The organism is Oleisolibacter albus, assembly GCF_003336875.1.
In the GTDB taxonomy this organism is placed as follows: domain Bacteria; phylum Pseudomonadota; class Alphaproteobacteria; order Azospirillales; family Azospirillaceae; genus Niveispirillum; species Niveispirillum album.
The window spans coordinates 57,672-113,544 of record NZ_QGNJ01000003.1 but is presented as its reverse complement, the minus strand read 5'-3'; the positions used below and the strand labels follow the sequence as shown (position 1 = coordinate 113,544).

Here is a 55,873-nt window from a genome sequence, read left to right as displayed (position 1 = left end):
GGCACGGAATGCCGGGTCAGCGAGATACCGCCGGTCAGCATCCGTCGCCAGCGGCCAGCGCAGGCTGTCGGCCTCAATAGGCACGTGCCCGCCCTTCACGCTGGCGATGTCGACCTCCATCCCCGCATCAAGAAATTCATAGTAGGGAACCGTCATCTCTGACGCGAACACCCCTGTCGGCTTGCCGGTATCCCCCAGCCGGTCATGGCTGGTGGTGATGATCAAGGCCCGTTTGCCCGGCAGCGCATAGGCTTCGCCCCGATAAGGCCGATGAAGGCCAAAGCGCCGGAGCAGCGCCGGTAGTCCCAACCGAACCACCGCCACCAACAGGACAAGACCAACGCCCAGGAAAAGCACGACCTCCATGCATCTCTCCCGCCCGGCGACAGGGCAAGCCGTGGCGGGGCGGATAGACGCCCCGACCGGTCGCACCCGTCGGGTGATCAGCCAAGAATTGGACCAAGCTGCAAAGCGATGCCCATGTCACCGGAGACGCTCAGCTTTCCGGTCATGAACGCCATCTGGGAATTCAGCCGCCCCTCTGCGATCGCGATGAAATCGGCCAGGGACACGGCAACCGTGCAGTCGGCCGGGCCGTCTTCGGTGGTGACGACCGGCGGCGTGGCCACACCATCGATCCGAACCAGCCCATCGCTGCCGAAATCAAACTTCACGATCTTGCCACGGATGGCGCCCTTGGCAGCGACCCGTTCCGTCATGGTCGCGGTGACCTCAGCGAGGCTCATCGTCCCCGTCCCCCTCTGCTCATACCGTTTGATTCTGTTTGCATCTTTCGGCCCACGGGCGACCCGCTGGACTATTGGCACAGTAAGTGTCATTTTATCGCCCGGGTCAAGACCCTATCGCAATGATGGGCCGGGCAGGAGGAACGGGTGTCGGGAACAGAGGCGGTGCCCCTTGTTGTCCACGGCTTGGACCTTTCTTACTTCACGGGCAAGCTACAGGCCTATTTGCGGGCGACAGGCATCCCCTGGGTCCATCGTGAGATGGATCTGGCCGATTTGCGGCGATGCGGAACCGTGACCGGCATCCTGCAGATGCCCGCGGTGGAGATGCCGGACGGTTCCTGGCTGACCGACACGACACCGACGATCCGCTATTTGGAAAGCCACTATGCCACTCCCACGGTCCTGCCGGTGGAGGAAACCGCCCGGTTCCTGGCTCTGCTTCTGGAGGATTATGCCGACGAATGGCTGTGGCGACCGGCACTGTACTATCGCTGGGCCTTTGCGACCGATGCCCGGCTCCTGTCGCGACGGATTGCCGAAAGTCTGGTGGGCGGCCCACCCTGGCTGTTGCCGTTCAGCGCCTTCGCTTTCAGGGTCCGGCAGCGGCATGTCTATCTGAACGGTGAAGGCGTGACACGGGAAACGAGACCCGCAGTGGAAGCCCTGTATCTGCATACGCTGGCCGCGCTGGAAACCGTGTTCCGCCAGCGCCCATATCTGCTGGGCGCACGCCCGACCGTTGCCGATTTCGGCGTCTTCGGCCCATTCTTCCGCCATTTTTTCTGCGACCCGACCCCAGCCCGGTTGATGCGCGATCAGGCACCCGCCGTGCTGGAATGGGTGGCTCGGCTGTGGAATCTGCGACCACAGGACTGGCGGAACGCGCCGCTGCCGGAAGGAATCCCCGACGGGTTGGACCCCCTGTTCGCTACGATCAGGCAGGACTATCTGCCGTATCTGCTGGCGAATGACGCAGCCGTCGCGGCCGGTGCCAACCGATTCACCTATCGTGACGCCGCTGGAATTGACTGGTCGTTGCAGAGCAATCCCTATCGTGCCCATTGCCTGGACCAGCTCAAAGCCGCGTTCAGCGGGCTGGGGCCGGGTGGGCGGGCAAAGATCGACGCCATCCTGGGCCGGGAACTCGTCGAACGCAGCCTGAGCGCCCCTCGGCGGCAGGGCGTACCCGATCTGCTGCCGCCCCTGCCGATCCGGTCGTCGCCCGCCCGACGACCGACGGGCCGCTGGTGGCGCTGAGTCAGTCCGGCATCAGGCCCTGGCGGCGAAGACCAGCAGGGGGGCCATCCATGGCTGATCCAGTGGGATCTGGCCCGCCTCAGGCAGGGCGCAAAAGGCGATGCCCGACAACAAAGCTGACGACAATGGTCAGTTCCACCGCCATGGCGGTGAGTCCGGACGTCGTCGAACCATCAAACACCAGACCGATGGTGCGTCCCAGTAGCACAAGGCACAGGCCGGCCACGGCCAGGGGAAGAAAGCGCCCATCCGCCTTCACCGCGGCGTGCAGCCCGACCGCAGCCATGCCGAGGAACAGGGCACCGAAATCACCGCGTACTGTATTCAGGCCCGCCGCACCGACCGGCTGCAGGTGGAAAGCCGGGGCCAGCAGATCCGGAGCAAGAAGAAACCCCAGGCCAAGCCCCAGAAAGACCGCGCCATTCAGGCCGACCACGACCCGTACCAGAACCTTCATCATGACGCTGGTCCTCCCGCCCTTTCATGTCCCTGGCCGACACACCGCCGGATCGGGGATCATAAATCGACACTCACAATGCTAGAATATTGCCCCCGAAGAGAAGAACCGGTCGATACGGGGGCGACCGCGTGCAGTTGATCGCGGGCGGCGTGATCCGTCGGTGTTGACCCTTGCCTTGATGAGCGGAAGGCCATACCGACGGAAGAGACCCACCGACCTATCGGCTGAAACTGGGGCGGGCATGCAACCCCTTACGCCAACGGATCAGATTGGCATGCTGCTCCGGGTCCGGCTTGATCTGAATGACACGGGCGAAGTCGACAGCGACCACCCCGGCGATATCGGCCACACTCAACCGGTCCCCGACGATGAAATCGCGGCCGGGCAGGTGGGCTTCCAACATGTCGAGGAACTCTCGGAACCGGGCAAGGCCGCGCGCAGAAAGCTCGGGGATCTGCGGATAGTTGGTCGGCCCCGTGATGGCACGGTCCTTCATGGCCGGATTGCCATTGCGCAGTGCCTCGGCTACCGCCATCAGCCCGCAGAACTCGACGCGGGCGGTCCACATGGCGACCTCCCCCTTCTCCCGCGGCGTTGTCCCCAGCAGAGGCGGTTCCGGGTAGGCCGCTTCGAGATAGGCCGCAATCCCGTTGTTCTCCGTCAACACGGCACCGTCGGGCAGACGCAGGGCGGGCACCGTACACGTTGGCGAGATCTGGCGGAAACTCTCGCTGAGATGCTCGTTTGCCATCAGGTCGACAATCACCGTCTGGAACGACACCCCTTTTTCCAACAGCGCAATACGGGCACGTCGAGGACTCGGGGCCATCGGGAAATCATAAAAGACGAGGCTCATGACCATCGGACTCCCGCTTCCTGGTTGAATGCCAAATTTATGGCGCGTACTGTGCCAAAACAATCAGAAATCGACGGGAGTGAACGACCATGGCGCCATACCTGCTCTATACCGCGCCGACGCCGAACGGATGGAAGGCCTCCGTCACGCTGGAGGAGCTGGAGCTGGGCTATGACGTCGTGGCACTTGATCTGATGAAGGGAGAGCAGAAAGCAGCGGACTTCCTGAAGATCAACCCGAACGGCCGTATCCCCGCCCTGGTGGACCGGGAGGCGGGGGATTTCCCCATCTTCGAATCCGGCGCCATCATGATCCATCTGGCGGAGAAGACCGGCCAGCTGCTGCCGACGGACGCCAAAGGGCGGTCGCAGGTGCTGCAGTGGCTGATGTTCCAGATGGGCGGCGTCGGTCCGATGATGGGCCAGTGCAACGTCTTCTTCCGCTACTGGCCGGAAAAGATCCCCGCCGTCATCACCCGTTTCCAGACCGAGGCGACCCGGCTGTTCGGCGTGCTGGACGGGCACCTGGCAGAGCATGAGTATCTGGCCGGGGATTACTCCATCGCGGACATCGCCAATTTCTGCTGGGTCCGCACCTATAAATGGTCGGGCGTGGAGATCGAGCCCTTCCCCAACCTGCACCGCTGGCTGCGGGCGATCCGGGGACGACCGGCCGTCGAGCGTGGGCTAAAGGTTCCCTTCGAACTGACCATGGGCGGCACCAGGCAGGAAGACGATTTCGCCAAAGGGGCCCGAACCCTGTTGGCCACTGTCGACCGACGGGCCGCAGAGGGGGAAACAAGCAAGCCGGGCTGAGTCCCCGCCCAGCGACGGGCTCACCGGATCATCAGGACGGCGAGGTGGGCCAGCGCCGCCGCAAAGGCCAGAACCAAGCCCACATAATGGCGCGGACTCATGCCCAGCATGACGATCGGCTGGGTCGGGAAAGAGAAGGTCTGGGTCACCCCGAGATGCTTCAGTGCGTGCGCTTTGGTGAAATCCGGATGCGTGACGACCGACAACAGGTCGCGGCGGCTGCGATAGCGGATCAGCCCGACCATCGACCAGCCGGGATCAGGAGGCGCAGCCCAGGAATCGACATAGGGGCCGATCTTGCGCCCGGCATAATAGGGGTGACAGGCGCGGCCCAGCAGGATGCGGCGGAACCGATTGAAGTATGCCCGGGACATTTCGGCTCCAGACATCAGTTCCCTGGTTTCCGGATGCTCCGACAGGTCGGGATTGACCTTGACCAGATTCAGCATCAGGAACTCTCGTCCGTCGTCCGCCTCCAGGAAGGTCCTGAGTGTGGCAAGGTCACCGGAGCCTGCTGTCCGGGACGCGGCGAGTTTGGCAAGGGCCGCGTCGATCTCCGCCTCTGTCAGACGGCGGCCGGCAGCATCATACCAAAACCAGAAGGCGGCGTAGAGCAGCGCCGCGACACCCCAGATCGCAATCCCCACCATACGCCCCCCGGAAATGGCAGTTTCAATGCTGATTGTTTCATTGAACCTAGACCAACGGCGGTTGACGTGCAATGTTTTGGCATTCGATCTGTCAATAGAATGCGGGCACCCGCCGATCATGCGCCTGGCCGCTCTCCGCCGATCAATCCTTGTCGCCCTGGTGTTGGCCGGAACCCTGGCAGCGGCCGTGCTGGTCTGGCTGGCCCGAATCTCCGTCGGGAGATCGGCGGAAACGGGGTTACGCTCATCCTGCCTTGCCCCTCACCCTGGCGGCCCGGAAATGCTGGTCCTGCCCGGCGGACGAGTAAGGCTGGGAGCCGGAGCGCTCTACCCGGAAGAGACGCCGGAAGTCGAGGTCGCGGTGGCGCCGTTTGCCATCGACCGGACAGAGGTGACGAACCGGCAGTTCGCCGCCTTCGTCGCTGCAACCGGCCATGTCACTGTGGCTGAACGCAGCCGGGACGGCGGGGCTGTGTTCACGATCCCCCATCTGGATGCCGAGCGGCTGGCGGCGACAGGCTGGTGGCAGCTGGTGGCAGGAGCGGACTGGCGCCACCCCGAGGGACCGGGCAGTTCCATCGCAGGACGCGAAGATGATCCCGTGGTGCAGATCGCCTATGCGGACGCATTGGCCTATGCCCGCTGGCGCGGCAACGATCTGCCGACCGAAGCAGAATGGGAATATGCGGCCCGCGGCGGTCTCGTCGGCCAGCGCTACGCCTGGGGGGACCAGACACGCGAACAGGTCCGGGCCAACACCTGGCAGGGCTTCTTTCCCTTCCAGAATACCGCTGCGGACGGGTTCAGCGGACGTGCTCCGGTGGGCTGCTTCGAGCCGAACGGGTATGGACTTTACGATATGATCGGCAATGTCTGGGAATGGACAGCCGATACCTACGTCGATCAGAGACGCGCCGATGTTCCGATGCATCAGCCTGGGCCTGCCATCACCATAAAGGGGGGATCTTTCCTGTGCTCGCCAGATTTCTGCGCCCGTTTCCGGCCAGCCGCACGGCAAGGTCAGGAGGCTGAATTCACCACCAACCATATCGGCTTCCGCACGGTACGCCGCCCATCGGCGCCGTGAGAGGGAGCGGCAACCGACCAGAGGCATACCGCGAAACGATTGCCCCGCATCGGCGCGGACCGGCATAGTCGAACGAACGGGAGAGCCCCCGCCACTGCGGGCAGGCCACCCGACCGGGAGGGTCTCCGTGTTCCGCAAGTTCATCTATCTGCTGGCGCTGGCCAGGGAGCAGCATTTCGGCCGGGCCGCCGCCGCCTGCCACGTATCACAGCCGACCCTGTCCAACGCCATCCGCCAGCTTGAGGAGGAGTTGCAGGTCCCCATCGTCGAACGCGGGCAGAAATTCTCCGGATTCACGCCGGAAGGGCTGAAGGTGCTCGACTATGCGCGGCGGGTGGTGGCCGAATGTGATGGGCTGCGCCAGGAACTGACGGCCATGGCCCAGGGCCTGTCCGGCCATCTGCGCCTGGGCGCCATTCCCACCGCCCTGCCGGCGGTGGCCCGGCTGCTGGCCCCGTTCAACCGTCGCTATCCCAAAATCCGCAGCTGCATCACGTCGCTGAGTTCGCGCGAAATCCAGCGACAGCTAGAGAGCTTCGACCTGGATGCGGCCGTGACCTATCTGGACAATGAGCCCCTGTCCCATGTGCGCACCGTTCCACTTTACACCGAGCGCTATTTCCTGCTGACCCGACGGACGGACGGAGGCGGCCCGGCCCGCAGCATCCGCTGGGCCGATGCGGCGGACCTGCCGCTGTGCCTGCTGACCGGGGACATGCAGAACCGGCGCATCGCCGACAGCGCCTTCCGTATGGCCGACCGCAGCGTCACCCCGGTGACCGAAACCAATTCCATCCTGACCCTGTACACGCTGGTGCGCAGCGGCCTGGGCGCCGCCGTGGTGCCGGGACAGCTGCTGACCGTGGTGTCGCCACAACCCGATCTGGTGGCGCTGCCGCTGGTGGAACCGGAACTGTCCTACACCGTGGGTCTGGTCACCACCGACCGCGATCCGGCATCGCCCCTGGCCAAAGCCCTGGCCGGGCTGGTGGTGGAGGAGGGGCTGGCCGCCAGTATCCGCAGCGCCACGGATGCGGCTCTGGCACCGTGGCTGCGATAGGCGAAGCCTACTACCTTATTCGATCTTTGAATTTGCCGCAGCGACGGCCCTCGCCCACCCTGGTCATAATGACCGGTGTCATTCTTCGGAATCCGTCCCGGAATGAGGCCGGCACTGGGTCGTTACGCGGCAGGAACAATGCCGTGGGGGGAGAGGTCGAGACCATGAACGCCCGCACTCCTTGGAGCGCCGAGCGCGCCAAGGCCATTATTGCCGGACACCGGCATCTGCGCGGGGCCCTGCTGCCCATCCTGCATGCCCTGCAAGAAGAGTTCGGCTGCATCGACGAACCGGCGATCCCCTTGCTGGCCCAGGAGATGAACCTGTCGCGGGCCGATGTGCATGGTGTCGTCTCCTTCTACCATGAATTCCGCCGGACCCGGCCCGGCCGCCACACCATCCGGGTTTGCCGTGCCGAAGCCTGCCAGTCGCTGCGGGCGGAGGATCTGATCGACCATATCCGCCGGCATCTGGGTGTCGATCTGGGCGGAACCACCGCCGACGACGCCTTCACCCTGGAGCCGGTGTTCTGCCTGGGCAACTGCGCCCTGGGACCCGCCATCATGGTGGATGACACCCTGCACGGGCGGGTGGACGCCGCCCGCTTCGACGCCATCGCCGCTGCCACCCTGGCGCAGGAGCGCGCACGATGAACGGACAGCTGGTGACCGTCTATGTGCCGCGCGATGCGGCCGCCCTGTCGGTGGGAGCTGACGCGGTGGCCGCCGCCATCCGCGCGGAAGCCAAGGCACGGAACCTGCCGCTGCGGATCGTGCGCAACGGATCACGCGGCATGCTGTGGCTGGAACCGCTGGTGGAGGTGCAGACCCAGACCGGGCGCGTCGCCTACGGTCCGGTGACGCCGGAAGCCGTGCCGGGACTGTTCGCCGCCGGCTTCCTGGAGGGCGGCGCCCATCCGCTGGGCCACGGGCTGACCGAGGCCATCCCCTATCTGGCCAAGCAGGAGCGGCTGACCTTCGCCCGCTGCGGCATCGTCGATCCGCTGTCGGTCGAGGATTACCGCCGCCATGGCGGCTTCCGGGGACTGGAACGGGCGCTGGCCATGCGCCCGGCCGAGATTGTGGCCGCGGTGACCGAATCCGGCCTGCGTGGCCGCGGCGGGGCGGGCTTTCCCACCGGCATCAAATGGAAGACCGTGCTGGATGCGGCCGGCCCGGAGAAATTCGTCTGCTGCAACGCCGACGAGGGTGACAGCGGCACCTTCGCCGATCGCATGATCATGGAAGGCGACCCGTTCTGCCTGATCGAAGGCATGACCATCGCCGCCGTCGCCGTGGGTGCCGCGCAGGGCTATATCTACATCCGCTCGGAATATCCCCACGCCATCGCCACCATGCGCGCCGCCATCAAGCTGGCCTATGCCGAGGCCTGGCTGGGCGACGGCATTCACGGCACGGCCCACCGCTTCCATCTGGAGGTCCGGGTGGGGGCCGGTGCCTATATCTGCGGCGAGGAGACCTCCATGCTGGAAAGCCTGGAGGGCAAGCGCGGCGTGGTCCGGGCCAAGCCGCCGGTGCCGGCCCTGGAGGGGCTGTTCGGCAAGCCCACCGTGGTCAACAATGTGCTGTCGCTGACCAGCGTGCCGATCATCCTGGACAAGGGGGCCGGTTATTACCGGGATTTCGGTGTCGGCCGCTCGCGCGGGACACTGGCCTTCCAGCTGGCCGGCAATATCCGCCGCGGTGGCATCGTCGAGAAGGCGTTCGGCGTCACCCTGCGCGAGCTTCTCTATGATTTCGGCGGTGGAACTCTGTCCGGCCGGCCGATCCGGGCGGTGCAGGCCGGCGGGCCGCTGGGCGCCTATCTGCCGCCATCGCTGTTCAACCTGCCGAAGGATTACGAGGCATTCGCCGCCCAGGAAGCCATGGTCGGCCATGGCGGCATCGTCGTTTTCGATGACAGCGTGGACATGGCACGGCAGGCCCGCTTCGCCATGGAGTTCTGCGCCATCGAATCCTGCGGCAAGTGTACGCCCTGCCGTATCGGCGCCGTGCGCGGGGTGGAGGTCATCGACCGCATCATCGCCGGCCGCGAGGTGGAGGCCAACCTGACCCTGTTGCAGGATCTGTGCGAGGTCATGACCGACGGGTCGCTCTGCGCCATGGGCGGCATGACCCCCATCCCCGTGCGCAGCGCGCTGAAACACTTTCCCGAGGATTTCACCCGCACCCCCGCCCCCCTGGCGGCGGAGTGACGGCGTGCGATGAGGAGCCAGACCATGGCGACGATCCAGGACATCGATTACGGTACCCCGGCCCGCCGGTCCGACACGATGGTGACGCTGGAGATCGACGGGTTCAGCGTGACGGTGCCGGATGGCACCTCGGTCATGCGGGCGGCGGCGGAGCTGGGCATCCGTGTCCCCAAGCTGTGCGCCACCGACCATCTGGAGGCCTTCGGCTCCTGCCGGTTGTGCGCCGTGGAGATCGAGGGGCGGCGTGGCACGCCGGCCTCCTGCACCACGCCGGTGGCACCGGGCATGAAGGTGTCCACCCAGACCGACCGGCTGGCGCGGCTGCGCCGCGGTGTCATGGAGCTGTACATCTCTGATCATCCGCTGGATTGCCTGACCTGTGCGGCCAACGGCGATTGCGAGCTGCAGGATATGGCCGGCGCCGTGGGGCTGCGGCAGGTGCGCTACGGCTTCGACGGCGGGAACCACCGCGATGCCGCCAAGGACGAAAGCAACCCCTATTTCAGCTTCGACCCGTCGAAATGCATCGTCTGCTCCCGCTGCGTGCGGGCCTGCGGCGAGGTGCAGGGCACCTTCGCCCTGACCATCGACGGGCGCGGCTTCGACTCCAAGGTCTCCCCCGGGGCGCTGGAAAGCTTCATGGGGTCGGAATGCGTCTCCTGCGGCGCCTGCGTCCAGGCCTGCCCCACGGCCACGCTGACGGAGAAGTCGGTCATCGCCCTGGGTCAGCCCGAGCACGCCATCATCACCACCTGCGCCTATTGCGGCGTGGGCTGCTCGTTCAAGGCGGAGATGAAGGGCAACACGCTGGTGCGCATGGTCCCGCACAAGGATGGCGGCGCCAATGAGGGCCATTCCTGCGTCAAGGGCCGCTTCGCCTGGGGCTATGCCACCCATGCCGACCGCCAGTTGCAGCCGATGATCCGCGACAGCATCGACGAACCCTGGCGCGTGGTCGGCTGGGACGAGGCCATCGCCTATGCCGCCACCCGGCTGCAGGCGGTGCAGCGGGCCCATGGCCGCGGGTCCATCGGCGGCATCACCTCGTCGCGCTGCACCAACGAGGAAGTCTATCTGGTCCAGAAGATGATCCGGGCCGCCTTCGGCAACAACAATGTGGACACCTGTGCCCGCGTCTGCCACTCGCCCACCGGCTACGGGCTGAAACAGACCTTCGGCACCTCGGCCGGAACCCAGGATTTCCGCAGCGTCGATGCGGCCGACGTCATCCTGGTCATCGGCGCCAACCCCACCGACGGACATCCCGTCTTCGGCTCGCGCATGAAGAAGCGGCTGCGCAAGGGCGCCCGGTTGGTCGTCATCGATCCGCGCCGCATCGATATGGTGCGCAGCCCGCATGTGCAGGCCGCCCATCATCTGCAGCTGCGGCCGGGCAGCAATGTGGCCATGCTGAACGCCCTGGCCCATGTGGTGGTGACCGAGGGGCTGGTGGACCGCGCTTTTGTGGCCGAACGTTGCGAGGCCGCGGACTTCGCCCGCTGGGAAAGCTTCATCGCCGATCCGCGGCACGCCCCGGAAGCGGTGGAGGATTATACCGGCGTGCCGGCGGACGAGGTGCGCGCCGCCGCCCGGCTCTATGCCCGTGGCGGCAATGCCGCCATTTATTACGGGCTGGGCGTGACCGAGCACAGCCAGGGCTCCACTGCCGTCATGGCCATGGCCAACCTGGCCATGGCGACCGGCAATATCGGCCGCGACGGTGTCGGCGTGAATCCCCTCCGTGGTCAGAACAATGTCCAGGGCTCCTGCGACATGGGGTCATTCCCCCATGAGCTGACAGGCTATCGCCACATCTCCGACACCGCCGTGCGCCAGCAGTTCGAGGCGGCATGGGGCGCCGCGCTCGACCCGGAACCGGGCCTGCGCATTCCCAACATGTTCGACGCCGCCGTGGGCGGCAGCTTCAAGGGCCTGTTCGTGCAGGGCGAGGATATCGCCCAGTCCGACCCCAATACGCAGCATGTGACGGCGGCCCTGCGCGCCATGGACTGCGTCATCGTCCAGGACCTGTTCCTGAACGAGACCGCGGCCTTCGCCCATGTGTTCCTGCCCGGCACCTCCTTCCTGGAGAAGGATGGCACCTTCACCAATGCCGAGCGCCGCATCAACCGGGTGCGGCCGGTGATGCCGTCGAAGACCGGCAAGCAGGAATGGGAGGTGGTGTGCGCGTTGGCCACGGCCATGGGCTATCCCATGCGCTATGCCGATTCCGCCGCCATCATGGACGAGATCGCCGCCCTGACCCCGACCTTCCGCGGCGTCAGCTTCCAGCGCCTGGACAGGTTGGGCAGCGTGCAGTGGCCCTGCACCGAGGCGGCGCCGGAGGGCACCCCGATCATGCATGCCGACGGCTTCGTGCGCGGCAAGGGCCGCTTCATGCTGACGGAGTATGTGCCGACACCGGAACGCGCCTCGCGCTTCTATCCGCTGATCCTGACCACCGGCCGTATCCTGACCCATTACAATGTGGGCGCGCAGACGCGGCGCACGGCGAATGTGGCCTGGCATCCCGAGGATGTGCTGGAGATCCATGCCCATGACGCCGAGCAGCGCGGCATCCGCGATGGCGACCGGGTATCGCTGGCCAGCCGCATCGGCGCCACCACGCTGCGGGCCCGCATCACCGACCGCGTGCCCCAGGGCGTGGTCTACACCACCTTCCACCATCCCGTGACCGGGGCCAATGTGGTGACCACCGACAATTCCGACTGGGCCACCAATTGTCCGGAATACAAGGTCACCGCCGTGCAGGTCGCCCGCAGCAACCAGCCGTCGGCGCTGGAGGACACGCCCGTCCGGCTGGCCGAGGTGGCGGCGGAATAGGAGCAGCCCATGCCCCCGGACGCGGCCGTGCCGCCGGTCGAGCACACCCATTCCCGCCCCGCCCGTGGCCGTGTGGCCGCCGCCGTGACGGAGGAGGCCGTATGGCTGCTGGCCGAGGAGGTGACCGTCGCCTTCGAGTACAACAGCCGCTCCCACGCCGTGATGATGGCGACCCCGGCCGATCTGGAGGATTTCGCCGTCGGCTTCACCCTGGCGGAGGAGATCCTGGGCGATGCCGGCCAGATCGAGCGGCTGGAGGTGCGGCCGGCCGGCCGCGGTCTGGTCCTGGCCATGGAGGCCGACCCGCTGAACCTGCTGTCGGGATCACTGCGCCGCCGCTCCATGGAGGGCCGCAGCGGTTGTGGCCTGTGCGGGGTGGAGAGTCTGGCCAATGCCGTGCGCACACCGCGGCCGGTCACTGCCGGCTTCACCCCGTCGGCCCGGGCCATCAAGGCGGCCTTTGCCGCCCTGCCCCTGCATCAGCCGATGAACCGGGACAGCCGCTCGCTGCATGCCGCCGCCTGGTGCGACCCGCAGGGCCGCATCCTGCTGGCACGCGAGGATGTGGGCCGGCACAATGCCCTGGACAAGCTGGCCGGCGCCCTGATGCGGGCCGGTCTGCCCGTGTCGGAGGGCTTTGCCGTGCTGACCAGCCGCTGCAGCTTCGAGCTGGTGCAGAAGGCGGCCGTGCTGGGCATGCCGCTGCTGGCCACCCTGTCGGCCCCCACCGCCCTGGCCCATGAGCTGGCGCAGGTGGCCGGCATCACCCTGGCCGCCCGCGCCGGCGGCGATGATATCATCCTGTTTTCCTGAGATGGCCCCGAGGAGGCGGCGTTCCCGATGCAGTCCGGTGAACTTGTGCGCATGGCGAACCAGATCGCCAGCTATTTCGGCGCCTATCCCGAGGCCGAAGCGGTACCCGAGATCGCCAGCCATATCCGCAGCTTCTGGGACCCGCGCATGCGCAGCGCCCTGCTGGCGCATGTGGAAACCGGCGGCGAAGGGCTGGACCCGCTGGTGCTGAAGGCGGTGCGGCGGCTGCTGCAGCCCTCAGACGGTGTCTAGCGCCACTTTGGCGGGGGCATGCCGGTCATTTTCGGTATTTTCTACGGCAGTGAGAGCATGTTGGCGGATCCCACGGCCCATGTCGGTCCGCGCTTGGTCTGGTCCTGCCGGAATGGGCCAGACAGACCGGACCCGGCGTCGGCAGGACACTGGCAAAGGGCGAGCGTATCGCATCCCGCTTGAACTCGTCGCTATGTACCGCTGCCATATCCGATCTCCATGATGGCGCGTATCGCTCTCTAAAGACCGGAACAAAACCGGGGCAGGTCTATTCCTGCCGTATGCCGGCAAACTTTGCAACAGAGCCTATAGCCCTCCTGGATAACGGCGGTCAGCGCCTTTTCCGCCATGCGCCGGGGCTCCAGGAAGCCCGGGAAGTCGCTGCCCTTGCGCAGTTTGGGATGCGCAGTTCCACCGTGCCGGCCCTGGTTTCCCAGTCGCGGTCACGGTAGCCGTTGCGCTGGACCAAGCGGTCGGGCGACCGTTCCCCAGGCGCCGCCCCGGTCAGGGCATGGACCTCCAATTCCATCAGCCGCTCAGCGGCAAAGCTGATCATCTGTCTCAGCACATCGGCGGCAGCGCCCTTTTCCAGCATGCTGCGCAGTGCCATCATCTCGTCGGTCATCGTGGTCACCCTCGGCTGGGGTTTTGTTGTGGTGACCAGACGTTACCGAAGACCCACGATGACCGGCCGCCGGGGAAGCCCTTCCGGCCGCCAGTGCCTGCTACACCACGCAGGGGGACGTGATCTCGATCCCGATCTACACGTTCGGAATGGAAAAACCGGCTTAGACAACGGACCAGGATCGATGGAACGCCCACCAAATCAGGCGAGCCACACCATGATCTGGGACGCAACTGTATGAAGACCGTTTCATTCAATATTAGGGCCGGTGGCGGGCAACGTATCGGTGCAATCCGGGACTTCATTGAAGGCCATGATCCCGACGTAATAATCCTGACTGAATGGAGAAACACCGATGGAGGGCGGTCCTTGCAGGCGCGGGCGACCAGCCACGGCATGCACTGCGCCACCTTGAACGATGGTTCAACGGCAAATGGAATCTTCGTCGCCGCGAGAGAGCCTTTTGCAGCGGAGAGCCGCACGCCGCCTGGGAAGACCTGCGCGGGCGCACTCCTACAGATCAGATTCACCGGTCGAACGATGCTGGCCTGCTACTTCCCGCAACGGGACGCGAAAGTCCCGTTCTTCGATGCCGTGCTGCGAGTGGCCTCCGAGAATCGGTCGATACCGTTCCTCCTTGTCGGCGATCTCAATACCGGAAATCAGATCGCGGACAGAAGCCCCGCTGGCGGTCAATACTCCTGCGCACCCATGTTCGATGCGCTCAGCACCCCGGGCGGACTGATCGATGTATGGCGCCAGACGCAGGGCGCAGACGCGCGGGAATGGACATGGCTCTCCAGGACCGGCAACGGAATCCGGATAGACCATGCTTTCGCCAACACGGCCTACCTGCACGGTCGAACACTGTCATGCACCTATGATCACACACCCCGCTCCCTGGGCTTCTCCGATCACAGCGCGCTTGTCCTCGTAGAGGAATGACCACTGTCATCCAAATGACAAGACCTGAATCAACCGTGATACCACCAGCCCGCCGCCAGCTTCGGTCAGGAACGCGCCCCCGTTGCCCGATGACTCCGCCAAGTGAATGCTGGGCCGGTGGTCAGAAACGACGGCCGCGGCCTTGATCGGTTCTGCCGCCATCAATACCGCCGCAATGTTGCCGCGGCCAGTAGGGTCGAGGAGTCGATGCTGGTGCGGCCGCTGCCGCCGGACAGGAGTTGCAGGACGGGCGAGGATGCGGCGGCACCGCTGCTGTTGTTTCCGTTGACGTCCCACATCAGCATGAAGCGGTCGATGAGCTTGCTGACCTCGGCCGGGTCCTTCAGCTTCTTGATGTCGAGCTTGCTGGACAGCATGTCCGCCTGCCGGTCCAGATCCATCTGGGCCGAGGCCTCGGGAATGTTCAACGCCAGACGCACCACCTGCGACAGCGCCTTGTCGGCCAGCACCTGATACCAGCTGGTCAGGCTGCCGGCCTTGCGCTGGAAATACAGACCCAGACGCAGCGCCTCGTTGGCATTGCCGGCCGACACCTCGAAGCTCTGGGTCATGTAGCGGTTGACCACATCCTCGACGAAGGCCGGGCTGCCGCGGCGCTTGGCCCCGCTGTTGGTCAGGCTGAATGCCTGGGCCAGCACCTTCTCCTTGGGGCCGGCCTTGGCGGCGAAGGAGGTGGCGACGTTGGGATCGCTTTCCAGCACCTTGCGCAGATAGGTGGTGTCCTTGACCTTCTCCTCCAGGTCGAAGGCCTTCAACACCACCGGCAGCACGGTCTTGTCCTTCAGCAGATCATCGACGGAATCGATGGTCGGCAGGGTCTTGGCCAGCGCATCCAGGTTCCGCTTCACATCAAAGCGCGTGGCCACGGCGGCCTTGTCGCGATCGTAGGTGCGGGCCAGCATATCCCATTGGACCTTGCTTTCAACGACACTGCCGCGCGGAAGGCCCTTGCCGTCCCAGACGTCGAAAAAGGTATCCTGGAAATTCGACAGCACGTTCGGCAGTTTCATCTGCTTGAACGGAATGGTTCCTTCCAGGTCCTTCGCCTGCTGAGCGGCCTCCGCCTTTCCGCCGGGGACGGGCAGGTCGTAGATGAGGCGCACGACCTTGGCCATCTCGGGATCGGCCATGACATCGGACCAGCTGGTCTTGCTGGACAGGCTGCGCGTGAAGTTCAGCATCAGCGACAGCGATTCATTCTTCTTGCCCAGCTCCTCCTCATAGACCTCGCGCACATAGAGGTCGCCCACCTGGTTGATGAAGGAGGGGCTGGTCTTGCTGCTGCTGCTGGCGCCGAAATTGAAGGCGGCGGCCAGCTCGCGGAACCGCTGGTCGGAGATGCGGTTGGCGTAGGAAGAGGAATCCGACAGGTCGCTTTCCAGGACCTTGCGCACCAGCGCCTGGGAGTTGATCTGCTCCTCCAGGCCGAAGGCGCGCATGACGTAGGTGTAGAGCCGCCGGTCGGACATCAGCTCATCGACCGTGCCCACGTTCGGCAGCTTGGAACGGGCATAGGCGGTGTCGGCCTTGTTGGTCGCATCATTCATCATGATCGACTTCTGGCGCTCTGCCGTCCGTCCCAGCAGCTGCCACTGGGCCAGGCTGGAGCCGGTGCCGCCGCTGACCGTTCCCGCACCGAATCCCGTCAGCGCCACCGTCATAGCTTGATCTCCGTCTGGGCCGGAGCCGGCCTGTCGTCCCGGGTCGCTTCGTCCGAAGGCACATAGGTCGGCGGAATGCGCAGCAGCACATTGCCCGTCCGCGGATCGATGACCTCCGTGAACAGCCGGCTGGTTTCCGGGTCAAGCTCGACCCGGTAAGGACGATAGGCTGGCGATGGCTCGATGGGCGGCGGCGGCGGCTCGGGCGGATCCTCCTCCCGCGCCTCGCGGGTGCGCGATTCCGTCATCACACGCTCGGCGATCCGCATTTTCGTGGCGGCGTCCGTTGCCGAGATGCCGTCAACCGGCTTCTGTTCTGCCATCATCCCCTCCTCTCGCTGTGCGGCCCATCTTGCTCCAGCGCTTGCCCATCGGGACCGGTCGACGACATGGGCCACGCCGCAGGCATTGTTCACAGGCGATCGGCGATCCATTGGGCGGCGGACGATCAGGCCCCGGCCAGCGCTCGCCCCCGGTCCACAGGCTCAAGCGGCACGGCCTGCACCGACAGCAGCATCGCTTCATAGGCGATCACCGGGCGCAGCGCAGCGAGCGCCTTGTACATGTCGCCAGTCTCCACATGCCGATCGGCTTCGGACAGGTGCAAGGTCATGTCCGGGTCCCGGATGGCGTTGTGCAGCTGGTTCATCAGCTGGGCATAGGCCGGGCGGTGCGACGGCGCATTGGCCGGGTCAACCAGCATGGCCTGAATGGCATAGTAGGTGCGTTTGACCGGCGTCGTCGCCTCGTCGGGCTGCAGGATGCTGCGCCCGGTCATCACCTGCGCATGGTTCGCCACCGTCACGGTGTTGCGATGGCGGCCGTTCTCGATCACCACGCCGTTGACGATGAACTTCTCGAAGGGTTTCAGCTTCAGCTTCAGCCCCATGGGTGTACCTTTCCGGTCAGGTCGGACGTTCGGTGCCGAGGCCCTGGATCACGGCCCGGTTGACATCGATCAGCGGCGCCACCGACCGGTTCTCGGTCAGCACCTGCCCGCTATAACGGTCGACCCAGATCCCCAGCGAGATCAGGCCGGCTTTCAGCGTTTCCGGCATCAGGTTCTCGGTGTCGGCCAGATCCGACACCAGGACCCCCCAAAGCCGCCGGTTCCGGTCGACCGCACGAATTCGGGCGATGGCATCGACCTGCTTCGACGAGGCTTCAAGCTCCGCCGTCACCTGCTGGAACACCTTGCGCTCCAGCTGGCGCGGACTGGCTGTGTCCCGCATGGACTGCTTATAGGCTGCGACGCTCATTGGACGTCCCGTCCTCCTGTCGATCACGAACCTGGTCAGTCTAGCAAGGCGGGATTAAATGCCGGTGAAATGGAAGGGCGGCTTGTTTCCATGTGGAGAAACACGCATCGAAAAAGGGGCCGCCCTTGCGGACGGCCCCGATCTCGGCGCGGAAACCGCTGGGATCAGCGGAACAGCGACAGGATGTTCTGCGGCGCGCCGTTGGCGATCGACAGAGCCTGAATGCCGAGCTGCTGCTGCACCTGCAGGGCCTGCAGGCGAGCGGACTCTTCGTTCAGGTTGGCGTCCACCAGCGTACCGATGCCCTGGTTCAGGCTGTCCACCAGCTTGCTGGTGAAGTCGGCCTGCAGCTCCAGGCGCTTGCCGATGTTACCGAAGCTGGACGCCGCATTGACCACGGTGGTGATCAGGGACTCGACGCCGGCGGCACCGGTCAGCGCGGTGTTGGCGGCGGCGGCCTTGGCGGCAGCGTCGGCGCCGCCGGTGATGGCGGTGACGAAACCACCGACGGCGGTGGCAACGGCCGTCAGATCAACACCGGTGACGCTGTCGGTCACGCCGGCGATGCCGGTGCCGCTGCGGTTGATCGACACCACCAGCGTGCGGGTGTCGGTGTTGTTCAGCAGGTTCTCGCCGTTGTAGCTGGAGGCGTTGATCGTGTTGGTGATCTGGCTCTGCAGGCTGGTCAGCTCGGCGGTGATCTTGGAGTGATCGACCGAGGCGGTGGTGGCGAGGGCCAGCTGCGACTTGACCTGGGACAGCAGGTCCATGACGTTTTCCGTACCGACGCGCGCGGTCTGCACGGTGGCCGAGTTGATGGCGATGTTCTCGTTCAGCGCCTTCAGGGCGGACACGTCGGCCTTCATGGTCGTCGCGATACCCCAGTAGGACGAGTTGTCCTTGGCGGTGGCGACCTTCATGCCGGTGGAGATGCGATCCTGAACCGTCTGCAGATCCTTGCTGGTGCGGTTCAGGGTCTGCAGCGCCACCATGGCGCCGGTGTTCGTCAGAATGGAAGAAGCAGCCATTTCAAAAGTCCTTCATGGATGGGTTGCATCTGAGCGCCTTCTGACGCTGCCGCACGCGGTCTGATGGGGCCTCGCCCGCCACCGCGGCTGTCTTGACCATCGCACAGGGCGATTAAGTCGGGGTTAAATCTGTCTCCAATAGGAAACCCTGGCAACAGAAATCGTGCCGGGCGCTTTGACCGCCGGATCCTGTGCCGTCAGAGCTGATGTTCGACGCGGCCATAGCCGGGCAGAGTGCCGCGGCTGGCGGCGCCGGAGCGGCCATAGACCCCATCGGCCTGGGCACGCTCGGCCACGCGCGCCATATGCTGCATGACCGCCCCCAGCGCATCCTGGACCGACCGCACGGCACTGGCATTCTCGTCAACCGACCGGCGCAGACGGGCCGCCGCCGCGCGGAGCAGGTCGGGCGAGGCCGGCTCATCTTCGGCCATCGGCGGCGCCACATCATCGGCCACAGCCGCATCCGTGCCGGCCTCGATCGTGATGGCGGCCGTCGCGGGGCGGCGGTGGGCTTCCCGCAGCAGGACGCCCAGCTGCTCGAACAAGCGGCGCTTGGTGGACAGATAGAGGTCCAGACTATCGGTCTGGGCCCGGGACAGGCAGTCCGTTTCCTCGTCCAGCAGGTCGGACAGGGTTTCCAGCGAATCGATCAGCGCCTGACGCAGATCGGGCGCCAGTTCCTCGGGAATCAGCATGGTCTCAACCCTCCTTGGCCCGGAGATAGGAGTCGATCTGCGCCCGCACATTGGTGGCGATGCCAAAGCGGCCGCTGTCGGCGATGGAGGTGGCGACGGCCTCCAGCATCATGCCGCGGTAGACCTCTTCGGCGAAGCCGCCCCCGAAGGCCCCGTCGGTGGGAACCCCCTCGAACATGGCCTCCAGCGCCTGGCCCAGCATCATGGCCTCGAACGACTTGGCAGCCTTGGCGGCATCCTTGCCCGCCACCGGACGGTGGCTGGCCGCCGCCTCGTCGGCGGCCTTCAACGCGGACAGGCTGGGAGCGACAGGGTCGGTCATCACATCACCTCCAGTTCGGCATGCAGCGCCCCGGCCGCCTTGATGGCCTGCAGGATCACGATGATGTCGCGGGGCGACGCCCCCAGCTTGTTGAGGGCATTGACCAGCTCCCGCAGCGACACCCCCCCCTCCAGGATGGCCATGCGGTTGCCTGCGCCTTCATCGACGTTGATCTGGGTCCGCGGCACCACCACGGTCTGGCCCTGGGTCGACAGCGGGTTGGGCTGGGACACCTGCGGCGTTTCCTCCACGCGGACCGTCAGATTGCCCTGGGCGATGGCGACGGTGCTGATCCGGACATTCTCGCCCATGACGATGGTGCCGGTCTGTTCGCTGATGACGACGCGGGCCACCTGGTCGGGCCGGACCGGGATGTTCTCGATCCTGGTCATCATGGCGCTGACATTGCCGCGGTACGTGGTCGGCACGGCCAGATCAACCGTGCGGGAGTCGCTGGCCCGCGCCACGGCCGGACCCAGCGTCTGGTTGACGGCCGCGGCGATGCGGTTGGCCGTGGAGAAATCGGGATTGCGCAGGGTCAGACGCACGCGATCGAGCGAGTCGAGGCTGAAATCAACCTCCCGCTCGACAATGGCGCCATTGGCGATGCGGCCGGAGGTGGGCACCCCCTTGGTCACGCTGGCGGCCGCGCCTTCGACGGAATAGCCCGACGTGGCTACCGGCCCCTGGGCCACGGCATAGATCTGGCCATCCGCGCCCAGCAGCGGCGTGGCGATGAGATTGCCGCCGGACAGGCTCTTGGCGTCACCCATGGTCGAGATCGACACATCCAGCCGCATGCCTTGCCGCGGGAAGGGCGGCAGCTCGGCCGTCACCATGACTGCGGCAATGTTGCGCGTCTTCAGGTTAAGGCCGGTGATATTGACGCCCAAGCGCTCCAGCACACCTTCCAGGCTCTGCTGGGTGAAAGGCGAATTCTGGATGCGGTCGCCGGTGCCGTTCAGGCCCACGACCAGGCCGTACCCCAGCAACTGGTTTCCACGGACCCCCTCGACCTCGACGAGATCCTTGATGCGCATCTGGGCCTGCGCAGCCAGCGGAAAGGCCACCAAAAGGCCGGCCACAGCCAGGGCCAGAATGCGGCGGGCGCGGCAGCAATCAGCCATTTCCTACCCCGGTGTGTGACAGATCGTGCTGGCACCATAGACGCGGAGGGTTAAAGGCGGTTTTCAACGGCGGCCGCCCTATCCTTAACAGACAATTAAGATTGGCCGAAGAGTCCGCTTGACGACTCCCTTCCGTGTAGTCATTCCTCTTTCGGGGCAGTTCAAAAAGGTTAAGAAGGGCAAAATACAAATAAAAAAGTAGTTTCCTCAAATTTTAGCCAATCTTCCTCGGGCCGTCCCGTAGCCTTGCGTCTTGAAACAGGAGTTGGGGCATGCGTGTCCTGTTGATCGAGAACGATCGTACCATCGCCGGGGCAATTTCTCGGGCCGTTGCGCGCGTCGGTGTCCGCTGTGAACTTCAGTCACAGCCGGAAATTGAGTCTCTGATCGCCGACAAGGATGGAAACCTGGAGAATTATGACGCCATTCTCGTCGGGGGAGTTTCCACCGCCGATGTGTTCGTCGCACGTCTCCGTGCCACTGTCGGGCAGACCATCATCGTCAGCCTCCTGGACCACCGGTGCGTGGCGTCCACGGTCCAGCATCTGCGGGCCGGTGCCGATGATGTGCTGGTGAAGCCCATCAATCCGCAGGAAATCGAGGCAAGGCTGCATGCGGTCCGCCGGCGGACCCATGGCCACAGCTCGCCGGAACTGAGCGTGGGTCGTCTGACCGTCTATCTGGACGGGCGCGATCCCAGCGTCGACGGGCGGCGCCTGCGCCTCAGCCATCGCGAACACGCGATCTTCAGCGTCCTGGCGCTGAATGTGGGCCGGGTCGTTTCCAAGGAAAAGATCTACGAATCCGTCTACACCCTGTCCGGGTCCGATCCGCTGGACAAGGTCATCGATGTCTATATCTGCAAGCTGCGCAAGAAGATCGCCGAGGCGACCGGCGGCGACAAGTACATCGAGACGGTCTACGGCCGCGGTTACAAGTTCGAGGCACCGACGGAGGACGAGCGGGATGTGACGCCGGCGGCGTTCCTGCAGCCCAGCTTTCACATGCCGGCCCTGGCGGGGGCTGTCGCCTGAACGGCGCCCCCCTCTCTCGACTCTGCCTGCACGAAAAGGGGCTGGACTGTCGTCCGGCCCCTTTTGCAATGGCATCATCCCCGGGACCATCATCCCCGGGACCGGCACGGCAGACGGTCAATCCGACGCGCCGATCGAGGGGGACAGGTCCCGTTACAGATAGTTGATCAGCGACAGCCCCTGCAGGCTCGCGGTGACCTTGAAGGTGGCTTCGAGCTGGGTCTTCAGCGTGTCCAGACGCAGCGAGGTGGTGTAGATGTCCGCCTCCTCCATCTTCACGATCTGCTTGGAAACCAGCGTATCCTGCACCGCCAGCCGGTCCTGGGCCGCCTTCACCGTCTGTTCGCTCTGACCGAGGATGCCCTGGGTGTTGACGACGCCGCCCAACCCGCGCTCCAGCAGTTCCCAGCTGCGCTTCGCCAGCTGCTGATAGGCGGCCGGGGTAACACTGTCGCTGGGGACAGCGGCCAGCATGTACAGCCCCTGCATGATGTCGCGGACCGGTTGATCACCGGCCGTCGCCTCATAGGCGATGGTGATGTCGCCCTCGACCCGGCCGACCACCGGGGTGGTGGCGCCGTTGAAGAAATTGTCGCCGTAGTTGGCGGCGCTGAACAGCGTGGCCAGACCGCCGGGGCCGTCGATCAAGGCGTCCACATCCGCGGCCGTGGTCAGGCTGGCAAGGCCGCCGGCGCTGGTGATGACATCGCTGACCGCCTGGGTCGGCGTCACACCGGACGGGCCCACCGCATCGGGCTGCACCAGGGGCTGCTGATCGAACTTGGTGCCCGCGAACAGGAAGCGGCCGGACTGGCTGCTGTTCAGCATATTGACGACGGTCTTCATCGCATTCTGCGCCGCCTCGGCGATGGTGGCGTTGGCGATGTCGGAGGAGGTTCCCGATGCCGTCAGCGCCAGGTTGCGCACCTCTTCGGTGGATTTGCGCACCTCGTCCAGGGCATCCTGCATCAGCGACAGCCGGGTGGACTGGCCCACCAGATTGTCCTTGAACTGGGCGACTTCGTTGCGCACGTTGCGCAGCTCCAGCAGCGATGCCGTGCGGCTGCCGTTGCTGCCGGCGATATCGACCTTGAGGCCGTTCGACATTTCCAGCTGCAGTGTCTGCATCTCGGACTGCATCAGCCGGACGTTATTGCGGGTGTACCGCGCCATGGACAGGGCGGAAACAGTGGCGATGGACATGGATCAGATCTCCAGAAGCTTGTCGAGCATCTTGCCGGCGGCCTGCATGATCTGGGCGTTGGCGGCGTAGCTGCGCTCCAGCAGCATCAGATCCTGCAGTTCCTCGTCGATGTTCACGCCTTCCGCCGCCTCGCGGCTGGCCTTCACCGTTTCCAGCTGGATGTTCAGGGATTTGGCATTGCTGCCGGCCGTCGAGCGCGTCATCTGCTGCTGGCTGATGGCGGCATTGGTGAAATTCTTGATGGTGCCGCTGGTCATCAGACCGGCGGCCGGGCTGAAGCTGAACGCCTTGGAGAAGACACCGATGAAGGCACGGATCTGGGTGGTGTCACCCACGGCGCTGCCGCCGGTATAGTTCAGCCCCTTGCCGACCAGGGCCGGATTACCGCCTGCCGACAGCAGGACGGCACTGTTGACCTGGATGCCGGCCGCGACGCCGGGGCCGGCGGTGGTACCGGTAAACAGGCTGCCGCCGGTGGTGTCCGCCGCCTGGAAACCGGTGATCAGCGCCTTGGCAACCTCGTCGATCTGGGTCTGGACCTCGGGCATGACCTGGTCACGGACGGCGAACAGCCCTTCCAGCCGCCCGCCGCGCAGCGGGTTGGGATAGCCGCCCCCCGGCGCGATGTCGATGCCGTCCACGGTGATGCCGCTGAGGCTGCCGGGATAGGCCGCCGTCGGCCCGATCACCATGGTCTGGTTGAACTCCAGGCTGCGGGCCGTGCTGTCCAGCAAGGTCACACCGCCCGTGGTCATGATGACGATCTCATTGTCGCCACGGGTGAAGTACTGGATGCCCATCTCGTCGGCGATCTGGTCCAGCAGGCGGTCGCGCTCATCCTCCAGTTCGGTGGTGTCCTGGCCGGTACCGGTGCGGATGGCGACCTGACGGTTCAACTCCTCCATCCGCTTCAGCGCCGTGTTCACCGTGCCGACCGATTGGGCGATGCTGCCGTCGGCCTGCTGGCGGATGTCGGCGACCTTCTTGCTGGTATCGTTGAGCCGGCCGGCCAGGGTCACGGCCGCATCCACCACCGTGCGCTGCTGGGTGGCGCTGTCGGGCAGTTCCTCCAGCCCGACGAAGGCCTGCTCCAGGCCGGCGACCGCGGTGCTGAGGCTGCGCTCCTCGTTCGACTGGCCGACGAAGTCGGTGAACTGCACCAGCAGGTCGGCCTTGGCCGCCTCCGCCTGATAGGCGGCGGACTGCGACCGCGTCTCCCGGGCCAGGGAGGCATCGATCCGCCGCGACACATTGGCGGTCGTCACCCCCCGCCCCTCGCCCCCCACGGTCAGCGACGTCATCACCGCATCCTTGCGGGTGTAGCCGGCCGTGGTGGCGTTGGCGATATTGCGGGCCAGGATCGCGGACCGCGTTTGATTCGCCTGCAGACCGGTCAAGGCCGTCTGCAGTGCAAGACCGATGGTCATGGTCTGAACCTCCCAAGCCCGGGACGATGGCGCCGTCAGCGCATCAGCCGCGTGATCTCGTCCATCATCTCATCCGCGGTCTGGATGATCTTGGCGTTGGACGAATAGGCGCGCTGGGTTTCGATGATGCTGGTCAGCTCCTCGGCGATATCCACATTGGAGGCTTCCAGGGCACTGCCATTGACGGTTCCGGCCGACCCCGTGCCCGCATCCCAGAGATAGACATCACCGGAATTGCGGCTGATCTGATAGGCGTTGCCATCGGCACGGCTCAGCCCGTCGGGATTGATGACGGTGGCCAGCGGCAGCTGATAGACGGCCTGACGCAGACCGTTGCTGTAGATGGCGGTGACGATGCCGTTGTCGCCGACCTCGACCCGGTCCAGCTGGCCATAGGCCGCGCCGTCCTTGCTGATCTTGCTGGGCGAATATTCATCGCCGAACTGGGTCAGTCCACCGGCCGCACCGATCGACCCCATATTGATGTCGATGGGCTGACCGCCGACATCGATGGAGATGGTGCCGCCACTGACCGTGGCGCCGCCGCTGCCGGTCATCGCGGTCAGCGCACCGCCGGGAACCGTACCGGTCACGCCGTCGGAGAAGGTCAGGTTGACCGTGCCGACGCTGGCATTGTTGGCATCGAGGATGTTCAGCGTCCAGGCATTGGCCGTGCTGGACGGCTGCCACTGCAGGGTCAACTTGCTGGTGAAACCCAGCGGCGTGAAATAGTCCAGCGAGGTGGAGAACGGTGCCGCCGCCGGGGTCTTGCCGGTCTGGCTGGCCGGCAGGTTGCCGGCAAAGCTGATGGTGCTGGTCGCCTGCGCCAGGCCGGTGATCTCCGACAGGTTCACAGTCTGCATGGAGTCGAAGCTGGTGCGCGACGGCTCGCCGCCCAGCACCTTGCCGCTGGCGTCCAGGCGCCACCCCTGCAGGTAATAGCCGGCGGTGTTGACCAGATTGCCATTCTCATCCTTGTGGAAGGAACCGGCGCGGGTCAGCAGGGTCTTGGAACCGGTGGTCCCCGCCGTGGCATTGTCGCTGACGACGAAGAAGCCGTTGCCGGAGATGGCCAGATCGGTGGCCTGCGTGGTGGACTGCACCAGACCGCCCTTCGACACCTCGGTGCGCAGATCGGCCTGGACACCGCCGGCGGAATAGGAGTTGGGCGCCGAGGCGGTGGTGACCAGGGTGGCAAACTGCACACCCGTCCGCTTGTAGCCGACCGTGGACGAGTTCGAGATGTTGTCCGAGATCGCCGCAAACTTCGCGCTCTGCGCGGCCAGGCCGCTGACACCAGAATTCATTGCACTGTAGATGCTCATGGCTCGCTCCGGTCGCAGGACAGGGGTGTGCGTTTCTAAAAGGAAACAATTGTGGGGCAGGATAGCCGGACGGTTTTAAAACCGCATGAAATCCGGCAATCCCGGTGACAGGGACCGGTCAGGGTCCCTTGTTGCCCGTGGGCAGCGGCACGCGGCGCAGCACCGTGATGCTGATGCGGCGGTTACGCGGATCTTCCGGGGCCTCTGCGAACAGATGCACCGTGTCGGCCAACCCCTCGACCCGGGCGATCCGGGTCGGAGGAATGCCGCCGGCCGTGAGGATGCGGCGGGCGGCGTTGGCACGGTCGGCGGACAGTTCCCAGTTGCTGTACCGGGCCAAAGGATGGAAGCCACGCCCGTCCGTATGGCCGGCGACGGCGATGCGGTTGGGCACCGGCACCAGCGCCGCGGCCACGACCCGCAGCAAAGACGCGGCCCGGGCATTGAGATCAATGGACCCCACCTCGAACATGGAGAAATGGGGACGGTCGGTGATCTGGATGCGCAGCCCGTCGGCCGTGACATCGAACACCAGGTTTTCGTTGAGATCCTTCAATTCGCTGGCCGCCGCCAGCGTGGCGCGGACCTCGGCTTCGATGCGCTCGAAGGAGGACTGCTCCGCGGCGACCTGGGCCAACTGCTCCCGCAGCGCCGGATCCATGGACGGACCGGCCGGGACCGTGCCCGCCGGCACTTCGCCCAGCGTCAGATCGCTGCCGCTGCCCGCCCGGGCCGGCTTCTCCGCGAAAGTATCCCCCTCGCCGGCATCGTTCATCACCGGGGCGGGGCCGGGTTGCGTCAGCGCCGGCACGCGCGCCGTGGGGATCGACTCCCAGGCACTGCTGGCGGATGAGGTCAGAGTGCCGCCTTCCGCCACCGACTTGCCGGCCAACTGCCCGTCCGCACCGGAATTGCTGCTGGACACGGTGATGGGGCTGAAATAGTCGGCAATGCCCTCCCGCTGTTCCGGCGTGGTGATGTTCACCAGCCAGAGCAGCATGAAGAAGGCCATGACCATGGTGGTGAAGTCGGCATAGGCGATCTTCCAGGCGCCATTGTGCGCCTCGAACTCCTCCTCGTGCCCCCGCCGCTTGACGACGATGGGCTCGGCCTTCTTGCTGCGCCCGGGAGCCGCCATGATCAGGCCGCCTTCTGACGTTCATTGAGGCGCTGGGACGCGTTGGTGGTCACCTCCTCCACCTCATAGAAGCTGGGCTGCACCTCGGCGTAGAGCATCTTGCGGGCATGCTCCACGGCGATGGCCGGGGCCGATCCGTGCAGATGCGCGATGAGGGCGGCCTTGATGCAGTGGAAATAGCGCATTTCCTCGTCCCGCATGCGGATCATGGCACTGGCCAGCGGCCCCACCACACCGTAGGAGAGCAGCACGCCCAGGAAGGTGCCGACCATGGCGCCGCCGATCAGCTTGCCCAGCGTTTCCGGCGGGGCCGAGATGGCGCCCATGGCCTTGATCATGCCCAGCACCGCGGCCACGATACCGAGCGCCGGCAGCGCTTCCGCCACCGTATGCAGGCTCTTGGGCACGCGCTGGAACTCCTTGTTCAGCGTCACCAGCTCCTCGTCCATCAACGCCTCCATCTCGGTGGCGCGGTCGGCCCCCAGCGACATCAGACGCAGATAGTCGGTCAGGAACCGCAGCGCCCGCGTATGCTGGGCCACGGTGGGGAACTGCTGGAACAGGGCGCTGTCCTCGGGGGTCTCGATATCCTTCTCCAAGCCGAGAAGCCCCTTGGTCCGCGCCGTGCGCAGCACGGTGTAGAGCAGGGCCAGCAGGTCCAGATAGTCGGAGCGCCGATGCTGCCCGCCCCGCAGCAGGGAGGCCACGCTGGCACCGGTCTGGCGGATGACCTCACGGGGGTTGGCGATGACGAAGGCGCCGAATGCCGCGCCGCCCACGATCACCAGCTCGAAAGGCTGCCACAAAACGCCGAGATGACCGCCGAGGGCGAAGAAGCCGCCGAGGACGGAACCGAATACAATGATCGCGCCGATGACAAGGTTCATCCGAATATCTCCGGGCTTCGGCCACGGGGCCAGGCATGGCATCCTGCCCCGGCGCGGTTAAACTGTGTTTTCAATTGGAGACGCCTCCGCGGACAAGCCGGCCAAGGGCGCGGCTGTCATCCAGCAGCTGCCGCAGATCGCGCTCGCCTGCGGCGGAGACCGGAACGGGACGGGCCAGGGCCTGCAGCCCTTGCGCCAGGGTCTCGCCGCCCAGCGCGCCCTCATGCTGCGTCAACACGCGCGCAGCCGTGGCACCGTCGCCGGTCAGCAGGCTGGCCAGGGCAAGCCGTGCCGCATCCTCCGCGCTCAACGGCTGTTTGGCCTCGAGTCTGGTCAGCACGCCCGCGGCATCAGCCCAGCGTTCCTGCCGCCACAGAATGGCTGCCCGGGCCTGCAACCCGTCGGCGTCCTCGGCCGACGATACCAGCGCCAGCGCCCCCTTCAGATCGCCGGCCCGCGTCAAGGCCTGAGCCTTCAGGGCCGCCGCCGTGCCGGTGGGCTTGTCGATCCCGTCAAGCGCCGCCAGGGCCGCCGCCGGATCGCCGGCCGCCAGTTGCAGACGGGCGAGATCGACAATCAGCGACGGCTTGTCGGCGGCCGGCACCAGGGTCATCAGACCTTGCAGCTCCGCCTCCGCGGCCTTGAAGGCGCCGGCCTCACGCAGCAGGGCGGCATAGCGCCGGCGCACATCCCACCCGGCCTTCCCGTCGGGCAGCAGATCGCGGCAGCGCTCGAAGGTCAGGATGCGATCAGCCAAGGCCAGGGATTCGCCGGCGGGACCAGCCATCTCCCCCAGCAGACGCCCGGCCAGATCGGTCGCGGCGGCCGTCTCTGCCGGCGGCAGATCCGGGAAGCGCTGGTGCAGCAGACGCAGGCGGTCCAGGGCGGCCAGCTGACGCCCCTGCCCGGCGTCGATCCGGGCCAGGCTGAACAGGGCACCGGCCTCCACCGGAGACTGCGGCCAGTCGCGGACCAGCAGTTCCAGTATCTCCGCGCCCGTCCTGGAGTCCAGGTCAGCGGTGGCCAGCCGGGCATCCACCGCGGCCAGACGCGCCTTGGCCCCCGCCTGGAACGGGCGGGCCGCCGCCTTGTCCCACTGGGCCAGGGCCAGAGTCATGCGCCCGGCCACCGCATGCAGGCGGCCGATCTCATAGAACAGGCGGGCAAGATCCTCGTCCGTGGGGCCGGCCCCCTCGATCTGGCGCGCGAACTCGCGGGCCATGCCATCAAGCCCGGCATCCGCCGCCACGGCCAGCAGATCGAATCCGGCCAGACGCCGGGCCTCGGGGGGCAGCTGCGGCAGCGCCCGTCCAGCGGCGGGAAGATATTTCAGGGCCTCGCTGCCGCGCCCCCGCCGCTGCAACAGCACGGCCGCCCACAGCGGACCGTCGCCGGCATGCAAACTCTCGTCGGTCAACAGCCAGTCCGCAGCCGGATGGGTCGGGTCGGCCAGGGTCGCCGCCACCGCGGCCACCGCCCGGTCAAGACCGACGGCACCGGCGGCCTCCAGCGCGGCAAGGGCTTCGGGGGCCAGGCCCCAGGCCAGCTGGAAGCGAATGAGGTCTCGCCGCGCATCGGCTGCCTGGGCGGCATCGGCCGCCGCCGCCTGTCGCAGCCGATCCCGTTCGACAAGGAATGGTCCCCGGCGCCATCCGGCCAGATCGAGCACCGGCGCCCCCGTACCCCAGCCGGGATCGGGAATGCGCAGATCCCGACGCGGGGCGCGGGCGGCTGCCTGTCCCGCCGTATCAGCGGCCGACGCCTGCGGCGGCGCGGGCGGTTCCTCCGCATCGTGCAGTCCTTTGGCGATGGCCGAGCGGGCAAAGGCGGCGTCGGCCGCCGTCTGGGCGGGGGACGCCGGCCCCCCGGCGGGAACCGCGGCCGATGCGGACATGCCGGTCACGGGCAGGGGGGCGTGAACCGCAGTGGGCGGAACAGCAGCAGCCGACGCCGCAGTGGCCCCGGCCGCCCCGGAGACCGTCGCTCCGGACAGCTGCGCTCCGGCCGACAGCGGTTTGCGCCCGGGCAGCGGCGGCGCCGACACCGTCAGCACCGTCCGGTCGCGCACGCGCCGCAGCGCCAGCTGCGAGCCGCAATCGGTGGCGATGGTCAGGGTCTTTGCATCCACCAGACCAACCCCGCGGATGCGGCCGCCACCGGTCCGGGCCGCGGAGACGTCCAGCCCCTCCGGCATGGACAGCACCAGAAGCGCACCGCACTGGTCGCGCTGGAACAGTTCGGGTGCGGTGGCCCCCGTTTCGATGGCCAGTTCCGTGGTGCTGCCATTGACCCGCACCTCGACCGGTGCCGGCGCGGCCAGGGCCGGCACCGCCAAAGACAGGCCGACGGCCAGGAGCAGGCAGGAGTGGTTTCTCATCGGCAACCCGCGGCGGATCTTGAACGTGGATTTAACCTAGCCCCGGCACATTAAAGCCGGTTCAAAACTGGGGACCCTGGACTGGAACCGGGTCCGCTGGCCCTGCAAGCAGGAGGCTGGTTCCTTGGAAAACGCGCTGTATGTCGCGCTGTCCCAGCAGATGGCGCTGCGCCGCATGCTGGATGTGACGGCCAACAACGTCGCCAACATGAACACCACCGCCTACCGGGCGGAACGGCCGGTGTTCGACGATTTTGTCAGCCGCGTCGGCAAAGGCGACCAGACGGCGTTCGTCGTCGACCGCGCCACCTATACCGACCTGCGCGAAGGCACCATCACCACCACGGGCAACCCCTTGGATATCGCCATCCGCGGTGATGCCTGGCTGCAGGTGCAGACGCCCGATGGCCCGCGCTACACCCGCGACGGCCGCCTGAACCGCTCGCCCGATGGCGCGCTGGTCAGCGTGGACGGGCATCCGGTGCTGGACGGGGACGGCAACATGATCGACGTGCCCGAGGATGTGGGGCCGATCACCGTGGCCGCCGACGGCACCCTGTCCTACACGGTGGAAGCCGCCGGCGAGGAGGTGCAGACCGTGGAACTGGGCCGCATCGGCCTGTTCACGCTGCCCAATCCCGAAGGATTGCAGCGTGAAGGCTCCGGCCTCGTCGCTGCCACCGGCCAGCCGCAGCCCGCCACCGACGTGACCGTCGTCCAGGGGGCGGTGGAAGGCTCCAACGTCCAGCCGATCGTGGAAATGGTCCGGCTGGTCGACCTCACCCGCGCCTACGGTCTGGCCTCGCGCCTGACCGAGACGGAGAACGACCGCCAGCGCAACGCCATCAACAAGCTCGGCGGCCCGGCCTCGTAACCGACGCCGTCCGCGACTGTTCAAGGAAAACGCATCACCATGCGCACGCTCAATATCGCCGCCAGCGGCATGATGGCCCAGCAGCTCAATGTCGAGGTCATCTCCAACAACATCGCCAACATGAACACGGTTGGCTACAAGCGCTCCCGCGCCGAGTTCCAGGATCTGATGTACCAGTCGCAGCTGCGGCCGGGCGCCACCTCCTCGGATCAGGGCGACATCGTGCCGGCCGGCATCCAGCTCGGCCTCGGCGTGAAGCCGGCCGCCGTGGCCCGCGTCAGCGGCCAGGGCCCGCTGACCCAGACCGAGAATGATTACGACACCGCCATCCAGGGCCGCGGTTATTTCCTGGTCACCATGCCCACGGGCGACACCGCCTATACCCGCGCCGGCAACTTCCAGCTCTCGCCGGAAGGCACCATCGTCACCGTGGATGGCTACGAGGTCAGCCCCGGCATCACCGTGCCGGAGAACACCCGCAAGGTCACCATCAACGCCAATGGCGAGGTGCTGGCCTATGTGGACGGCCAGCAGGAGCCGGAGAATGTCGGCCAGTTCGACATGGCCATGTTCGTCAACGAGGCCGGCCTGGAGGCCATGGGCGACAACCTGTTCCGCGAGACGCCGGCATCGGGCGTGCCGCTGCTGGGCATCCCCGGCCAGCAGGGCTTCGGCACCATCCGCCAGGGTTACGTGGAAGCCTCCAACGTCAACATCGTGTCGGAGATCACCAGCCTGATCTCGGCGCAGCGCGCCTACGAGATGAACAGCCGGACCGTCGAAGCCGGCGACCAGATGCTGAATACCCTCGTGCAGATGCGGTGAGGCCCTGACGATGCGTGTGTTGCTCCCTTTCCTCGCCGGTGCCCTGCTCGTCGCCGCCCAGCTGTCCGCTCACGCGGACATGGGTACGCTGTCCGCCCGCGCGGATGCGGACACGCTGCTGCGCACGGCATTCGAGAACCGTTACGGCGCCGCGCTGGGCGAGGGGGAGCTGCATCTGCGTCTGCAGAACCAGGTCACGGCGGACGTGGACGCGGTCGAGGCCCTGAACTTCGATCCCAAGTCCGGCCGCTTCGCCGCCATCCTGCGCGGCAATGGCGACCGTGTCCGCGTCGATGGCGAGATCTGGACCGAGATCCCGCTTCCGGTCCCCACCCGGCGCCTGTCGCCGGGCGATGTCATCGCCGAAGGGGACATCACGCTGATCCCGGTGCGCACCGCGCAGGTCGGTGCCCGCTCCGTCACCGACAAGGAGTCCCTGGTCGGGATGGAGGTGAAGCGGGTTCTGACCCCCGGCCGCCCCATCCAGTCCAACTCCGTCAGCACGCCGATCGTCGTCCACCGCAACAAGCCGGTGACGGTGCAGTACCGTCAGGGCAGCCTTCTGGTGACGGCCCAGGGCCGCGCCCTGGAGGACGCCGCCACGGGCAGTCTTGTCCGCGTCCAGAATGTTGACAGCAACCGGACGCTGACGGCCACGGCCATCGGACCGGGGCTGGTTTCCGCCTCCGACTGAGGTCCACCGCCGATGTCCCGCCTCGCCCGTCCCCAGAAAAGGAGCGGCCCCATGTCCATCCACCGTCCCGCCGCGCTGCTGCTGGCCCCGTTGCTGCTGGCCGCCTGCGCCGACCGGCTGGATCACCTGGGACGGGCGCCCAGCATGACCCCCATCGACGATCCAGCCCGCCAGATGGAGGCGGCCGGTGTCAGCATGCCGATGCCCGAGCGCTCCATGCAGCTGCGCCAGCCGGCCAGCCTGTGGGAATCCGACGCGCGCGGCTTCCTGCGCGACCTGCGCGCCAACAAGGTCGGCGACATCGTCACCGTCGTCATCGAGATGTCGGAACAGGCGCAGATCAGCAACCAGACGACCCGGTCCCGCGGCGCCAACGAGGCGGCCGGTCTGCCGAACCTGTTCGGGTTCGAGAACAAGCTCGGGGCCGTGTTCCCCAACAGCGTGGACAAGGACAAGCTGGTCAACATGAATTCCAGCTCCAGCTCCAGCGGGAATGGCGCCGTCAACCGCAAGGAGCAGATCCAGCTGAAGGTCGCCGCCGTGGTGACCGAGATCCTGCCCAACGGCAATCTGGTCATTGCCGGCCGGCAGGAGATGCGGGTGAACTACGAACTGCGCGAGTTGCGCATCGCTGGCGTCATCCGGCCCCAGGACATCACCACGCGCAACACGGTCAGCTACGAGAAGATCGCCGAGGCCCGCATCGCCTATGGCGGCCGCGGCCAGATCACCGACCTGCAGCAGCCGCGCGTCGGCCAGCAGGTGCTGGACGCCATCCTGCCGTTCTGACCGACATGGCCAAGCTCCCCCTCTCCCCGGTCCTGGCCGGCATCGTGCTGTTTGCCGGCGGCCTCTATCTCGGCGGCCTGATCAGCCAGGGTCAGCGGCCGACCGTCCCGCCGCCCACCATCCGTCCGGAGACCGGGGCACCGCCTTCCCAGTCCAACGGCGAATCCGTCATCGTCCCGGTCTGGAGCCAGGGCCGCGTCGCCGCCTTCGTGGCCGTGGAGATGACGGTGGACTTCACACCCGGCACCTCGGTCAATGCCTCGCTTCCCCTGGTGCATGACCGGCTGCTGCGCTTCCTCTATGCCCGGGGCGCCGAGGGCGGGCTGCAACCGGACCGCGTCGATCCTGCCCAGCTGAAGGCCGAGATGGTGCGGATCGCCAACGAAGCGGTGGATGGCCATGTCCAGGACATCACCCTCAACAAGATGATCCACCAGATCAATCAGCGCAGCTGATCCCTCTTTCCTTGTCAGGCACTTCGTGTATGTTTCCCGGCTGGAAACAGGACGGGGCTGCGATGCAGGAACAGGATGGTCCGCGCCTGCGGGCGTTGCGTGAGGAACGCGGGCTCAGTCTGGCGCGGCTGGCGGCAGCCGCCGGCATGTCGAAAGGCGAACTGTCGAAGCTGGAGAACGGCGTCCGCCCGCTGCGTCCGGACCATGTGCTGCGGCTGGGCCGCGCCATGGGCCTGAACCCGGAGGCGCTGCTGGCGCCGGGGAGTCCGCTGCTGGCGCTGATGCTGCCGCAGCGGGCCGAACGGACGTCACTCCCCCTCTATGATGGCCGTGACCTGACGCGGGCGGGCAGCGCGGCAGAGGCAATCGGCATTGTTCCGGCACCGGAACAGCTCCGCGGCGATCCGGATGCCTATGCCATCGTCATCAACGACCTCAGCAATGCCCCGGCTCTGATGCCGGGGGTTGTCCTGCATGTCAGTCCGGCGGGGGTGCCGCGGGTCGGCGATCTGGTCATCAACCGGGTCAGCTGGACGCCGCTAGCCTTCTATCTGCGCCAGGACGATGACGGACAGCTTTATGGCCTGACGCTGTCCCGCCGTCGCGTCACCCTCGATCTCGAGGATGTGGAGAAGCTGCACCGGGTCGCCGGTGTCTGGTTCATGGGCTGATCAGGCCGCGGCGATGATGCTGTCGCGGCCCGTGGTGGTGCCATCATCCAGGACAAAGACGGTGCTGCCATCCTCACGGCGGATGCCGGTGACCTTGGCCGAATGGGTCAGGCCAGTGGTCAGCGACTTGCTGTTCTCGTCGGTGGCCTGGACCAGCACCGTATAGGCTCCCTCCGGCGCCTTGGTCCCGGTGCTGGTGGTGCCGTCCCAGGTGAAGCTGTGCGTACCGGCCAGCGGATCACCCTTGGCCGAGGCCACGATGCGACCCTCGCCGTCGAGAATATAGAGATCGACCGACTTGGCCCCCTCCGGAATGGAGTAGGAGGCGCTGAGTTTGCCGTCCTTCAGACCGACCGTGCCGCTGTCCACCTCGACCTGGCGGCCGATATAGCTGAGATCCATGCGGTCGTTGCTGGATTTCAGCTCGCTCAGCACCTCGGCGATCTTCGAATTGGCGGCCACGGCCTGTTCGACTGAGGAAAACTGGGCCAGCTGGCTGACCCATTGGGTCGAGTCCACCGGCTGCATCGGGTCCTGGTTCTTCAGCTGTGCCGTCAGCAGGCGCAGGAAGGACTGTGTATCGGTGGTCAGCCGGGTCTGGGCCAGCTGATCTTTGGTCTGGGTCGTACCGGCGACGCCGTCAACGGTGGACATGGCTGAGGTCCTTCTTCAGATCTGGATATCGACGAGGCTGTCGGAACGCACCGGGGCCGGCGTCAGCAGGTCCGGCGCCGCATCGGCCTCCACCGCCACACCGTAGACACGGGCCGCCCTGCCGCCGGACGGGGTCCCGGCCCACTGGCCGCCACCGTCGCGCAAGGAGAACTGCAGCCCGTCGGACTGCAGTTGCAGGCCGCTCTGCGATACCGCCCGCTCCAGCAGCCGCTGGTCCCGCTGCAGCAGGTCCAGGGTCGACTGCCGGTCGGCCGAGATCAGGGCCGTCACCCGGCCGTCCTGCACATCGAGGCGCACCTCGACGCGGCCCAGCGATTCCGGATCGAGGCGGACCGTCAGCGTGGTCTGGCCGTCGGACACGGCCTGCTCGATCCGGGCCATGACCTGATTGGCGGGGCTGCTGTGCGCCAGGGCACCGGCGCGGGTCGCGGCCGGCACATGGCCAGCCTCCCGCGCCGCCGTCTGACCGGGGGTCAGGGGCAGAAGCCCGGCATCCGGCGCCGGGGGCAAACCGTCGGCCGGCGCAGTCTTGGCCGGGTCCGCCACGGGACCGGCCGCCTTCTCCTCGGCACCGGCCAGCAGAGCGGCAGCGCGGGCCGCCGGCTTGGCGGTCGCGGCACGCCCCGCAGCGGCCGGCGCCTCGATGGCGTCACCCCGGCCCGCAGGATTGGTGGCCGGCGAGGCTTCCGGTTGCGCCCGGGGCGCCACAGCAGCGGGAACGGGCGTGACGGTCGCCGCCACAGCCGTCCCCTGACCCGCCACCTGCTGGGCACCCTGCTGTGCCGCCGTCACCGCACCGCCATCGGTGGCGGTCTGTCCGGCCATTGCAGTCGCATCGGTCTGGGCCGGTCCGACCGCGGTTCCGGCCGGGGTCCCCGCCTGGGCCGTCGGCAGTGCGGCACCGTCGGCGGCTTGGCTGCCCGCCCCGTCCAGGGCGGCATCGGTCCCGGTCACGGGCTGCGGCGCCCCCTGGGCCAGTTGCGGCTTGATGCGCACGGGCTGCCCCGTGCCGGTCTGCACGCCGGACACCATGGCCGTACCGGTCGCCGCCGCCGGGATCGGTTGCGGTTGCACCATGGTCAGGCCCATGGCCTGCATCAGGCCGGCCATCAGCGTCCCGCCGTCGGATGGCGGGTCGGTCCGCGAAGTCTCGCCGGCGCTGTCGGTCGCCGCATCTGCCGGGGGCGATCCCGCGGGATCCTGGTTTGCCCGGGCCTTCTCGGCGACCAGCGCATCGAAGTCCGAGGCATAGCCCCCTGTCCCTGCGGCCGTGCTGGTGTTGCCGGACCGGCTGGCGGACGCGGTGCTGCCGCCGTCGGATGGCGCGGTCGTCAGGGAGGCAAGGATGGGCTGCATGGCACCGGTCCGGATGTCGAAGCTGCCGTCATCCTAGGACGCGCTGTTTAAGTCCGGTTTTAAGCTGCGAGGACCTATGCCGTCTGAAACCTGCTTTAACCGGTCCCGCTTAGGATGGCCCGGTCGTGACAAGGAATCCTGCATGCCCGAGCAGACGCCCATAGCCCCGCGCAAGACCCGGATCTTGGATATGTGCCGGGACACGGTGGAGCGCTGTGACGATGTCACGCTGCGCCGGCTGGAGCAAATGCTGCTGGCCCTGGCCGAAGGCGGTTCGTTGCAGGGCTATCTGATCGCTACGGATGGACAGGCCCAGTTGCCGAGCATGGCGGTCAATTTGCTGGCACTGCTGGACCCACCGCTGGGACAGGCCTGATCTGCGCGCACACATGATGTGCGCGAAGATCTGCCGAAATCATCGCGCGATAGGGGCCATCCCGAAGGATGCCTTTCGCCCCTGCCCACAACTCTGTACGATCAATATACTACTTTAGGCTAGTCCGAATGGCCTGGTCTGGACCGGTGCATCGGCATCCGGCACAGCGGATCAACGTCCTGGATCGCGGGATCCGCCACACCGATTGCAGCACACCGGTCGAAACCGTTCAATTCCGCGCCGATTTCCGAGGACGTTCTACCCATCATGAGTTGTGGACGCTGTGTTCTTCTTGTCGATTCCGACCGGACGGCCCTGGAGCACCTGTCGGCCAGCCTGACCGCCGCCAATTTCAAGGTCACGACGGCCCGCAACGGGCACGAGGCGCTGGAGAAATTCTATCCCAGCACCACCGATGTGCTGATCACGGCCTGCCACATGCCGCGGATGGCGGGGGCTGAACTGTGCCACCGCATCCGTCTGACCCACCCCGCCCTGCCGCTGATCCTGCGCTGTCCCGCTGAGACGCCGGCCGCGTTTGAGACGATCCCCGGCCCCGTGGGCCGGATCCCGCCCACGGCCGAGGCCGCCAGCCTGATCGATATGCTGCACCGCATGGGGCTGGGCTGAGGCGGGCCGGGTTAGCTGGGAAGGTCCGCCCCCCGGCCTGAGCAGGCTTCCGTGCGTTCGACCACCAGCCGGCCCGCCTGCAACCGCCCGACCCAGCCACAGCCCGCCAGATCCTCCGGCTGGTGCGAGATGACGACCAGCGTGCGCCCGGCGAAGGCCGCATGCAGGCGCGGCATCAGCCGCTCCGCCAGATCCCGGTCCAGCCCGCCCGTGGGCTCATCCAGCAGGGTGACCGCGGCCGCCCGCAACAGCATCTGCGCCAGGCCCAGGCGCTTGGCCTCGCCGCCGGACAGGCGCAGCCCGCCCTCGCCCACCCAGCTGTCCAGCCCGTCGCGCCGGGCGCGGAACAGGTCACCCAGCTCCACCTGATCCAGGGCCGCCCACACCGCCGCGTCATCGGCATCCGGCGCCGCCAGACGCAGATTGTCCGCCACACTGCCGTCGAACAGGGTCGGCGTCTGCGGCAGGTAGGACAGTCCCCGCCGCAGATCGGCCTCGGACAGGTCGGCCAGATCGACACCGCCCAGGGTGATGCGCCCCGCCGTCAGCGGGATCTGGCGCAGCAGGGCCTGACTCAGGCTGGACTTGCCCTCGCCGCTGGGACCGTAGAGGCCGGCATGGACACCATAGGGCAGGTGCAGGTCCAGCCCGTCCAGCACCGTCGGCAGGTCCGGCCCGTGGCGCAGCGTCAGTCCATGGATGCCGATGTCGGGGCGTGGCGGCAGCGGCAGCGGCCGGGCCGGTTCGGGCAGCAGCGGCGTCTGGGCCGCCACCGCCTCCAGATTCTCCGCCGCCCGCGCCGCGCGGGCGAAGCTCTGCCCCATCTGGGGCAGGGTGCCCAGCGGTTCCAGCAGGCCCAGCGTGGCCAGCACCGCCAGGGCCAGCAGCCCGGACCCGACCCCCGCCATGCCGGCCTGTCCCGCCGCAAGGCCGTGGACCAGCACCAGCACGGCCAGCAGCCGCGTGCCCAGCAGCACCACGCCAGCACCCAGGGCCGCCGCCCGGGCCGTATCGCGGCTGCCGCCCACCAGCCGGGCCGACTGCGCCGCCACCCGCGCCGCCGCCGCGGCCTCGCCGCCGAACACCGCCAGTTCGCGCGCGCCCTGCACACCTTCGACCAGGGCGCTGCGCAGCGCCGCCGTGGCATCGGCCTGGACACGCCCGCCGGCGGCACTGGCGCGGAACACCAGCAGCGGCAGCCCAAGGGCCAGGGCGGCCGCCAGCAGCGGCAGCCAGGGCGGCAGGAACCCCACGGTCCAGCCCAGCAGGGCCAGACAGAGCAGCGACACCAGGACCTGCACCGCCGGCGCATAGGAGCGGAGATAGACCGTGTCCAGCGCGTTGATGTCGGCCGTCACCCGGTTCAACAGATCGCCGCTGCGCTCGAATCCGCGCTGGGCCGGCTGCAGCGCCGCCATGCGGCGGAAGAACCACAGGCGCAGCCCGGCCAGGATGCGCAGCGTCCCGTCATGGCCGGTCAGCCGCTCGCCGTAGCGGGCCAGCGTGCGCAGCAGGGTGAAGGTGCGGATGCCCGCCGACGGGGTGAAGACATTGAAGCTGGCCAGACTGCCGGCCAGCGCCGTGGCCACGATGAACCAGCCGGACAGGCCCAGCAGGGCCGCTCCGGCCAGCACGCCCACCGTTCCGATCAGCACCGCCAGGATCAGGCCACGGCGACCCTCGCCGGTCCGGCCCAGAAACCGTATCAAAGGATGGCTCATGGCGTGGCCTCCGGTCCGGCCAGCGGGGACAGCCGGCCTTGCTCCAGCCGGTAGACCCGGTCGGCATGGGCCGCCGCCGCGGCGCTATGGGTCACCATCACGATGGTCTGGGCCCCGGCGCGGCGGCGCAGGGTCTCCAGCACCCGCCGCTCCGCCACCGGGTCCAGGTCGGAGGTCGGCTCGTCCAGCAGCAGCAGCCCGGCCGGTTTCAGCAGGGCGCGGGCCAGGGCCACGCGGCGCAGCTGCCCGCCGGACAGGCCGAAACCACGCTCGCCCACCGGCGTATCCAGCCCCCGCGGCAGGGCCGCGGCGAAGCCGGTCACATCCGCTGCCTCCCCCGCCTGGACCAGCGCCGCGGCCGGAGCGTCCGGATCGCCGCGGGCGATGACGGCGCGGATGCTGCCGGACACCAGGGCGGGGCGTTGCGGCAGCCAGCTGACCCGGCCGCGCGCCGCCAGCGGCGCCTGACCACCGATGGCAATCCGGCCCGACCGCGGCGGCACGAACCCCAGCAGCAGGTCGATCAGGGTGGATTTGCCGATGCCGCTGGGGCCGACGATGGCGACGAAGCCGCCCGGCGGGATGTCCAGATCGACGCCGTCCAGCAGCGGCGCTCCGTCGTGGCCCGCCGTGACCCCGCGCAGGCTGACGGCCAGCGCCCCCTCCGCCCGAAGTGAAGGGGCCGCGTCAATCCGTGCCCTATCGGTCGGCACCGCATCGCCAGGCCCGGCCGCTTCCGCCGGAGCCAACGGCATCAGGTCGCCGGCGGCGGCCACCGCCGCGGCCCGGTCGTGATAGGCGGCGGCATAGGCCCGCAGCGGCTGGAAATACTCGGGCGCCAGCAGCAGCAGGAACAGGCCGGTCTCCAGCGAGATACCATCGGCCGCCGCGCCCATGTGGAAATAGCCGAGATAGACCGAACCCAGATAGATCGCCACCAGGGCGATAGAGACGGAGGCGAAGAACTCCAGCACGGTGGAGGACAGGAAGGCGATGCGCAGCACCGCCATGGTGCGCCGGCGGAAATCGTCGGCGACCGCCGTCAGCGCCGCGGCCTCCGGCTCCACACGGCCGAACAGCTGCAGGGTGGTCAACCCGCCCAGCCGGTCCAGGAAACGGCGGCCGAGCTGGGCCAGGGCTACGGACTGGCGACGGCTGGCCTGCTCCGCCCCCAGCCCGATCAGGATCATGAACAGCGGGATCAGCGGCCCGGTCAGCAACAGCAGCGCCCCCACCACCCAGTTCTGGCTGAAGGACACGATCAGGATCAGCAGCGGCACCAGCCCCGCCAGGGGCGACAGGATCAGATAGCGCGACAGGAATCCGTCCAGCGCCTCCACCTGGTCGATCAGGCGCACGGTCAGGGTGGCGGTGCCCCCCTCCTCCTCGCGCCGGTCCAGCCGGGCCATGCTGCGGTAGAGGTCCAGGCGCAGCCGGTGGCGCACGCGGGCCGACGCTTCCGTCCCGGCCCGCTCCTGGCCCCAGACCAGCAGGGCACGGGCCAGGATGGCCAGCAGCAGCCAGGGCAGCACACGGCCCGCCTCGACCCACAGCCCGTCGGCGGCCCGGCCGATGGCACGGGCCAGGGCGGCGGCCTCGACGATGGTGGCGATGCCGGCACCGAGGCCGCAGAGCACAGCCAGCCCGTGCCAGGCGCGCACCGGCCGCACCTGCCGCCGCAACCAGGCCGCGGCGGCCCGGCTGCGCTGACGTTCGCTCCCCCTGTCTTCCTTCTCAACCGCCGTGGGCGGCGCGGGCTCGTTCTGGCGCCCGCTCATGCCGCCGACCCACGGCGTTTCGCAACCGGACTCAACAGATGATCACTCCTGAACCGGACCCGGATCCTGCAGATGGACCTCATGCCACAGGGCGTTCAGGACTGCAAAGCCGCAGGCCAGACCGACGCCCAGGAACCACGTGAAATACCACATAGCGGTCTCCTTCAGTACAGGGAGTGACTGTTGCGTTCTACCTGTTCGGCGGTGACCTTGCCGCGCAGGACGGAATAGACGAAGCCCGTGTAGGCCAGGATCAGCGGCACGAACACCAGTGCGGCCAGCAGCATGACGAACAGGGTCTGGTGGGACGAGGTGGCGTCGAACACCGTCAGGCCCGCCACCGGGTCCAGGCTGGACGGCATCAGGAACGGGAACAGGCTGACGCCGGCCGTGGCGACGACGCCGGTGATGCCGATGCCGCTGGCCAGCAGGGCCAGCCCCTCACGCCGCAGCCGCACCAGCCCCCAGGCCGCCAGCGTGCCGGCCACCGCCAGCACCGGGGCCAGCCGCATCCAGGGATGCAGGCCGTAGTTGCGCATCAGCGCCCCGCCTTCCCGCACCACCGACTTGGCCAGCGGGTTGGAGGCGCCGTTGGGGTCCAGCCCCTGGGCCACATACCCCTCCAGCCCCGCGGCCCACAGCCCGGCCAGGGCGAACAGCACCAGCAGCGCCGGCGCCAGCACGGTGACGGCGCTGCGGCTGCGCGCCGCCACCGGCCCGTCGGTCTTCAACAGCAGCCAGATGGCCCCGTGCAGCCCCAGCATGGCCACCGAAACCAGCCCGCACAGCAGGGCGAAGGGATTCAGCAGCCCCAACAGCCCGCCCTCATAGGTCAGGCGCAGATCGGCGTCGTAATGGAAGGGCACACCCTGCAGCAGGTTGCCGAAGGCCACGCCGAACACCAGCGCCGGCACGAAGCCGCCGATGAACAGGCCGGCGTCCCAGACGGCGCGCCAGCGCCGGTCGGCCACCTTGTTGCGGAAATCGAACCCCACCGGCCGCAGGATCAGCGCCACCAGCACCAGGAACATGGCGAGGTAGAAGCCGGAGAAGGCGGCGGCATAGATGGGGGGATAGGCGGCGAAGATGGCGCCACCGCCCAGGATGAACCAGACCTGATTCCCTTCCCAGACCGGGCCGATGCTGTTGATGGCGATGCGCCGCTCGGTATCCGTACGCGCCACCAGCGGCAGCAGCAGGCCGACACCCAGATCGAAACCGTCGGTGACGGCGAAGCCGATCAGCAGCACGCCCAGCAGCACCCACCAGATCAGGCGCAGGGTTTCATAATCGAATGGTACGGGAAGCATGCTCGTCGCTCCTTACTCGGCCGCCTGGGGATGCGCGTCGTCGATACGGGCCGGGTCGCCCAGCCCCAGGGCCTGCACCGGCCCCAGCCGCACGGTCTTCACCAGCAGGAAGACCTCGACCACCGCCAGGGTGCTGTAGAACAGGATGAAGCCGCTGACGGTGACCAGCAGGTCCGGCACGGTCAGGGTGGAGGTCGACAGGAAGGTCGGCAGCACCCCTTCGATCGACCAGGGCTGGCGCCCGTGCTCGGCCACGAACCAGCCCAGCTCGGCTGCCAGCCAGGGCAGCGGCAGGCTCCAGGCCGCCAGTTTCAGGAAGGTGACGCGGGTGAACTGCCGGCGGCTGGCGAACCAGAAGGCCGCGGCGAACAGCAGGATGAAATAGAAGCCCAGCCCCACCATCAGGCGGAAGGTCCAGAACAGCGAGGGCACATGCGGAACGGTGTCCTGCGCCGCCTGGGCGATCTGGGCCGGCGTGGCCGTGCGCGGATCCTCCACATAGGCCTTCAGCAGCAGGGCATAGCCCAGATCGGCGGCATGGGCCGTCAGCCGCTCCCGGGCGGCGGTGTCGGCCCGGTCGGCGCGCACCGCCTGCAGGGCGTCATAGGCCAGCAGGCCGCTGCGGATACGCTCCTCCGCCCGCGCCACCAGATCCTTGATGCCCGGCACCGTCTGGTCCAAGGAGCGCGTGGCGATCAGGCCCAGCGCATAGGGGATCTTCACGGCGTCGCGGGTCTGCTGCGCCTGCATGTCCGGCAGGCCGAACAGGGTGAAGTCGGCCGGCGCCGGCTCGGTCTCCCACATGGCCTCGATGGCGGCCAGCTTCATCTTCTGATGCTCGGTCAGGGCATAGCCGCTCTCGTCGCCCAGCACGACCACCGACAGCGACGCGGCAAGGCCGAAACTGGCGGCCACCGTCATCGACCGGCGGGCGAATTCCCGATGCCGGCCGTGCAGCAGATACCAGGCGCTGACCGACAGCATGAACATGGCGCCGGTGACATAGCCGGCGCTGACCGTGTGCACGAACTTGGCCTGGGCCACCGGGTTGAACAGGATCTCGTAAAAGCTGACCAGTTCCATGCGCATCGTCTCCGGGTTGAAGACGGCGCCGGCCGGATTCTGCATCCAGCCATTGGCCACCAGGATCCACAGGGCCGACAGGTTGGAGCCGATGGCCACCAGCCAGGTCACCGTCAGGTGCCCGACCCGGCTCATCCGGTCCCAGCCGAAGAAGAACAGGCCGACGAAGGTCGACTCCAGGAAGAAGGCCATCAGCCCTTCCACAGCCAGCGGCACACCGAAAATGTCGCCGACGTAATGGCTGTAATAGGCCCAGTTGGTGCCGAACTGGAATTCCATGGTGATGCCGGTGGCGACACCCATGGCGAAGTTGATACCGAACAGCTTGCCCCAGAACTTCGTCATGTCGCGCCAGATCTGACGCCCGGTCAGCACATAGACCGTCTCCATCACGGCCAGCAGGAAGGACAGGCCCAGGGTCAAGGGCACGAACAGAAAGTGGTACATGGCTGTCATGGCGAATTGCAGCCGTGACAGGCCGGCGAGGTCGATTTCCATCGCTTGGCTACTCCTCGGAGCGCAGACGCCGTTCCGGGCGCCGGCCGCTCCGCCAGGTCACCCGCGTCATGCTTCGGGAGCAGGGTCGATTGCCGACAGAATTGTTCCCATGACGATTATCAAAGCTGCGTCATCACCGGCCGGAGGCCGACGCCCGCGCAGGGTTGCGACGCAGACTGCGGCGGCGTGCCGCAGGGGATCGGTTGTCGGTCGCGGACAGGGGCGACTGCGGAATTTCTGGCGCTGTGACCAGCCTCACAGGCATAAGAGTGTCGGTTGGATACCCCTTGCGGCGCCGGGGCGGCCGCAGGGGCGACGCCGTCCGGTGCATGGCAAATTGATGGCGGTAGCCGCCGCTGGTGCCACCGGAAGGGGCTGAAGTCCGGTGGCACACGCATGGGATGGACGACATGGCCAAACGGCTGACGATAATGGGCCTGCTGCTGATCCTGGTGATCGGCGGCCTGGTGGGATTCAACCTGTTCCGCCAGAAGATGATCGCCGAGTTCCTGGCTGGCAACAAGCCACCACCGGTGCCGGTGGAGACCGAAATCGCCGATCTGGGTGCGGTACCGCAGACGCTGACCGGAATCGGCTCCCTGGTCGCGGCCCGGCAGGTGACGATCCAGCCGGAAGTGTCCGGCCGTATCATCAAGCTGTTCTTCGAATCGGGCAACAAGATCGAAGCCGACGCCCCCCTGCTGCAGATGAACGACGAGCCGGAGCGCGCCGACCTGGCCAGTGCCCGCGCCCAGGCTTCGCTGGCCAAGGTCACGCTGGAGCGTGCCTCGAAACTGGCGCAGCCGGGCTTCACCACCCAGCAGACGCTGGATCAGGCCCGTAGCGAGCTGTCGCAGGCCGAAGCCCAGGCCGCCCGGGCCCAGGCCATCATCAACCAGAAGCTGGTGCGCGCGCCCTTCACCGGCGTTCTCGGCATCCGCAACGTCAATCTGGGCCAATACCTCAACCCCGGCGACCAGATCGTCACCCTTACCGATCTCAGCCAGCTCTATGTCAACTTCACCCTGCCCGAGCAGGACCGGCCGGTGCTGGTCATCGGCCAGAAGGTGCAGGTCACGGTGGACGCCCTGCCCGGCCGCCGCTTCGAAGCCGTGCTGACGGCCATCGAGCCGCGGATCAGCCCGGACACCCGGACCATCTCGCTCCAGGCCACCATGGACAATCCCGGCCAGGTGCTGAAGCCGGGCATGTTCATCCGTGCCGCCGTGGCGCTGCCGGAACTGCCGAACCAGGTCACCGTGGCCGCCACGGCGCTGGTCAACACCCTGTACGGCGACAGCGTCTTTGTCGTGCGCCCCGGGGAGAAGGACGCCCAGGGCAAGCCCGTCTTCACCGTCTCGCGCGAGCCGGTCAAGGCCGGCGCCCGCTTCGGCAACCGCGTCGCCATCACCGAGGGGCTGAAGGGTGGCGAGCAGGTCATCGTCTCCGGCCAGAACAAGCTGATGCAGGGGGCCGCGGTGATCCCGCAACAGGGCACCATCCTGACCCCGCCCGCCACGCCGCCCCGGCAGTGAGGACAGCGCCATGCGCTTCACCGATATCTTCGTCCGGCGCCCGGTCCTGGCGGCAGTGGTCAGTATCCTGATCCTGCTGGTCGGTCTGCGCGCCATCTTCGCCCTGCCCGTGCGGCAGTACCCCGAGGTTTCCTCCACCGTCATCACCGTCACCACCGCCTATTCCGGCGCCACCGCCGAGCTGATGCAGGGCTTCATCACCACGCCCATGCAGCAGGCCGTGGCCGGGGCCGAGGGCGTGGATTACATCACCTCCACCTCGACCCTGGGCGTCAGCACGGTGCAGGCGCATATCCGTCTGAACTTCGATCCCAACGTCGCCATGACCGACGTGATGTCGAAGGTGCAGCAGGTGCGCTATCTGCTGCCCCAGGGCGCCAACGACCCCGTCATCACCAAATCCACCGGCGAGACGGTGTCCGCCCTCTATCTCAGCTTCTCCAGTTCCAGCCTGTCGCTGGCGGCCATCGCCGACTATCTCAGCCGTGAGGTGCAGCCGGTCCTGGCCACCGTGCCGGGCGTGGCCAGCGCCAGTGCGCTGGGCGGACAGACCTTCGCCATGCGCATCTGGCTCGACCCGGCGCGCATGGCGGGCCGCGGCATCACCGCGGCGGATGTCTCCACGGCGCTGCAGGCCAACAATGTGCAGGCGGCTCCGGGCCAGCAGAAAGGCTATTTCACCGCCGCCGACATCACCACCAACACCGGCCTGCGCTCGGAGGCCGAGTTCCGCAACCTCGTCATCAAGGCCGCCGACGGCAGCGTCGTCCGCCTGTCCGACGTGGCCGAGGTGGAGCTGGGACCGAAATCCGCCGACCAGTATGTGGCCTTCAGCGGCGAGAACGCCGTGTTCATCGGCATCGAGGTGACGCCGACCGGCAACCCGCTGAACGTGGTGGCCGAGATCCGGCGCATCATGCCCCAGATCGCCGGCACCCTGCCGCCGGGCGTGAAGATGGACGTGGCCTATGACAGCACCCAGTTCATCCAGGCCTCCATCGACGACGTGATCCACACGCTGGGTGAAGCCGTTGCCATCGTCGTGGTGGTGATCTTCCTGTTCCTGGGCTCCTTCCGCTCGGTGCTGATCCCGCTGGTGACGATCCCGCTGTCGCTGGTGGGGGCGGCGGCGCTGATGCTGGCCCTGGGCTTCAGCCTCAACCTGCTGACACTGCTGGCCTTCGTCCTGGCCATCGGTCTGGTGGTGGACGATGCCATCGTCGTGGTGGAGAACGTCTACCGCCATATCGAGGAGGGGCTGACGCCGCTGCAGGCGGCCCTGGTCGGCGCACGGGAAATCGCCGGCCCCGTCGTCGCCATGACCATCACCCTGGCGGCCGTGTACGCCCCCATCGGCTTCCTGGGCGGTGTCACCGGCTCGCTGTTCAGGGAGTTCGCCTTCACCCTGGCCGGGTCGGTGCTGATCTCCGGTATTGTGGCGCTGACGCTGTCGCCGATGATGTCGTCTCTGCTGCTGAACCGGCAGATGCTGCACGGCCCCTTCACCCAGCGCGTGGACCACACCTTCGGCCGGCTCGAGGCCGCCTATGGCCGCCGGCTGCACGCCACCTTGAACTGGCGTCCGGTCACCCTGCTGTTCGCCGCCGCCATTCTGGGCACCGTGGTGTTCCTGTTCCAGAACACCCAGACCGAGCTGGCGCCGGAGGAGGACCAGGGCGTGCTGCTGGGCGTGGCCAAAGGCCCGCAATACGCCAACATCGACTACATGACGGCCTATGCCAAGACCATCGACAAGGTCTTCACCGATGTGCCGGAGGTGACGACGCGATTCGCCATCTTCGGTGAGCCCACCTCCAACCAGGGTTTCGTCGGCGCCATCCTGAAGCCCTGGGGTGAGCGGGACAAGTCGGCCAAGGCCCTGATGCAGGAGGTGCAGGGGAAGCTCGGCGCCGTACCGGGCGTGCAGATCTTCCTGTTCGCGCCCGCGGCCCTGCCGGGCAGCGCCGGCGGCCTGCCGGTGCAGATGGTGGTCTATGGCACGGCGGATTACAGCACCCTGTTCCTGGCCATGGAGGAGATCAAACACAAGGCCCAGGCCAGCGGCCTGTTCATCGTCACCGACAGCGACCTGCGCTTCGACCTGCCCGGCATCCGCCTGTCGGTGGACAGTCTGAAGGCCAACGAGCTGGGCATCACCCTGCAGGAGATCGCGGGCACCCTGTCCACGCTGCTGGGCGGCAATTATGTCAACCGCTTCGACCTGTTCGGCCGCTCCTACGAGGTCATCCCGCAGGTGCCGCGTGCCCTGCGCCTGACGCCGGAGGATCTGACCCGCTACTATGTCCGGAGCGCCAGCGGCGAGAACGTGCCGCTGTCGGCCGTGGTCACGGCGGAGACGCGCACCGACCCCAACGCCCTGACCCAGTTCAACCAGCTGAACTCCGCCACCTTCCAGGCCATGCCGATGCCGGGCGTCACCGTGGGCGACGCCGTGAAGTTCCTGCAGCAGGAGGCCCCGGCCCTGCTGCCGGAAGGGCTGCGGCTGGACTGGCTGGGCGATTCCCGCCAGTACGTGCAGGAAGGCAGCCAGCTCACCGTCACCTTCGCCTTCGCGCTGCTGGTGATCTTCCTGGTGCTGGCCGCCCAGTATGAAAGCTGGCGCGATCCGCTGGTGGTGCTGGTGACGGTGCCGCTGTCGGTCTGCGGCGCGCTGCTGCCGCTGTTCCTCGGCATGGCGACGCTGAACATCTACTCCCAGGTCGGTCTGGTCACGCTGATCGGCCTCATCAGCAAGCACGGCATCCTGATGGTGTCCTTCGCCAACCAGCTCCAGCATGAGCAGGGGCTGGACCGGCGGGCCGCCATCGAGCGGGCGGCCCAGGTGCGGTTGCGGCCGATCCTCATGACCACTGCCGCCATGGTCATGGGTCTCGTGCCCATGCTGATGGCCAGCGGCGCCGGTGCGGCCAGCCGCTTCAGCATCGGCGTGGTCATCGTCTGCGGCCTGATGATCGGCACGCTGTTCACCCTGTTCGTGCTGCCCATGGTCTATACCTTCCTGGCCCAGGACCATGGCGCCGCCCGCACCCGGGCGCGCGAGGCCGAAATGGCGGAGGTGGCCGCCACGGCGCCCGGTCCGGCGCATTGATGCGGGGCCTATGGCAACGTCCGCTGCGTCTGTTTGGAACACCGGCCCCTCGCGGCCGGTGTTTCCATGTCCAAGCCCTGTCCAGGACGGAGGGCAGCCATCCGCCGGGCGGCGGCGGCTGTAATACGCACGTCACCAAGTCCGCGTATGAAGCCCCCCGAAGCCGGTTCCACCCGGAACCGTTCGCCCTGTTCAACCTTGAACGACCCCGTCCAACCGGCGGGGTCGATTTTTTTTAAGGGTCGGGCACCGGGCCTGCCCAGGGGAGGCTCCATGCGCAACCACCACGCCCGTCTTCGCCCGCTGCGCCGGCTTCTGCCGCTGCTGGCCGGTCTGATCCCCGCCCTGCTGGGGCTGTGCGGCCCGGCCGCGGCCGACATGCTGGTCATCGCCCATCGCGGCGCCAGCGGCGAGCGGCCGGAACATACCCTGATGAGCTACAGCCTGGCCATCGACCTGGGCGCCGACTTCATCGAGCCGGATCTGGTGGCGACCCGCGACGGTATGCTGGTGGCCCGGCACGAGAATGAGATCTCCGGCACCACCGACGTGGCCGACCATGCGGAATTCACCGACCGGCGCACCACCAAGATCATCGACGGGCGCAGCGTCACCGGCTGGTTCACCGAGGATTTCACCCTGGACGAGCTGAAGACGCTGCGGGCACGCGAGCGCCTGCCCCAGCTGCGGCCGCAGAACACCGCCTATGACGGGCACGAATCCATTCCCACCCTGGACGAGATCATCGCCCTGATCCGGCGCAAGGAGGCGGAGACCGGCCGCCGCATCGGCCTCTATCCCGAGACCAAGCACCCCGGCTATTTCCAGTCCATCGGACTGGCGCTGGAACCACGGCTGGTGGAGACGCTGCACAAGGCCGGCTATCGCGGCCACGATGCCCCGGTCTTTATCCAGTCCTTCGAGACGGCCAATCTCAAGGCACTGCGGAAAATGACCGATCTGCCGCTGGTGCAGCTGATCGAGGCCGCCACCCCGCCCTATGATCTGGTGGCGGCCGGCGACCGGCGCGGCAGCCCCGACCTGCTGACCGATGCCGGGCTGGCGGAGATCGCCAGCTATGCCGACGGGCTGGGCGCCGAAAAGGGACTGTTGTTGCCGCGCGACGATGACAATCACTGGAGCACGCCCACCGATCTGGTGGCGCGGGCGCACAAGGCCGGGCTGCGGGTGCATGTCTGGACCCTGCGCGTCGAAAACTACTTTCTGCCGGTGCCCCTGCGCCGCGGCGATGCCGCGGACCCGCGCTTCCCCGCCCTGGCCGGTGATCTGGCCGGCGAAATCAGGGCGCTGCGCGGTCTGGGCGTGGACGGGATCTTCACCGACAATCCACGACAGGCCGTGGCCGCGCTGGGACGGTGAGCGCGCGCGATCGATGATGTCTCCCGGCCGCCTGCCTCACCCCACCAGCACCCCGGCGGCGCGGCCCAGCCCATAGGTCAGGCCGGCGGCAGCCAAGCCGATCAGCAGCTGGCGCAGGGCCGACAGAGTCACCGGCCGGCCGGTGAACAGGCTGGTGCCGGCCCCGACCAGCACCAGCGCCAGCCCGCTGCTGGCCAGCGCTCCGATGAAGGCCGCCTGCCCCTGCAACAGCATGTAGGGGGCGACGGGGAAGATGGCGCCCAGGGCGAACAGCAGGAACGACGACAGCGCCGCCGCACCGGCCGACCCGCCCAGCTCATCCGGGTCCACGCCCAGCTCCTCGCGCGCCAGCGTGTCCAGCGCCGTCTTCTCATCGGCCATCAGCCGGTCGGCCAGGGCCCGGGCCTGGGCCTCGCCCAGCCCCTTGGCCTGATAGATCAGCACCAGCTCCTGCTTCTCCTCTTCCGGCACGGCCTTCAGCTCCGCCGCCTCAGTGGCAATCTGGCTCTGGTACAGCTCGCGGGCGCTGGTGACCGAGAGCCACTCGCCCATGGCCATGGAGCCGGCCCCGGCGACCAGACCGGCAAGTCCGGCCAGCAGCACCGTGCGCTCGTCGGCGGCCAGCCCGGCCATGCCCATGACTAGGCTGAGGTTCGACACCAGCCCGTCATTGGCGCCCAGCACGGCGGCGCGCAGGGCATTGCCGCCACCGCCGCGGTGCCGGCCCTCCAGCATGGCCAGGGTCGGACCGGCCAGCCCGTCACGCCCGGCCGCTGCCTGCATCAGCCGGGCATGGGAGCGTTCGTCCTCGGCCATGCCGGCCGTGCGCGCCTCGGGCTGGTCATCATAGACGGCGCTGCTCTGCACCTCCGTCGCCGTGATCGCCGGCAGCACGAAGGCCGTGCCGAAGCGCCGGGCCAGCCAGGCCAGGATGCGGACCCGTGGCGACGGGCGCAGCGTCACCGCCGCCCCGGCCGCGGCCAGCCGCCGCCGCCAGAAATCGGCATGTGCTTCCTCCACCGCGGCCAGCCGGTTGAAGACGTCCGCCAGCCGGGGATCGCCTTCGGCAGCCGCCAGCGCCCGATAGAGCGCGGCCCCGTCCACCTCACCCTGGAGATTGCTGCGATAGCGCGCGATGCTTTTCCGATCGGACATGCGATGGCTTCCCCTTCCGCTCGGGCGAGCCTACTCCACGGCCTGGAGCCGCCCCAAGCCGCATCATCGCGCGCCGGCGTTGCTCTGCTTCTCTCCGCTGGCGGCGGAAGGGGCAATCCCGGCCGCGGCCAGCAGCCGGTCCAGAAGCCCGTCATAGTCGCCATCGAAATGGTGGCCGCCGGCCAGCTTCAGGATATGGTCGGCCTTGAAGTCCGGGACCGTACACAGGCTGTCATCGGCATCCTCCTCGCCATAGATACAGGCGATGGGCAGGCCCGACAGCTTCGCCATCTCCGGCATCAGCGGGAAGGCCCCTTCGTCGCTGTTGCCGAGATAGGCGGCCACATTGATCTGGAAGTCGGCACCGCGCGAGGGCGACAGCAGGCCCAGCAGCCGCAGCGCGGCCTTGTCCTCGTCAGACAGCCGGCTGACGGCGAAGGGCAGCGTGTCCGCGCCGAAGGAATAGCCGATCAGCAACACCTTATGCCGCCCCCACAGGCCGGTATAGTGGCGGATCAGCCGGTCCAGGTCGCGGGCCATCTCGTCCGGCGTGCGCGTGTGCCAGAAATACTCGAAACTGTCGATGCCGGCCACGGGGATGCCGCGGGCGGCCAGGGCATCGCCCATGCTGCTGTCGATATCGCGCCAGCCGCCATCACCGGACCAGATGATGGCCAGAGTGTCGGCGTCCACGGCATCCTTGACGTCGGCCTCGGCCGGGATCTCCACAACCGGAATGCCGGCCACCGGATCGGGCTGCGGGCCGATGCCGTCCAGCCGAATGGCAATGTCGGCCACCTGCTCGGCCAGATCCTCGCCATCCTGGTCCTCACGCCGCAGGCCGTCGGGCAGCGGACCCGGATCGTCGTCGCCGGTGGCACGCAGCAGCGTCACCGGCGTGTTGGGAGAGGCCGGCAGCGGATAGAGCGGGCCGTCCGCGCTTTGACTCGGCGCCTGGTCCAGGCAGATCGGCGCCTTCAACGGCAGCACCCGGTCCAGTTCGGTGACGACGGCCCCGGCGAACATGCGCGGCAGGGCCTGCGCGGCCGCCCCCAGCACCAGCATGCCGCCATCGCCACGCCCGACCAGCACCGGCGGGTGATAGCGGGTGAAGCCGCGGGCCTGCTGCACGGCACGGCTGACCGCCTCCAGATCGCCGGAGATCCAGTGGCAGCCCTCGGTCTGTTCGTTCAGCCGCGGCAACAGGTCGGCCAGATCCAGTCCGACGACGATGGCGCCGGCCTTGGCCAGACGCTTGGCCTGCCGCGTGTCGGCGTGGGACCAGCCATCGCTGTCGGAGACCAGCACCACCACCCGGCCGCTGCTGGCCGCAGGCTGGAACAGCTGGACCTCGCCGAATTCCCCGGCATTGAAGGACTGGGTGCGGATGCGGGCGGCGGTCCACAACGACACGATCCCGGCCAGGACCAGGGCGATGACCGCCGTTCCGGCCAGCAGCAGCACCAGCAGATGGCGCCAGCTCTGGGGACGAAGATAACGCATCATTTCCGGATCACCCCGTCCAGCCCGCCGGAAACCAGGGCGGCCACATCCGCCAGCACGGTGGCGGGGGCCAGCCCGCCATGGCAGCAGAGGTAGCGCGGTTCCCACACCGGCCGGAATTTCTCCTTGTAGCTGCGCAACCCGCGGAAGCCATAGAAGGGCTCACCCCGGGCGAACAGGAAGGCGCCGATGCGCTGCCATAGCGGGGCCAGCGGCCGGCCGGACAGGCCGGACAGGGGCGCCATCCCCAGATTGAACCAGGCGAACCCCTCGGCGGCGCCCCACAGCATCAGCTTGGCGAACAGGAAGTCCATGACGACTGCCGACTGGCTGTCCCGGTGACGCATCAGATCGATGCTCAACTCCGCATCAAGACCAGGGGCGCGGGCGCCGGTCCACAGGTTGGCGAAGGCCACCATGCGGTCATTCTCCCACACCACGGCCTGGGTGCAGCTCCGCATGTAGTCGTCATCGAAAAAGCCGACGGAGAAGCCCTTCTCGCGGGCCCGGCGATGATCGAGCCAGGCGTCGGACACGGCCCGCATCTCGTCCAGGATGGCCGGAACCCCGTCCGGCGGCACCAGCGCGAACCGGAGCCCGTCCTTCTCGCCCCGGCGCAGCGCATAGCGGAGATCGCGACGCTCCGGCCCCTCGACACTGAAGCCCGTCAGGGGAATGCGGGCCTCCTCGCCGATCTTCACCGGCATCAGCCCCACATCGATATAGACGGGCAGGCTGTCCGGCCGCACCTGATAGGCGGCCATGCGGGCACCGTGGCGGTCCGCCTTCTCACGCAGTTGCCAGACCAGGGCCGGCCAGGCATCGCGCGGCCCCACGGGATCGCCCAGCATGATCCAGTTGCCGCCGCGCACGGCATACATCAGGAAGGCACGCCGGTCGTCTGAGAACAGCAGCGCCTTGTCCCCCGGCAGCACCAGCCAGCCCTCGGTCCGCGGCGAGGTGGTCAGGATGCGCCGGGCATCCTGCAGATCGGCGATCAGTGGCCCGGTCAGCTTGGCCGCGGCCGGTCGCATCATCTGGCGCAGGCCGATGGCCAATAGTGCCGCCGCCGTCACCACCAGCGCCCGCAGCGAACGCGGCGCATCGGCATGAACGGCGAAGTGCCACCACAGGCTGTCGCGGTATTCCACATGCTCGTAGGAGAACAGCGTCAGCCAGGTGGCGCCACCGATGGCGGCGGCGGCGGCCAGCAGCCAGCCCGGCGTCAGCCGCAGGTCCGTCAGCCGGCCCCGGCGATAGAACTCGCCGCGCGCCAGCCAGAGCAGTCCCATGAGGCCGACCAGAAGCGTCGCCTCCTCATAGTCGAAGCCCTTCAGCAGCGACAGGATGATGCCGGCCGACAACAGGGCCTGGGCCAGGAGCCAGGCGGAATCGATGCGCCGGAACAGGCCGTAGCCCACCAGCACCAGTCCCAGCCCGGCCACACTGGCCAGCACGTGCGAGACCTCGACCACGGGCAGCGTCACCAGATGCGCCACCACGCGCACGCGACCCGGCGTCGCCGGCAGCGACCCCGACGCCAGCAGGATGGCGCCGGCCGTTACCGCCAGCACGGCGCCGATCCGCGGGGCCTGACTGCGCAGCAGCCGATAGGCGGCACCGATGCGCGGATGCCGGAGCAGGAAGACCAGACGATGCCTGCGGTCGGTCAGTTCATGCACCAGAAACAGCAGCGCGCCGAAGGCCAGCGGCAGCAGATAATAGATGACCCGGTACAGGATCAGGGCGCCGGCCAGCGACTCCAGCGGCGCATGGCCGGACAGGGCCGCCAGCACGATGCCGTCGAACACCCCCAGCCCGCCCGGGACATGGCTGGCCAGCCCCAGCACGATGGCGGCGCTGTAGACCCCGAGGAAGGCCCCCAGACCGATCCCGGTATCGGCCGGCAGCAGCACATACAGCACCGACGCCGACAGCAGCACATCCAGGCTGGAGATGACCAGCTGCAGGATCAGGATGCCGGGGCTGGGCAGATGGATGGTGCGGCCCCGGAACTGGATACCGTTGCGCAGCAGGGCCGCCGCCACGATCAGCAGCAGCAGGGCCACGGCGATGACCAGCGCCACCGCCTGCACCACCCAATCCGCCACATGGAAGGCCGTGGCCGCCCGCCAGGGGGCCAGCAGCAGACCGATGCTGCCCACGGCGGACACGCCGATCATGAAGGAGCTGGCGACGAAGACGACAATGCGGGCCACATCCATGGGACGCATGCCGGCCGCGGTGTAGATGCGGTAGCGCACGGCCCCACCGCTGAGGGCGGTGAAACTGATGGTGTTGCTGAAGGCGAAGCCGATGATCCCGGCCAGGACTCCGGCCCGCCGCGGCACCTTGGGATCGATCCAGTGCAGGCCGGTCAGATCGTAGCCGACCAGGCAGATGTAATTGGCGATGGTCAGCAGCAGGGCCACCGCCAGAGCCGACCAGGAGGTGGACGACAGTGCCACCATCAGCTCGTCATGGTCCAGGCTGGCCAGCTGCCGGTGCAGCACCAGCCACCCGATCACGGCCAGCAGGCCGGCCACGGTCCAGGGCAGGATCTGGCGTGCCCGGCGCAACAGCGGATGCAGGGCGGGTGGGGATGGCGGGTCAGACGCTTTGGCCTGCATTATCGGCTCGACAAAGGACGCGCGTAGCATGGGGGGCCGAGGGACGGTTTGGTCTTGGCCCGAGGGAATGCACCCATGCGCCTTTCGTCAGGCTTAACGCCATGATGAAATTCTTGTCATGTTGCACTTCGCCGCTCTTTCAATCATCGGCGAGGCTGGCCGTTACGGGATCGGCATGCTCCGTGCGGATCTGCAACACTTTGTCCCAACCCGCCAGAAAGGCGTCGACACAGTCCGGATCGAAATGGGCGCCACGGAGCGCCAGCAGATGGGCGCGCGCCTCCTCCAGCGACCAGGCCGGCTTGTAGGGCCGCTCCGAGGTCAGGGCATCGAAGACGTCCGCGACGGCCACGATGCGGGCCTCGATGGGAATGGCGGTGCCGGACAGTCCCTGGGGATAACCGGTCCCGTCCCACTTCTCGTGGTGACCCATGGCGATGCGCTGGGCCATGCGCACCAGCTCCGACTCGCTGCCATCGAGGATGCGGCCGCCCAGTTCGGCGTGCCGCCGCATGATGGTGAGTTCGTCCGGCGTCAGCCGGCCCGGCTTCAACAGGATGTAGTCGGGAATGCCGACCTTGCCGATGTCATGCATGGGGGCTGCGGCCAGCAGCATCTCCTGGAACTCGGCCGGCAATCCCAGCCGCTCGGCGATCAGCCGGGAGTAGAGCGCCATCCGCACCACATGGG

At 67.5% G+C, this 55,873-nt stretch carries 52 protein-coding genes and 1 pseudogene (2 of these 53 only partly in view); 22 read left to right on the top strand and 31 right to left on the bottom strand.

Annotated elements, in window-relative coordinates:
• Window positions 1-366, bottom strand: partial view of a type 1 glutamine amidotransferase domain-containing protein gene (locus DK368_RS05490; RefSeq protein WP_114392793.1) — the 5' end (the start) only. Its footprint begins 471 nt before the window's first position; the window shows 366 of its 837 coding nt (coding positions 1-366); the start codon lies at window positions 364-366; its stop codon lies off the left edge, out of view.
• A gap of 77 nt (window positions 367-443) precedes the next feature.
• Window positions 444-746 carry an SCP2 sterol-binding domain-containing protein gene (locus DK368_RS05485; RefSeq protein WP_114392791.1) on the bottom strand — a complete coding sequence of 101 codons (303 nt, stop codon included), beginning with the start codon at window positions 744-746 and terminating at the stop codon, window positions 444-446.
• Window positions 747-893: 147 nt separating this feature from the next.
• On the opposite strand from DK368_RS05485, the gene DK368_RS05480 reads away from it, so the two are divergent.
• Window positions 894-2,006, top strand: coding sequence for a glutathione S-transferase C-terminal domain-containing protein (locus DK368_RS05480; RefSeq protein WP_338045691.1), 1,113 nt, complete (start codon window positions 894-896; stop codon window positions 2,004-2,006).
• A gap of 79 nt (window positions 2,007-2,085) precedes the next feature.
• On the opposite strand, the gene DK368_RS05475 is transcribed toward DK368_RS05480, so the two are convergent.
• A complete protein-coding gene (locus tag DK368_RS05475) occupies window positions 2,086-2,466 on the bottom strand; it encodes a DUF4345 family protein (protein WP_114392787.1) in 381 nt (126 codons plus the stop codon).
• A gap of 217 nt (window positions 2,467-2,683) precedes the next feature.
• A complete protein-coding gene (locus DK368_RS05470; protein ID WP_114393115.1) occupies window positions 2,684-3,322 on the bottom strand; it encodes a glutathione S-transferase family protein in 639 nt (212 codons plus the stop codon).
• 89 nt (window positions 3,323-3,411) lie between these two features.
• Between DK368_RS05470 and DK368_RS05465 the strand changes: the two genes are divergently transcribed.
• On the top strand, window positions 3,412-4,137 hold the full coding sequence (locus tag DK368_RS05465; protein ID WP_114392785.1) for a glutathione S-transferase family protein: 726 nt from the start codon (window positions 3,412-3,414) through the stop codon (window positions 4,135-4,137).
• A 20-nt stretch (window positions 4,138-4,157) separates the two neighbouring features.
• On the opposite strand, the gene DK368_RS05460 is transcribed toward DK368_RS05465, so the two are convergent.
• Window positions 4,158-4,907 carry a hypothetical protein gene (locus tag DK368_RS05460; RefSeq protein ID WP_155524480.1) on the bottom strand — a complete coding sequence of 250 codons (750 nt, stop codon included), beginning with the start codon at window positions 4,905-4,907 and terminating at the stop codon, window positions 4,158-4,160.
• 160 nt (window positions 4,908-5,067) lie between these two features.
• On the opposite strand from DK368_RS05460, the gene DK368_RS05455 reads away from it, so the two are divergent.
• The 7 genes from DK368_RS05455 to DK368_RS05425 all read left to right on the top strand — a co-directional run bounded on the left by DK368_RS05455 (window position 5,068) and on the right by DK368_RS05425 (window position 13,058).
• Entirely contained in the window at window positions 5,068-5,874 is an 807-nt protein-coding gene (locus DK368_RS05455) for a formylglycine-generating enzyme family protein (protein ID WP_205028053.1), read from the top strand.
• Window positions 5,875-6,001: 127 nt separating this feature from the next.
• Window positions 6,002-6,934 carry a LysR family transcriptional regulator gene (locus DK368_RS05450; RefSeq protein ID WP_114392780.1) on the top strand — a complete coding sequence of 311 codons (933 nt, stop codon included), beginning with the start codon at window positions 6,002-6,004 and terminating at the stop codon, window positions 6,932-6,934.
• Between the two features lie 164 nt (window positions 6,935-7,098).
• Window positions 7,099-7,587: a formate dehydrogenase subunit gamma gene (locus DK368_RS05445; RefSeq protein ID WP_114392778.1), complete on the top strand. Its 489-nt coding sequence runs from the start codon at window positions 7,099-7,101 to the stop codon at window positions 7,585-7,587.
• Window positions 7,584-9,149, top strand: coding sequence for a formate dehydrogenase beta subunit (locus DK368_RS05440; protein ID WP_114392776.1), 1,566 nt, complete (start codon window positions 7,584-7,586; stop codon window positions 9,147-9,149). The genes DK368_RS05445 and DK368_RS05440 overlap by 4 nt, the downstream gene beginning before the upstream one ends.
• 24 nt (window positions 9,150-9,173) lie before the next feature.
• Window positions 9,174-11,993: a formate dehydrogenase subunit alpha gene (gene fdhF, locus DK368_RS05435; RefSeq protein ID WP_114392774.1), complete on the top strand. Its 2,820-nt coding sequence runs from the start codon at window positions 9,174-9,176 to the stop codon at window positions 11,991-11,993.
• A gap of 9 nt (window positions 11,994-12,002) precedes the next feature.
• The gene (gene fdhD, locus DK368_RS05430; RefSeq protein ID WP_114392772.1) at window positions 12,003-12,806 is read left to right on the top strand and encodes a formate dehydrogenase accessory sulfurtransferase FdhD; all 804 of its coding nucleotides are present in this window, start codon (window positions 12,003-12,005) and stop codon (window positions 12,804-12,806) included.
• A gap of 27 nt (window positions 12,807-12,833) precedes the next feature.
• Window positions 12,834-13,058, top strand: coding sequence for a formate dehydrogenase subunit delta (locus DK368_RS05425; RefSeq protein WP_114392770.1), 225 nt, complete (start codon window positions 12,834-12,836; stop codon window positions 13,056-13,058).
• 308 nt (window positions 13,059-13,366) lie between these two features.
• Here the strand turns inward: DK368_RS05425 and DK368_RS05420 are convergent.
• A pseudogene (locus DK368_RS05420) lies at window positions 13,367-13,683 on the bottom strand (transposase); the annotation flags it as partial.
• A 237-nt stretch (window positions 13,684-13,920) separates the two neighbouring features.
• Between DK368_RS05420 and DK368_RS05415 the strand changes: the two are divergent.
• A complete protein-coding gene (locus DK368_RS05415) occupies window positions 13,921-14,628 on the top strand; it encodes an endonuclease/exonuclease/phosphatase family protein (protein ID WP_114392768.1) in 708 nt (235 codons plus the stop codon).
• A gap of 161 nt (window positions 14,629-14,789) precedes the next feature.
• Here DK368_RS05415 and DK368_RS05410 read toward each other — a convergent pair whose 3' ends face one another.
• The 8 genes from DK368_RS05410 to DK368_RS05375 all read right to left on the bottom strand — a co-directional run bounded on the left by DK368_RS05410 (window position 14,790) and on the right by DK368_RS05375 (window position 20,744).
• On the bottom strand, window positions 14,790-16,310 hold the full coding sequence (locus DK368_RS05410) for a DUF1217 domain-containing protein (protein ID WP_114392766.1): 1,521 nt from the start codon (window positions 16,308-16,310) through the stop codon (window positions 14,790-14,792).
• On the bottom strand, window positions 16,307-16,636 hold the full coding sequence (locus tag DK368_RS05405) for a hypothetical protein (RefSeq protein ID WP_114392764.1): 330 nt from the start codon (window positions 16,634-16,636) through the stop codon (window positions 16,307-16,309). Before DK368_RS05405 ends, DK368_RS05410 begins: the two co-directional genes overlap by 4 nt.
• Before the next feature lie 122 nt (window positions 16,637-16,758).
• Window positions 16,759-17,199: a flagellar biosynthesis repressor FlbT gene (locus tag DK368_RS05400; protein ID WP_114392762.1), complete on the bottom strand. Its 441-nt coding sequence runs from the start codon at window positions 17,197-17,199 to the stop codon at window positions 16,759-16,761.
• A gap of 16 nt (window positions 17,200-17,215) precedes the next feature.
• Entirely contained in the window at window positions 17,216-17,569 is a 354-nt protein-coding gene (gene flaF / locus DK368_RS05395) for a flagellar biosynthesis regulator FlaF (protein WP_114392760.1), read from the bottom strand.
• Window positions 17,570-17,733: 164 nt separating this feature from the next.
• Entirely contained in the window at window positions 17,734-18,597 is an 864-nt protein-coding gene (locus DK368_RS05390) for a flagellin N-terminal helical domain-containing protein (RefSeq protein WP_114392758.1), read from the bottom strand.
• A 197-nt stretch (window positions 18,598-18,794) separates the two neighbouring features.
• On the bottom strand, window positions 18,795-19,295 hold the full coding sequence (flgN, locus tag DK368_RS05385; protein WP_162305881.1) for a flagellar export chaperone FlgN: 501 nt from the start codon (window positions 19,293-19,295) through the stop codon (window positions 18,795-18,797).
• A gap of 4 nt (window positions 19,296-19,299) precedes the next feature.
• Window positions 19,300-19,617 (bottom strand): rod-binding protein, encoded by a 318-nt coding sequence (locus DK368_RS05380; protein WP_114392754.1) that lies wholly within the window; start codon window positions 19,615-19,617, stop codon window positions 19,300-19,302.
• The gene (locus DK368_RS05375; RefSeq protein ID WP_114392752.1) at window positions 19,617-20,744 is read right to left on the bottom strand and encodes a flagellar basal body P-ring protein FlgI; all 1,128 of its coding nucleotides are present in this window, start codon (window positions 20,742-20,744) and stop codon (window positions 19,617-19,619) included. Before DK368_RS05375 ends, DK368_RS05380 begins: the two co-directional genes overlap by 1 nt.
• A gap of 272 nt (window positions 20,745-21,016) precedes the next feature.
• On the opposite strand from DK368_RS05375, the gene DK368_RS05370 reads away from it, so the two are divergent.
• Window positions 21,017-21,778 carry a response regulator transcription factor gene (locus DK368_RS05370; protein ID WP_114392750.1) on the top strand — a complete coding sequence of 254 codons (762 nt, stop codon included), beginning with the start codon at window positions 21,017-21,019 and terminating at the stop codon, window positions 21,776-21,778.
• 153 nt (window positions 21,779-21,931) lie between these two features.
• Here DK368_RS05370 and DK368_RS05365 read toward each other — a convergent pair whose 3' ends face one another.
• From DK368_RS05365 to DK368_RS05340, 6 genes are all read right to left on the bottom strand, one after another.
• Window positions 21,932-22,981 carry a flagellin N-terminal helical domain-containing protein gene (locus DK368_RS05365; RefSeq protein WP_114392748.1) on the bottom strand — a complete coding sequence of 350 codons (1,050 nt, stop codon included), beginning with the start codon at window positions 22,979-22,981 and terminating at the stop codon, window positions 21,932-21,934.
• A gap of 3 nt (window positions 22,982-22,984) precedes the next feature.
• Window positions 22,985-24,409 (bottom strand): flagellar hook-associated protein FlgK, encoded by a 1,425-nt coding sequence (gene flgK, locus DK368_RS05360; RefSeq protein ID WP_114392746.1) that lies wholly within the window; start codon window positions 24,407-24,409, stop codon window positions 22,985-22,987.
• 35 nt (window positions 24,410-24,444) lie between these two features.
• Window positions 24,445-25,734 carry a flagellar hook protein FlgE gene (locus DK368_RS05355; protein ID WP_114392745.1) on the bottom strand — a complete coding sequence of 430 codons (1,290 nt, stop codon included), beginning with the start codon at window positions 25,732-25,734 and terminating at the stop codon, window positions 24,445-24,447.
• Window positions 25,735-25,852: 118 nt separating this feature from the next.
• Window positions 25,853-26,872 (bottom strand): flagellar motor protein MotB, encoded by a 1,020-nt coding sequence (locus tag DK368_RS05350; RefSeq protein WP_114392743.1) that lies wholly within the window; start codon window positions 26,870-26,872, stop codon window positions 25,853-25,855.
• A gap of 2 nt (window positions 26,873-26,874) precedes the next feature.
• Window positions 26,875-27,759 (bottom strand): flagellar motor stator protein MotA, encoded by an 885-nt coding sequence (motA, locus tag DK368_RS05345; protein WP_114392741.1) that lies wholly within the window; start codon window positions 27,757-27,759, stop codon window positions 26,875-26,877.
• 70 nt (window positions 27,760-27,829) lie between these two features.
• Window positions 27,830-30,136 (bottom strand): hypothetical protein, encoded by a 2,307-nt coding sequence (locus DK368_RS05340; RefSeq protein WP_114392739.1) that lies wholly within the window; start codon window positions 30,134-30,136, stop codon window positions 27,830-27,832.
• Window positions 30,137-30,260: 124 nt separating this feature from the next.
• Between DK368_RS05340 and flgF the strand changes: the two genes are divergently transcribed.
• The 6 genes from flgF to DK368_RS05310 all read left to right on the top strand — a co-directional run bounded on the left by flgF (window position 30,261) and on the right by DK368_RS05310 (window position 34,444).
• On the top strand, window positions 30,261-31,010 hold the full coding sequence (flgF, locus tag DK368_RS05335) for a flagellar basal-body rod protein FlgF (RefSeq protein WP_114392737.1): 750 nt from the start codon (window positions 30,261-30,263) through the stop codon (window positions 31,008-31,010).
• A 39-nt stretch (window positions 31,011-31,049) separates the two neighbouring features.
• Window positions 31,050-31,835: a flagellar basal-body rod protein FlgG gene (gene flgG, locus DK368_RS05330; RefSeq protein WP_114392735.1), complete on the top strand. Its 786-nt coding sequence runs from the start codon at window positions 31,050-31,052 to the stop codon at window positions 31,833-31,835.
• Between the two features lie 10 nt (window positions 31,836-31,845).
• Window positions 31,846-32,529, top strand: a complete 684-nt coding sequence (flgA, locus tag DK368_RS05325; RefSeq protein WP_114392733.1) for a flagellar basal body P-ring formation chaperone FlgA — start codon at window positions 31,846-31,848, stop codon at window positions 32,527-32,529.
• A gap of 51 nt (window positions 32,530-32,580) precedes the next feature.
• The gene (gene flgH, locus DK368_RS05320; protein WP_114392731.1) at window positions 32,581-33,318 is read left to right on the top strand and encodes a flagellar basal body L-ring protein FlgH; all 738 of its coding nucleotides are present in this window, start codon (window positions 32,581-32,583) and stop codon (window positions 33,316-33,318) included.
• A gap of 5 nt (window positions 33,319-33,323) precedes the next feature.
• Window positions 33,324-33,773, top strand: coding sequence for a hypothetical protein (locus tag DK368_RS05315; protein WP_114392730.1), 450 nt, complete (start codon window positions 33,324-33,326; stop codon window positions 33,771-33,773).
• Between the two features lie 62 nt (window positions 33,774-33,835).
• Window positions 33,836-34,444, top strand: coding sequence for a helix-turn-helix domain-containing protein (locus DK368_RS05310; RefSeq protein ID WP_162305880.1), 609 nt, complete (start codon window positions 33,836-33,838; stop codon window positions 34,442-34,444).
• Here the strand turns inward: DK368_RS05310 and DK368_RS05305 are convergent, their stop codons facing one another.
• Together DK368_RS05305 and DK368_RS05300 are read right to left on the bottom strand one after the other, a co-directional pair.
• Window positions 34,445-35,098 (bottom strand): flagellar hook assembly protein FlgD, encoded by a 654-nt coding sequence (locus DK368_RS05305; RefSeq protein WP_114392727.1) that lies wholly within the window; start codon window positions 35,096-35,098, stop codon window positions 34,445-34,447.
• Window positions 35,099-35,113: 15 nt separating this feature from the next.
• On the bottom strand, window positions 35,114-36,475 hold the full coding sequence (locus DK368_RS05300; RefSeq protein ID WP_114392725.1) for a flagellar hook-length control protein FliK: 1,362 nt from the start codon (window positions 36,473-36,475) through the stop codon (window positions 35,114-35,116).
• Between the two features lie 142 nt (window positions 36,476-36,617).
• Here DK368_RS05300 and DK368_RS05295 point away from each other — a divergent pair, with 142 nt between their 5' ends.
• Together DK368_RS05295 and DK368_RS05290 are read left to right on the top strand one after the other, a co-directional pair.
• On the top strand, window positions 36,618-36,851 hold the full coding sequence (locus DK368_RS05295) for a hypothetical protein (protein WP_114392723.1): 234 nt from the start codon (window positions 36,618-36,620) through the stop codon (window positions 36,849-36,851).
• A 267-nt stretch (window positions 36,852-37,118) separates the two neighbouring features.
• Window positions 37,119-37,481 carry a response regulator gene (locus tag DK368_RS05290; protein ID WP_114392721.1) on the top strand — a complete coding sequence of 121 codons (363 nt, stop codon included), beginning with the start codon at window positions 37,119-37,121 and terminating at the stop codon, window positions 37,479-37,481.
• Window positions 37,482-37,492: 11 nt separating this feature from the next.
• On the opposite strand, the gene cydC is transcribed toward DK368_RS05290, so the two are convergent.
• The 5 genes from cydC to DK368_RS05265 are packed head-to-tail and all read right to left on the bottom strand — an operon-like array spanning window position 37,493 to window position 43,871.
• On the bottom strand, window positions 37,493-39,202 hold the full coding sequence (cydC, locus tag DK368_RS05285; RefSeq protein WP_114392719.1) for a thiol reductant ABC exporter subunit CydC: 1,710 nt from the start codon (window positions 39,200-39,202) through the stop codon (window positions 37,493-37,495).
• On the bottom strand, window positions 39,199-40,980 hold the full coding sequence (gene cydD / locus DK368_RS05280) for a thiol reductant ABC exporter subunit CydD (RefSeq protein WP_114392717.1): 1,782 nt from the start codon (window positions 40,978-40,980) through the stop codon (window positions 39,199-39,201). Before cydD ends, cydC begins: the two co-directional genes overlap by 4 nt.
• A 42-nt stretch (window positions 40,981-41,022) precedes the next feature.
• Window positions 41,023-41,133 carry a cytochrome bd-I oxidase subunit CydX gene (gene cydX, locus DK368_RS05275; RefSeq protein WP_114392715.1) on the bottom strand — a complete coding sequence of 37 codons (111 nt, stop codon included), beginning with the start codon at window positions 41,131-41,133 and terminating at the stop codon, window positions 41,023-41,025.
• A gap of 11 nt (window positions 41,134-41,144) precedes the next feature.
• The gene (cydB, locus tag DK368_RS05270; protein ID WP_114392713.1) at window positions 41,145-42,290 is read right to left on the bottom strand and encodes a cytochrome d ubiquinol oxidase subunit II; all 1,146 of its coding nucleotides are present in this window, start codon (window positions 42,288-42,290) and stop codon (window positions 41,145-41,147) included.
• Between the two features lie 12 nt (window positions 42,291-42,302).
• On the bottom strand, window positions 42,303-43,871 hold the full coding sequence (locus DK368_RS05265) for a cytochrome ubiquinol oxidase subunit I (RefSeq protein ID WP_114392711.1): 1,569 nt from the start codon (window positions 43,869-43,871) through the stop codon (window positions 42,303-42,305).
• Window positions 43,872-44,281: 410 nt separating this feature from the next.
• Here DK368_RS05265 and DK368_RS05260 point away from each other — a divergent pair, with 410 nt between their 5' ends.
• The 3 genes from DK368_RS05260 (at window position 44,282) to DK368_RS05250 (ending at window position 49,895) form a co-directional block, all read left to right on the top strand.
• Complete coding sequence (locus DK368_RS05260; RefSeq protein WP_162305879.1) at window positions 44,282-45,406, top strand: efflux RND transporter periplasmic adaptor subunit; 1,125 nt, start codon at window positions 44,282-44,284, stop codon at window positions 45,404-45,406.
• 10 nt (window positions 45,407-45,416) lie between these two features.
• Window positions 45,417-48,515, top strand: a complete 3,099-nt coding sequence (locus DK368_RS05255) for a multidrug efflux RND transporter permease subunit (protein ID WP_114392707.1) — start codon at window positions 45,417-45,419, stop codon at window positions 48,513-48,515.
• Between the two features lie 273 nt (window positions 48,516-48,788).
• Window positions 48,789-49,895: a glycerophosphodiester phosphodiesterase gene (locus tag DK368_RS05250; RefSeq protein ID WP_114392705.1), complete on the top strand. Its 1,107-nt coding sequence runs from the start codon at window positions 48,789-48,791 to the stop codon at window positions 49,893-49,895.
• A 36-nt stretch (window positions 49,896-49,931) separates the two neighbouring features.
• On the opposite strand, the gene DK368_RS05245 is transcribed toward DK368_RS05250, so the two are convergent.
• From DK368_RS05245 to DK368_RS05230, 4 genes are all read right to left on the bottom strand, one after another.
• Window positions 49,932-51,050, bottom strand: a complete 1,119-nt coding sequence (locus DK368_RS05245) for a VIT1/CCC1 transporter family protein (protein WP_114392703.1) — start codon at window positions 51,048-51,050, stop codon at window positions 49,932-49,934.
• Window positions 51,051-51,113: 63 nt separating this feature from the next.
• On the bottom strand, window positions 51,114-52,556 hold the full coding sequence (locus DK368_RS05240) for an AcvB/VirJ family lysyl-phosphatidylglycerol hydrolase (protein WP_155524478.1): 1,443 nt from the start codon (window positions 52,554-52,556) through the stop codon (window positions 51,114-51,116).
• Entirely contained in the window at window positions 52,553-55,132 is a 2,580-nt protein-coding gene (gene mprF, locus DK368_RS05235; protein ID WP_162305878.1) for a bifunctional lysylphosphatidylglycerol flippase/synthetase MprF, read from the bottom strand. The genes DK368_RS05240 and mprF overlap by 4 nt, the downstream gene beginning before the upstream one ends.
• 190 nt (window positions 55,133-55,322) lie before the next feature.
• A protein-coding gene (locus DK368_RS05230; RefSeq protein ID WP_114392697.1) for an HD domain-containing phosphohydrolase crosses the window boundary here: on the bottom strand, window positions 55,323-55,873 show its 3' portion. Its footprint extends 520 nt past the window's final position; 551 of the gene's 1,071 nt are visible here — the last part of the coding sequence; its start codon lies off the right edge, out of view — the gene reads right to left on this strand; it ends in the stop codon at window positions 55,323-55,325.

What these genes read in the sequence shown, in the direction of transcription:
- DK368_RS05485 (WP_114392791.1), bottom strand. Translation starts at nt 746, where the DNA reads ATGAGCCTCGCTGAGGTCACCGCGACCATGACGGAACGGGTCGCTGCC.
- DK368_RS05475 (WP_114392787.1), bottom strand. Translation starts at nt 2,466, where the DNA reads ATGATGAAGGTTCTGGTACGGGTCGTGGTCGGCCTGAATGGCGCGGTC.
- DK368_RS05470 (WP_114393115.1), bottom strand. Translation starts at nt 3,322, where the DNA reads ATGAGCCTCGTCTTTTATGATTTCCCGATGGCCCCGAGTCCTCGACGT.
- DK368_RS05465 (WP_114392785.1), top strand. Translation starts at nt 3,412, where the DNA reads ATGGCGCCATACCTGCTCTATACCGCGCCGACGCCGAACGGATGGAAG.
- DK368_RS05460 (WP_155524480.1), bottom strand. Translation starts at nt 4,907, where the DNA reads ATGATCGGCGGGTGCCCGCATTCTATTGACAGATCGAATGCCAAAACA.
- DK368_RS05455 (WP_205028053.1), top strand. Translation starts at nt 5,068, where the DNA reads ATGCTGGTCCTGCCCGGCGGACGAGTAAGGCTGGGAGCCGGAGCGCTC.
- DK368_RS05445 (WP_114392778.1), top strand. Translation starts at nt 7,099, where the DNA reads ATGAACGCCCGCACTCCTTGGAGCGCCGAGCGCGCCAAGGCCATTATT.
- DK368_RS05440 (WP_114392776.1), top strand. Translation starts at nt 7,584, where the DNA reads ATGAACGGACAGCTGGTGACCGTCTATGTGCCGCGCGATGCGGCCGCC.
- fdhF (WP_114392774.1), top strand. Translation starts at nt 9,174, where the DNA reads ATGGCGACGATCCAGGACATCGATTACGGTACCCCGGCCCGCCGGTCC.
- fdhD (WP_114392772.1), top strand. Translation starts at nt 12,003, where the DNA reads ATGCCCCCGGACGCGGCCGTGCCGCCGGTCGAGCACACCCATTCCCGC.
- DK368_RS05425 (WP_114392770.1), top strand. Translation starts at nt 12,834, where the DNA reads ATGCAGTCCGGTGAACTTGTGCGCATGGCGAACCAGATCGCCAGCTAT.
- DK368_RS05415 (WP_114392768.1), top strand. Translation starts at nt 13,921, where the DNA reads ATGAAGACCGTTTCATTCAATATTAGGGCCGGTGGCGGGCAACGTATC.
- DK368_RS05410 (WP_114392766.1), bottom strand. Translation starts at nt 16,310, where the DNA reads ATGACGGTGGCGCTGACGGGATTCGGTGCGGGAACGGTCAGCGGCGGC.
- DK368_RS05405 (WP_114392764.1), bottom strand. Translation starts at nt 16,636, where the DNA reads ATGATGGCAGAACAGAAGCCGGTTGACGGCATCTCGGCAACGGACGCC.
- DK368_RS05400 (WP_114392762.1), bottom strand. Translation starts at nt 17,199, where the DNA reads ATGGGGCTGAAGCTGAAGCTGAAACCCTTCGAGAAGTTCATCGTCAAC.
- flaF (WP_114392760.1), bottom strand. Translation starts at nt 17,569, where the DNA reads ATGAGCGTCGCAGCCTATAAGCAGTCCATGCGGGACACAGCCAGTCCG.
- DK368_RS05390 (WP_114392758.1), bottom strand. Translation starts at nt 18,597, where the DNA reads ATGGCTGCTTCTTCCATTCTGACGAACACCGGCGCCATGGTGGCGCTG.
- flgN (WP_162305881.1), bottom strand. Translation starts at nt 19,295, where the DNA reads ATGCTGATTCCCGAGGAACTGGCGCCCGATCTGCGTCAGGCGCTGATC.
- DK368_RS05380 (WP_114392754.1), bottom strand. Translation starts at nt 19,617, where the DNA reads ATGACCGACCCTGTCGCTCCCAGCCTGTCCGCGTTGAAGGCCGCCGAC.
- DK368_RS05375 (WP_114392752.1), bottom strand. Translation starts at nt 20,744, where the DNA reads ATGGCTGATTGCTGCCGCGCCCGCCGCATTCTGGCCCTGGCTGTGGCC.
- DK368_RS05370 (WP_114392750.1), top strand. Translation starts at nt 21,017, where the DNA reads ATGCGTGTCCTGTTGATCGAGAACGATCGTACCATCGCCGGGGCAATT.
- DK368_RS05365 (WP_114392748.1), bottom strand. Translation starts at nt 22,981, where the DNA reads ATGTCCATCGCCACTGTTTCCGCCCTGTCCATGGCGCGGTACACCCGC.
- flgK (WP_114392746.1), bottom strand. Translation starts at nt 24,409, where the DNA reads ATGACCATCGGTCTTGCACTGCAGACGGCCTTGACCGGTCTGCAGGCG.
- DK368_RS05355 (WP_114392745.1), bottom strand. Translation starts at nt 25,734, where the DNA reads ATGAGCATCTACAGTGCAATGAATTCTGGTGTCAGCGGCCTGGCCGCG.
- DK368_RS05350 (WP_114392743.1), bottom strand. Translation starts at nt 26,872, where the DNA reads ATGGCGGCTCCCGGGCGCAGCAAGAAGGCCGAGCCCATCGTCGTCAAG.
- motA (WP_114392741.1), bottom strand. Translation starts at nt 27,759, where the DNA reads ATGAACCTTGTCATCGGCGCGATCATTGTATTCGGTTCCGTCCTCGGC.
- DK368_RS05340 (WP_114392739.1), bottom strand. Translation starts at nt 30,136, where the DNA reads ATGAGAAACCACTCCTGCCTGCTCCTGGCCGTCGGCCTGTCTTTGGCG.
- flgG (WP_114392735.1), top strand. Translation starts at nt 31,050, where the DNA reads ATGCGCACGCTCAATATCGCCGCCAGCGGCATGATGGCCCAGCAGCTC.
- flgA (WP_114392733.1), top strand. Translation starts at nt 31,846, where the DNA reads ATGCGTGTGTTGCTCCCTTTCCTCGCCGGTGCCCTGCTCGTCGCCGCC.
- flgH (WP_114392731.1), top strand. Translation starts at nt 32,581, where the DNA reads ATGTCCATCCACCGTCCCGCCGCGCTGCTGCTGGCCCCGTTGCTGCTG.
- DK368_RS05315 (WP_114392730.1), top strand. Translation starts at nt 33,324, where the DNA reads ATGGCCAAGCTCCCCCTCTCCCCGGTCCTGGCCGGCATCGTGCTGTTT.
- DK368_RS05310 (WP_162305880.1), top strand. Translation starts at nt 33,836, where the DNA reads ATGCAGGAACAGGATGGTCCGCGCCTGCGGGCGTTGCGTGAGGAACGC.
- DK368_RS05305 (WP_114392727.1), bottom strand. Translation starts at nt 35,098, where the DNA reads ATGTCCACCGTTGACGGCGTCGCCGGTACGACCCAGACCAAAGATCAG.
- DK368_RS05300 (WP_114392725.1), bottom strand. Translation starts at nt 36,475, where the DNA reads ATGCAGCCCATCCTTGCCTCCCTGACGACCGCGCCATCCGACGGCGGC.
- DK368_RS05295 (WP_114392723.1), top strand. Translation starts at nt 36,618, where the DNA reads ATGCCCGAGCAGACGCCCATAGCCCCGCGCAAGACCCGGATCTTGGAT.
- DK368_RS05290 (WP_114392721.1), top strand. Translation starts at nt 37,119, where the DNA reads ATGAGTTGTGGACGCTGTGTTCTTCTTGTCGATTCCGACCGGACGGCC.
- cydC (WP_114392719.1), bottom strand. Translation starts at nt 39,202, where the DNA reads ATGAGCCATCCTTTGATACGGTTTCTGGGCCGGACCGGCGAGGGTCGC.
- cydD (WP_114392717.1), bottom strand. Translation starts at nt 40,980, where the DNA reads ATGAGCGGGCGCCAGAACGAGCCCGCGCCGCCCACGGCGGTTGAGAAG.
- cydX (WP_114392715.1), bottom strand. Translation starts at nt 41,133, where the DNA reads ATGTGGTATTTCACGTGGTTCCTGGGCGTCGGTCTGGCCTGCGGCTTT.
- cydB (WP_114392713.1), bottom strand. Translation starts at nt 42,290, where the DNA reads ATGCTTCCCGTACCATTCGATTATGAAACCCTGCGCCTGATCTGGTGG.
- DK368_RS05265 (WP_114392711.1), bottom strand. Translation starts at nt 43,871, where the DNA reads ATGGAAATCGACCTCGCCGGCCTGTCACGGCTGCAATTCGCCATGACA.
- DK368_RS05260 (WP_162305879.1), top strand. Translation starts at nt 44,282, where the DNA reads ATGGCCAAACGGCTGACGATAATGGGCCTGCTGCTGATCCTGGTGATC.
- DK368_RS05255 (WP_114392707.1), top strand. Translation starts at nt 45,417, where the DNA reads ATGCGCTTCACCGATATCTTCGTCCGGCGCCCGGTCCTGGCGGCAGTG.
- DK368_RS05250 (WP_114392705.1), top strand. Translation starts at nt 48,789, where the DNA reads ATGCGCAACCACCACGCCCGTCTTCGCCCGCTGCGCCGGCTTCTGCCG.
- DK368_RS05245 (WP_114392703.1), bottom strand. Translation starts at nt 51,050, where the DNA reads ATGTCCGATCGGAAAAGCATCGCGCGCTATCGCAGCAATCTCCAGGGT.
- DK368_RS05240 (WP_155524478.1), bottom strand. Translation starts at nt 52,556, where the DNA reads ATGATGCGTTATCTTCGTCCCCAGAGCTGGCGCCATCTGCTGGTGCTG.